The sequence below is a fragment of the Phycisphaerales bacterium genome, assembly GCA_040221175.1.
Taxonomy (GTDB): domain Bacteria; phylum Planctomycetota; class Phycisphaerae; order Phycisphaerales; family UBA1924; genus JAHCJI01.
On the sequence record JAVJVK010000004.1, the window covers coordinates 172079 to 229539 of the forward strand.

51 protein-coding genes, 1 tRNA gene and 1 riboswitch (2 of these 53 running past the window's edge) are annotated in these 57461 nt (G+C 67.9%); of the genes, 10 read left to right on the plus strand and 42 right to left on the minus strand.

Translation table 11 applies throughout. The features are described 5' to 3' along the window. The 5 genes from RIE32_02865 to RIE32_02885 all read right to left on the minus strand — a co-directional run. A protein-coding gene (locus tag RIE32_02865) for a hypothetical protein (protein ID MEQ9095185.1) crosses the window boundary here: on the minus strand, positions 1-309 show its 5' portion. Its footprint begins 216 nt before the window's first position; the window shows 309 of its 525 coding nt (coding positions 1-309); the start codon lies at positions 307-309; the stop codon falls past the left edge of the window. 39 nt (positions 310-348) lie between these two features. Beyond that, on the minus strand, positions 349-1440 hold the full coding sequence (locus RIE32_02870) for a prepilin-type N-terminal cleavage/methylation domain-containing protein (GenBank protein MEQ9095186.1): 1092 nt from the start codon (positions 1438-1440) through the stop codon (positions 349-351). A 108-nt stretch (positions 1441-1548) separates the two neighbouring features. After that, the gene (hpnE, locus tag RIE32_02875; protein ID MEQ9095187.1) at positions 1549-2874 is read right to left on the minus strand and encodes a hydroxysqualene dehydroxylase HpnE; all 1326 of its coding nucleotides are present in this window, start codon (positions 2872-2874) and stop codon (positions 1549-1551) included. Positions 2875-2877: 3 nt separating this feature from the next. Next, positions 2878-3768 (minus strand): phytoene/squalene synthase family protein, encoded by an 891-nt coding sequence (locus RIE32_02880; GenBank protein MEQ9095188.1) that lies wholly within the window; start codon positions 3766-3768, stop codon positions 2878-2880. Beyond that, entirely contained in the window at positions 3726-4748 is a 1023-nt protein-coding gene (locus RIE32_02885; protein ID MEQ9095189.1) for a squalene/phytoene synthase family protein, read from the minus strand. The genes RIE32_02880 and RIE32_02885 overlap by 43 nt, the downstream gene beginning before the upstream one ends. A 37-nt stretch (positions 4749-4785) precedes the next feature. On the opposite strand from RIE32_02885, the gene ispH reads away from it, so the two are divergent. Next, positions 4786-5832, plus strand: a complete 1047-nt coding sequence (gene ispH / locus RIE32_02890) for a 4-hydroxy-3-methylbut-2-enyl diphosphate reductase (protein MEQ9095190.1) — start codon at positions 4786-4788, stop codon at positions 5830-5832. Positions 5833-5860: 28 nt separating this feature from the next. On the opposite strand, the gene RIE32_02895 is transcribed toward ispH, so the two are convergent. From RIE32_02895 to RIE32_02910, 4 genes are all read right to left on the minus strand, one after another. Then, on the minus strand, positions 5861-6142 hold the full coding sequence (locus tag RIE32_02895; GenBank protein ID MEQ9095191.1) for a hypothetical protein: 282 nt from the start codon (positions 6140-6142) through the stop codon (positions 5861-5863). Between the two features lie 76 nt (positions 6143-6218). Next, complete coding sequence (locus tag RIE32_02900) at positions 6219-7037, minus strand: type II secretion system protein (protein ID MEQ9095192.1); 819 nt, start codon at positions 7035-7037, stop codon at positions 6219-6221. After that, the gene (locus tag RIE32_02905; protein MEQ9095193.1) at positions 7037-8464 is read right to left on the minus strand and encodes a PQQ-binding-like beta-propeller repeat protein; all 1428 of its coding nucleotides are present in this window, start codon (positions 8462-8464) and stop codon (positions 7037-7039) included. The genes RIE32_02900 and RIE32_02905 overlap by 1 nt, the downstream gene beginning before the upstream one ends. Further along, positions 8465-9355, minus strand: a complete 891-nt coding sequence (locus RIE32_02910) for a GC-type dockerin domain-anchored protein (protein MEQ9095194.1) — start codon at positions 9353-9355, stop codon at positions 8465-8467. It lies immediately after the preceding gene. 195 nt (positions 9356-9550) lie between these two features. Beyond that, positions 9551-9800, minus strand: a riboswitch (cobalamin riboswitch). Positions 9801-9867: 67 nt separating this feature from the next. On the opposite strand from RIE32_02910, the gene RIE32_02915 reads away from it, so the two are divergent. Next, entirely contained in the window at positions 9868-10074 is a 207-nt protein-coding gene (locus RIE32_02915; GenBank protein ID MEQ9095195.1) for a hypothetical protein, read from the plus strand. An 11-nt stretch (positions 10075-10085) separates the two neighbouring features. Here the strand turns inward: RIE32_02915 and hflX are convergent, their stop codons facing one another. After that, positions 10086-11504, minus strand: a complete 1419-nt coding sequence (gene hflX / locus RIE32_02920; protein MEQ9095196.1) for a GTPase HflX — start codon at positions 11502-11504, stop codon at positions 10086-10088. A gap of 43 nt (positions 11505-11547) precedes the next feature. Between hflX and RIE32_02925 the strand changes: the two genes are divergently transcribed. The 3 genes from RIE32_02925 to RIE32_02935 are packed head-to-tail and all read left to right on the plus strand — an operon-like array spanning position 11548 to position 14774. Next, positions 11548-13107 (plus strand): S41 family peptidase, encoded by a 1560-nt coding sequence (locus tag RIE32_02925; protein MEQ9095197.1) that lies wholly within the window; start codon positions 11548-11550, stop codon positions 13105-13107. Between the two features lie 30 nt (positions 13108-13137). Then, the gene (gene tsaD / locus RIE32_02930; GenBank protein MEQ9095198.1) at positions 13138-14214 is read left to right on the plus strand and encodes a tRNA (adenosine(37)-N6)-threonylcarbamoyltransferase complex transferase subunit TsaD; all 1077 of its coding nucleotides are present in this window, start codon (positions 13138-13140) and stop codon (positions 14212-14214) included. Next, complete coding sequence (locus RIE32_02935; GenBank protein ID MEQ9095199.1) at positions 14211-14774, plus strand: peptide chain release factor-like protein; 564 nt, start codon at positions 14211-14213, stop codon at positions 14772-14774. Before tsaD ends, RIE32_02935 begins: the two co-directional genes overlap by 4 nt. A gap of 21 nt (positions 14775-14795) precedes the next feature. On the opposite strand, the gene RIE32_02940 is transcribed toward RIE32_02935, so the two are convergent. From RIE32_02940 to RIE32_03025, 18 genes are all read right to left on the minus strand, one after another. Next, positions 14796-15425 carry a hypothetical protein gene (locus tag RIE32_02940; protein MEQ9095200.1) on the minus strand — a complete coding sequence of 210 codons (630 nt, stop codon included), beginning with the start codon at positions 15423-15425 and terminating at the stop codon, positions 14796-14798. A 75-nt stretch (positions 15426-15500) separates the two neighbouring features. Beyond that, the gene (locus RIE32_02945; GenBank protein MEQ9095201.1) at positions 15501-16097 is read right to left on the minus strand and encodes a hypothetical protein; all 597 of its coding nucleotides are present in this window, start codon (positions 16095-16097) and stop codon (positions 15501-15503) included. A 96-nt stretch (positions 16098-16193) separates the two neighbouring features. Continuing rightward, positions 16194-16868: a hypothetical protein gene (locus tag RIE32_02950; protein ID MEQ9095202.1), complete on the minus strand. Its 675-nt coding sequence runs from the start codon at positions 16866-16868 to the stop codon at positions 16194-16196. Between the two features lie 392 nt (positions 16869-17260). Then, complete coding sequence (locus tag RIE32_02955; GenBank protein ID MEQ9095203.1) at positions 17261-19234, minus strand: ankyrin repeat domain-containing protein; 1974 nt, start codon at positions 19232-19234, stop codon at positions 17261-17263. Further along, positions 19231-21153, minus strand: coding sequence for an ankyrin repeat domain-containing protein (locus tag RIE32_02960; protein MEQ9095204.1), 1923 nt, complete (start codon positions 21151-21153; stop codon positions 19231-19233). The genes RIE32_02955 and RIE32_02960 overlap by 4 nt, the downstream gene beginning before the upstream one ends. A 39-nt stretch (positions 21154-21192) precedes the next feature. Next, positions 21193-24780, minus strand: coding sequence for an efflux RND transporter permease subunit (locus RIE32_02965; protein MEQ9095205.1), 3588 nt, complete (start codon positions 24778-24780; stop codon positions 21193-21195). Positions 24781-24783: 3 nt separating this feature from the next. After that, positions 24784-25986 carry an efflux RND transporter periplasmic adaptor subunit gene (locus RIE32_02970; GenBank protein MEQ9095206.1) on the minus strand — a complete coding sequence of 401 codons (1203 nt, stop codon included), beginning with the start codon at positions 25984-25986 and terminating at the stop codon, positions 24784-24786. Further along, positions 25986-27410, minus strand: coding sequence for a hypothetical protein (locus RIE32_02975; GenBank protein ID MEQ9095207.1), 1425 nt, complete (start codon positions 27408-27410; stop codon positions 25986-25988). Before RIE32_02975 ends, RIE32_02970 begins: the two co-directional genes overlap by 1 nt. Before the next feature lie 10 nt (positions 27411-27420). Further along, the gene (locus tag RIE32_02980; protein ID MEQ9095208.1) at positions 27421-28719 is read right to left on the minus strand and encodes an ABC transporter permease; all 1299 of its coding nucleotides are present in this window, start codon (positions 28717-28719) and stop codon (positions 27421-27423) included. Continuing rightward, positions 28719-29408, minus strand: a complete 690-nt coding sequence (locus RIE32_02985; protein ID MEQ9095209.1) for an ATP-binding cassette domain-containing protein — start codon at positions 29406-29408, stop codon at positions 28719-28721. Before RIE32_02985 ends, RIE32_02980 begins: the two co-directional genes overlap by 1 nt. Before the next feature lie 25 nt (positions 29409-29433). Next, positions 29434-31620: a GC-type dockerin domain-anchored protein gene (locus tag RIE32_02990; protein ID MEQ9095210.1), complete on the minus strand. Its 2187-nt coding sequence runs from the start codon at positions 31618-31620 to the stop codon at positions 29434-29436. Positions 31621-31682: 62 nt separating this feature from the next. Beyond that, positions 31683-33845: a GC-type dockerin domain-anchored protein gene (locus RIE32_02995; GenBank protein MEQ9095211.1), complete on the minus strand. Its 2163-nt coding sequence runs from the start codon at positions 33843-33845 to the stop codon at positions 31683-31685. A gap of 138 nt (positions 33846-33983) precedes the next feature. Continuing rightward, positions 33984-35162, minus strand: a complete 1179-nt coding sequence (locus tag RIE32_03000) for an FAD-dependent oxidoreductase (protein ID MEQ9095212.1) — start codon at positions 35160-35162, stop codon at positions 33984-33986. Positions 35163-35187: 25 nt separating this feature from the next. Further along, positions 35188-35385, minus strand: a complete 198-nt coding sequence (locus RIE32_03005; GenBank protein ID MEQ9095213.1) for a hypothetical protein — start codon at positions 35383-35385, stop codon at positions 35188-35190. Between the two features lie 213 nt (positions 35386-35598). Next, positions 35599-35781: a 50S ribosomal protein L33 gene (gene rpmG, locus RIE32_03010; protein MEQ9095214.1), complete on the minus strand. Its 183-nt coding sequence runs from the start codon at positions 35779-35781 to the stop codon at positions 35599-35601. A gap of 35 nt (positions 35782-35816) precedes the next feature. Continuing rightward, positions 35817-37019 carry an elongation factor Tu gene (gene tuf, locus RIE32_03015; GenBank protein MEQ9095215.1) on the minus strand — a complete coding sequence of 401 codons (1203 nt, stop codon included), beginning with the start codon at positions 37017-37019 and terminating at the stop codon, positions 35817-35819. Positions 37020-37270: 251 nt separating this feature from the next. Beyond that, positions 37271-37342, minus strand: a tRNA-Thr gene (locus RIE32_03020). 79 nt (positions 37343-37421) lie between these two features. Then, positions 37422-39326 carry an ABC transporter ATP-binding protein gene (locus RIE32_03025; protein ID MEQ9095216.1) on the minus strand — a complete coding sequence of 635 codons (1905 nt, stop codon included), beginning with the start codon at positions 39324-39326 and terminating at the stop codon, positions 37422-37424. Positions 39327-39575: 249 nt separating this feature from the next. Between RIE32_03025 and RIE32_03030 the strand changes: the two genes are divergently transcribed. The 3 genes from RIE32_03030 (at position 39576) to RIE32_03040 (ending at position 44469) form a co-directional block, all read left to right on the plus strand. Further along, positions 39576-41042, plus strand: a complete 1467-nt coding sequence (locus tag RIE32_03030) for a hypothetical protein (protein ID MEQ9095217.1) — start codon at positions 39576-39578, stop codon at positions 41040-41042. A gap of 303 nt (positions 41043-41345) precedes the next feature. Beyond that, a complete protein-coding gene (locus tag RIE32_03035; protein MEQ9095218.1) occupies positions 41346-42749 on the plus strand; it encodes a GC-type dockerin domain-anchored protein in 1404 nt (467 codons plus the stop codon). A gap of 733 nt (positions 42750-43482) precedes the next feature. Next, positions 43483-44469 (plus strand): hypothetical protein, encoded by a 987-nt coding sequence (locus tag RIE32_03040; protein ID MEQ9095219.1) that lies wholly within the window; start codon positions 43483-43485, stop codon positions 44467-44469. Positions 44470-44473: 4 nt separating this feature from the next. On the opposite strand, the gene RIE32_03045 is transcribed toward RIE32_03040, so the two are convergent. Both RIE32_03045 and RIE32_03050 read right to left on the minus strand, forming a co-directional pair. After that, the gene (locus RIE32_03045) at positions 44474-46219 is read right to left on the minus strand and encodes a hypothetical protein (GenBank protein MEQ9095220.1); all 1746 of its coding nucleotides are present in this window, start codon (positions 46217-46219) and stop codon (positions 44474-44476) included. Positions 46220-46441: 222 nt separating this feature from the next. After that, positions 46442-47416 carry a hypothetical protein gene (locus RIE32_03050; protein ID MEQ9095221.1) on the minus strand — a complete coding sequence of 325 codons (975 nt, stop codon included), beginning with the start codon at positions 47414-47416 and terminating at the stop codon, positions 46442-46444. Between the two features lie 151 nt (positions 47417-47567). On the opposite strand from RIE32_03050, the gene RIE32_03055 reads away from it, so the two are divergent. Then, complete coding sequence (locus RIE32_03055; GenBank protein MEQ9095222.1) at positions 47568-48419, plus strand: hypothetical protein; 852 nt, start codon at positions 47568-47570, stop codon at positions 48417-48419. Between the two features lie 75 nt (positions 48420-48494). Beyond that, positions 48495-49295, plus strand: a complete 801-nt coding sequence (gene folE2, locus RIE32_03060; GenBank protein MEQ9095223.1) for a GTP cyclohydrolase FolE2 — start codon at positions 48495-48497, stop codon at positions 49293-49295. 81 nt (positions 49296-49376) lie between these two features. Here the strand turns inward: folE2 and RIE32_03065 are convergent, their stop codons facing one another. The 12 genes from RIE32_03065 to rplF all read right to left on the minus strand — a co-directional run. Next, positions 49377-49760 carry a hypothetical protein gene (locus RIE32_03065; protein ID MEQ9095224.1) on the minus strand — a complete coding sequence of 128 codons (384 nt, stop codon included), beginning with the start codon at positions 49758-49760 and terminating at the stop codon, positions 49377-49379. A 98-nt stretch (positions 49761-49858) separates the two neighbouring features. Continuing rightward, positions 49859-50563, minus strand: a complete 705-nt coding sequence (gene rplQ / locus RIE32_03070; GenBank protein MEQ9095225.1) for a 50S ribosomal protein L17 — start codon at positions 50561-50563, stop codon at positions 49859-49861. Positions 50564-50770: 207 nt separating this feature from the next. Continuing rightward, complete coding sequence (locus tag RIE32_03075) at positions 50771-51781, minus strand: DNA-directed RNA polymerase subunit alpha (GenBank protein ID MEQ9095226.1); 1011 nt, start codon at positions 51779-51781, stop codon at positions 50771-50773. 192 nt (positions 51782-51973) lie between these two features. After that, entirely contained in the window at positions 51974-52351 is a 378-nt protein-coding gene (rpsK, locus tag RIE32_03080; protein ID MEQ9095227.1) for a 30S ribosomal protein S11, read from the minus strand. A gap of 85 nt (positions 52352-52436) precedes the next feature. Next, positions 52437-52814 (minus strand): 30S ribosomal protein S13, encoded by a 378-nt coding sequence (gene rpsM / locus RIE32_03085; protein ID MEQ9095228.1) that lies wholly within the window; start codon positions 52812-52814, stop codon positions 52437-52439. Between the two features lie 38 nt (positions 52815-52852). Further along, on the minus strand, positions 52853-52969 hold the full coding sequence (gene ykgO / locus RIE32_03090) for a type B 50S ribosomal protein L36 (GenBank protein ID MEQ9095229.1): 117 nt from the start codon (positions 52967-52969) through the stop codon (positions 52853-52855). Between the two features lie 117 nt (positions 52970-53086). After that, positions 53087-53854 (minus strand): methionyl aminopeptidase, encoded by a 768-nt coding sequence (locus RIE32_03095; GenBank protein ID MEQ9095230.1) that lies wholly within the window; start codon positions 53852-53854, stop codon positions 53087-53089. Then, positions 53851-55257, minus strand: coding sequence for a preprotein translocase subunit SecY (gene secY / locus RIE32_03100; protein MEQ9095231.1), 1407 nt, complete (start codon positions 55255-55257; stop codon positions 53851-53853). The genes RIE32_03095 and secY overlap by 4 nt, the downstream gene beginning before the upstream one ends. A gap of 90 nt (positions 55258-55347) precedes the next feature. Further along, positions 55348-55929, minus strand: a complete 582-nt coding sequence (gene rplO / locus RIE32_03105; GenBank protein ID MEQ9095232.1) for a 50S ribosomal protein L15 — start codon at positions 55927-55929, stop codon at positions 55348-55350. A 48-nt stretch (positions 55930-55977) separates the two neighbouring features. After that, positions 55978-56589 (minus strand): 30S ribosomal protein S5, encoded by a 612-nt coding sequence (rpsE, locus tag RIE32_03110; GenBank protein ID MEQ9095233.1) that lies wholly within the window; start codon positions 56587-56589, stop codon positions 55978-55980. Positions 56590-56644: 55 nt separating this feature from the next. Continuing rightward, entirely contained in the window at positions 56645-57007 is a 363-nt protein-coding gene (rplR, locus tag RIE32_03115; GenBank protein MEQ9095234.1) for a 50S ribosomal protein L18, read from the minus strand. A gap of 77 nt (positions 57008-57084) precedes the next feature. After that, on the minus strand, positions 57085-57461 hold the 3' portion of the coding sequence (gene rplF / locus RIE32_03120; GenBank protein MEQ9095235.1) for a 50S ribosomal protein L6. Its footprint extends 175 nt past the window's final position; only the last 377 of its 552 coding nucleotides appear in the window; the start codon falls outside the window, past its right edge — the gene reads right to left on this strand; it ends in the stop codon at positions 57085-57087.

Consider the following 57461-nt stretch of genomic DNA (forward strand, 5'->3'; position numbering starts at 1 on the left):
CGGGTTTTCCAGAGGATACGAAGCCCCGTCCGGCACGCGGTAGTCGATGAACAACTCACCGGTCTCGGTGTCGATGAGCGTGTGCTCCTGGCTCCATCGTTCCAGCGAGGCAGTATCGCTCTGGAGGGCTCGGGCGCCCAGCACGGCTGCGCCGATGAGGCACCCCAGGATGATGACGGCGAGGATGACGTTCTTGGGCGGCAGGTTTCCCGACCCGCCACCGTCGCCACGCCCCTTGTTCTTGGGCGCTCGCTGCTGATCGAAATCATCGATCAGGCTGCCCAGGCTCTCCTGCTGTGCCGGTGTCATCGCTTCTCCGCTCGGCCACGGTGGGGTCGGGTGGAATGGTCAGGGCACAATGTAGGGGTCTGACGAGGAGATGTTGAGGGCCTTGGCGGGCCAGGTTTCCAGCGTGTGCCGCCAGAAGAAGCCCGGATCCTTGAGCTGGGTGCCGGTCGGGAACCAGTAATCTGGGTTCACGGCATCCGCATCGGTCATCAATTCGACGTGGCCGTCGAAGAAGGCCAGGTGGCCGAGCACCTGGGTTGCCGCGACCTGGCTGGGATCGGTTTGCGTGCCATGGCGGAAGGCCATGCGTCGCATGTCCGGGTAATCGCGCGGGTTGGAGGTGTGCAGACGCCGCCCGTTCTCTCCCGGCGCGACGGTGCGATCGAGTTCCTTGCTCTCCCGCCACACGGCGCCCACGCCGCCGAAGGCGCCGCCGTACCAGCCCCCACCGCCGTCGCGCGTGCCCATCTCGTGGTCATAGTCGGGACGAACGTCGCGATATGCGTAGCGGTGTCCTTCGAACACGGCCACCTTCTGATACAGCGTGCCCACGTTGAACAGGTAGGGCTTGTAATTGCCTCGGTCCTGGCTCGGCCGGGGCTCGGTGCCGCCTTGCTCACGTCGCTTCGTGCTCGAGGTGAACTGGGTTGACATGTTGTAGCCGATCATGCGGCCCGTGGTCCAGAACGGCGTTTCGCTCGGATACGGCGCCGCCTGGAAGCGATTGGCCGGGCACAGGTACTCATCGACCTGCTCGCGGTACCAATCAAAGCGCTCGGAGCGATAGCGTTCGCTGTCGCGCGTTCGCCCCTCGATGCGAACACCCTCGCCCGGACCGATGCGCCCGTTCATGAACGCGAGCGGCCCCATCCAGTCCCACGTCTGCATGGCGATGCCGTTGTAGACGTCGAAGCTCGCGTCGTAGCCGCTGGTGTCCGGGCCGCCGACGATCATGTCCTTATATTCGTTGGCGTAGACGTTGATGCTCTGGACGATCGAGCGCAGGTTGCTGGCGCCCTTGACCTGTCGCGCCACGCCGCGGGCCTGGCCCAGCGCCGGAAGCAGGATGCCGATAAGCAGGGCGATGATGGCGATGACCACCAGCAGCTCGATCAGCGTGAACCCCAGTCGCCCGCCTTGCCTTCGAAGCATGCCGTCAACCCTCCTGGATCTGGATCAGATAATTGCGCGTGAAGTCTAGCTCGGTCTCAGGCGTGGTTTGGCGTCCGGTCTGGGGGCCCGCCACATGATTCAGCCGGTTTAACGCCCCCTTAATAACGATGGCTGTCGCGTGCTGTCGCTTGGGGTCCCGATTTCCAGCAATGTCGCGGCAGCTGCCCCGCGCCCGCTCCGGACAGCCCCTTCCATCGTCGCCGGCCAGCCCGTGGAGGTTGCATCGCCCGCGAGGAAGCAGCCCTGATCGGTCAGGCGCCCCGCTCCCGGGCGCGTTGGCTGGAATGATGGTGAAGCCGCAAAGGTGGCCCGTCGCTCGAGCACTGGCCGCGCCCATTCGACGCGGGCATTGCGAGCCTTGGGAAGGTATTGGGCAATCTCCCCGACGACGCGATCGGAGATCTCCTGTTCCCCCAGCCCGACCCAGGCATCGGCGGCGCTGACGACGGCGTGGATGCTCCGGCCATCGCCGTGTTTTGCGAAGACCCATTGCACCGAGCCGTCCACCAGTACGGCGTGCGGGACGTCGAGCACGGCACGGTCGTAGCGAACATGTACGCCGAGGATCGGGCTGAACGTCACGCCCTCGTACGGCGCGGACCCATCGACCGAGACCAAGCGATTGGCCGACGTGGGATCGAGGGCACAGATCACGGCGTCGCCTTCGAACGTGCTCCCATCGGCGCACGTGACCCGTCCGGGTTCGATCGAGGCGACGCGCGAACCGAGCGCGACACTGCCTCCTGCGTCCTCGAGGACGCCGAACATGGGATCGTAGAGTTCTCCAAGGGGAACCATCGGCATGCCGATCCGAGCGGCCTGCGCCCCGGTGAGCATTGCGCCCTGCACGACGTGCAAGGCGACTTCAGCACTGGCGCGGGCGGGCGCCAGGTTGCACGCGCTGATGATCAGCGGCTCCCAGAATCGTCGGATCGCCTGGGCGGTGGGACGCGTCTGATGCAGCCATTCGAGGAACGAGACGTCCGCGAGCTTCGTGCGGTCCGCCGTGGCCGCCAATCGAACGGCGCGCCCAATGCTGGCCTTGTCGGCGACCGAAAGGAAGCGTGCTCGAGCGAACGATGGTGCGAATGCCAGCGCGCCGGGCAGGGGCCATGCCCGGAGAACGCTGCGCCGGCCACCGGGCTGGATCCAGGTCTGTCGGTTGGTCCAGGCCATCTTGCCCGCCACGCCCAGTCGCTGCAGCAAGCCGATGTACACCTTGCACGCGCCCATCGCGACGTGCTGGCAGTTGTCCAGCACTTCACCGGTTCGAGCGTCATCGAACGAGCCCGCCCTTCCTCCCAGGCGACGGCGGGATTCCAGCAGCGAGACGGCGACGCCGTGATCGGCCAACATGACCGCGGCGGCGATACCCGCCAGTCCGCCACCAACGACAACGACCCGGGGCTGCATTGATTACGCTAGCCGCCCGGCTGCGAGCACACGCCGACCCAGCGCGCCGGCGGCAATGCCCAGCTTCGCGCGCCCGCCGAGGGATGGAGACGCACCAGCCTGCCCCAGCCGCCGAGCCACCAGGCGGTAGGCTCGGGTCATCGCCCACAAGGCCGGCCCCGCGTCCTTGCGAATCATGCCTTCGAGCGGCCCGCTCTCGTCGAGCATGTCCATGGCTTCGCGCACGAGGTCGTCCCGGACTCGTGCGTCCATGGGGCCCGCACCAAGCCTGCTGAGTCGCTCCGTAGGGACGTATCGCCTGTCGGCCCGCGCATCTTCCTCCAGATCGCGCGCGATGTTGATTCGCTGCAGTGCGCGCCCGCGCAAGCCGGCCAGGTCGCAGGCCCGGTCGAATTCCGCTTGGCGACGCATGCCCCAGATGGCGACGCAGCATCGCCCGACGTTGCCGGCTACCCGATCGCAGTAGGCCTCGAGTTGCTCGTCGGTCTCGAACTTTACCGTATGGAGATCTGTTCGAACGCCTTGCAGGAACGACTCGAACCATGCCATCTTGAACTGGTGCTCCGCTGCGGCCCTGGCAAACGCGGGCCAGATCGCACCTCCGGGCTCACCGGAGAACGCCGCCTCGGTGCGCGCTTCGAATCGGTCGAGCATGGCAGCGCGTTGACCGGCGGGCGCCTGAGCGTCGGCGATGTCGTCGGCCAGGCGCATCCAGGCATACACGGCATGCATGGCGTCACGGCAGCGGGCGGGAGTCAGGCGGATTCCCACCGCGAAACTCGAGCCTGCCTGCGCGGTGATCTGACGACAGAACATCGTCGACGTGGTCAGATCAGCTTCGACCCCGTCGATCAGGGTGCTGATGTGGTCGAACTGGCTCGGGGATTCCGCCACGATGGAAAATATAGCGATGCAAGGCCACGCAACGCAATGCCCCCCTTGCCGATCCTGCCAACTTCGGGCCGTTTCCATAGGGTGATGCACCCCTGGCGTTCGATGCGATTCAGGGTCGCCCGCCCCCCTGCTGCCATCATCCCTATAAGAACTCCGAGTTTCCCCGGTACGTGGGAGGGAAGATTCCACCCACGTTGGTAAAGCTCTTCGATGCGGTGTATCAGCGGCCTGGTGGCCTTGATGAAGGCCAGCCGTGCCCGCGGGTCCTCGGGCGTGTGTGCCCAGGCGCGCAGGGTCTGAGCGTCGAGGCCGGTTTCGTGGGAAGGAAGGTACACCCGATCGCGATCGAGCAGGTCTCGCCGGACGTCCTGGAGGTGATTGGTGAGTTGCAGGGCCGTGCAGATCGCGTCGCTCATTTCCCATGCCGGGGCGCTGTCCGGGCTCTCGCTTGGCGGTCGGAGGCCGGCCATCATCAGGACCATGCGTCCGACCGGATCGGCGCTCAGCTTGCAGTAGCCCAGTAGTTGTTCCCAGGTTTCATAGCGGGTGAGTCTTTGGTCCTGTTCGAACGCCGAGATCAGCTTGTCGCACTCGCCCTTTGGAATGCGGTGGCGCTCGAGCGTTGGCCCGAGCGCCACAAGCACCGGGTGGCTCGGTCGTTCGGCGTGGAGTTCGTCTCGAAACCAAGACAGCAGTTCGAGCGCTCGCTGGCGCCTGGTCTCGGGGGCGACCTCCGGGCCCAGGGCTGGGTCGGTCTCGTCGCCCAGATCATCGGCCCAGCGGCAGAAGGTGTAGACCGCCGCGAAGTCTTCGATTAGTTCGGCTGGGAGCAGGCGGCCCAGCACCACGAAGTTCTCGCTCGCCCGGCGAGCGAAGGCGACGGCGTAGGCACGAGCGTCGGCCATAGCCACGGGGGAACACCCCGGGCCGAAGGAGGCCAGCATCTCGATGGGTGGTCGGGCTGGGTCCAGTCCGGTCATGGCGAACCAACCGTACGCAATCCACCTACAATGCCTCGTGCGACTGATCCTCCCCAATCCACGCGGCTTCTGCGCCGGGGTCAGCATGGCCATCGACGTCGTGAACCAGGTGCTGGACCTGTGTCCGGGCGAGCCGGTGTACGTCTACCACGACATCGTGCACAACACCCACGTGGTGGAGCGCTTCAAGGCTCGCGGCGTTCGCTTCGTCGAGGACGTGTCGCAGGTGCCCGAGGAGTCCATCGTCGTCTTCAGCGCCCATGGCATTCCGCCTGCGGTCCGACGGCAAGCCCAGGCCCGGCAACTACGGATCATTGACGCAACGTGCCCGCTGGTGACCAAGGTGCACAACGAGGCGATCCGGTACGCCCGCCTTGGCTATCAGATCCTGCTCGTAGGCCACCGCAACCATCAGGAGATCATCGGCACGAGCGGGGAAGCGCCCGAAGCCACGCAGGTGGTCGAGAGCCCTGCAGACATCCCTCACCTGCAGATCGATGACCCGACCAAATTGGTCTATCTGACGCAGACGACGCTGAGTACGGACGATGCGGGCATCATCATCAATGCGCTGAAGGAAGCATTCCCGCATATCAAGGCCCCTCCGAGCGAGGACATCTGCTACGCGACCACAAACCGCCAGCACGCCGTACGAACGCTCGCGCCGATGTGCGACCTGACGCTGGTGGTTGGCTCAACGCACAGCAGCAACAGCAAGCGGCTGGCGGAGATCAGCGATCATGCGGGCACGCCCGGCCGGCTGATCGACGACGCAAGCGAAATTGACCTTGCGTGGTTCCCGGATCCGTCGGCCACCGTGCTGGTCACCGCGGGGGCCAGTGCGCCCGAAGATCTGGTCGCGGGCGTCTGCCAGATGCTGCTGGAACGCTTCGACGGCGACATCCGGACGTGCGACGTCTTCGAAGAGGACGTGTATTTCGCGCCTCCGGCCGGCCTGAAGCACATGATGCGAGAGCAGGGGATCGACCCAAAGAGTCGCGCCATCCGAGTCCGAACGCCCGAGGTGACGGCGTCGGCGTATGGGGCGACCGCGTTGACCATCAATGCCACCGGCGCCGGTTGATGCGGCGTCTTCGCTGACGAGTGGTGCGTTATGCCTCGGTCTTTGGTGGCGCCGCCTGATCTCGGCCCTCGGCCTGATCGGCGATGGCCTTGAGCGCCCGTCCATTCATGAGTGGAATGCTGGTGCGGCCCGTGGTCAGGACGACGCGGACGTAGGGCTTACACATGCCGCAGCCCGTGCAGCAGCCGGTGCGTTCGCTCAGTTCTTCCTGGGTCAGGCCTTCTTCGCGGGCCATGCGTAGGAGCTTGTCGAACGGCTGATCGAAGCAGACGCACCGCTCGACTCTGACGCGCGAGGTGGGCGCGTCCAAGTCCGCAATCGTGGGTTGTCTTCCGTTGACTGGCGCCATGCGTTAGCCACACTATCGGCACTCGATGAACGATTTCTCAGCGCCACGACCGCCAATCGGGTATATAGCGAGGATCATTGTGGACCCCCACGGACCCGATGCCCTGCCCCGGCTGCGTGAGCCAATCCGCCGTGGCCCGATAGGCTCTCGAACTGCCATCGGCATGCACCGCAAGGCATGAAGCGCCCGCACCCAGGCCGCCATGGCGGAAGCACGTAGTGGGATACTCGTTGTCCCGCCAACGCCCGGCGCCGACGTAGAGCATGGGCGGATCGAGCAGCGCATTGCTCGTGGGCATCGCATGGGCGCCCCGGCTCATGAGCGTGTCCGCAAAGACCATCAGGTTCGATGGCTGGGCGATGGTGCTCAGCCGCTGATGCGGCCGGTGCTTGATGCCACGCGACCAGCCGGGCGTGTAGGCCGGGCTCAGAAAGTAGCCGTTGTAGCCGTAGGTGCTGTTAGGCGCTCTGGTCGCGCCCTGGTGCTCGTAGGTGCCCGGGCGCTGCGCCGGGCAGGCGTAGACGCCCACCTCACCGAGCCCGGCGTCGAGATAGGGCGAGAGCAGCCCGCGGCCATGATCGAGCGTTCCGCTCTGCGACCCGTCGGCGCCCCACCAGAAGATGTTGTCGCCCCCGCCGGTGTCGCGGTGGTCGGTGTAGGCAAGGGGCATGGCCACGCCCTGGTAGTCGCCGGCATACATGGCCCATCCGATGCCAAGTTGCCGCAGGTTGCTGGCGCACGCAGCGCCCCTGGCGGCATCTCGCGCGCCCGAGAGCGCCGGCAGCAGCACGCCGACGAGCGTGCCCACGATGGCGGTCACCACCAGAACCTCGATAAGCGTGAAGGCGCGTCGCATCAGCACCCCGCGTCGAAGGCGTTCTGGAAGCACAGGAAGTCGAAGAGCGTCAGCGAACCGTCGCCATCGCAATCGGCGGCGAGATCACCCGCGTCGAAGGCATTCTGGAACCCGAGGAAGTCGAAGATGGTCAAGGCGCCATCGCGATCGAAGTCGGCATAGCACGCCCCGCCCAGTGCGAACGCGGCCACGTGGTCGCTCCAGGCGCTGACGGCAACGCCCTGCGCAATGGCGGGCGATCCGCCGCCCAGGTCGCTCGCGCCAATGACCAGTTCCGGTCCGCGAGGGTCTGCATCGAGATCCAGCAGCGCAAGGCCGCCCGCGGGCGAGCCGACGAGTATCGCGAAGCCATCGGGCGTTTCGAGCACCGCGGGCTGGTGGTCCCAGCCGCCCAGGGCGAGGTACTCGCCCGGATCGATGAACCCGTCGCCGTTCAGGTCTTCCCACGTGGCGCTGGCGAGATCCCAGAGCCGCTGGGCCGAGGTGCCCAGATCCTCATAGACCTGCACGGTGGGCAGCGATCCAAAACCCGCCAGCCCGGCCGAGAGCACGATACGACCATCGCCCAGGGGAACGGGCATCGCGTCGGTGCGCTCGGTGGGGACGGACCATTGCTCGCCGCCGGTGGCCGCATCGAGTTTGACCATGGCGCTGTTGTCGCGGCCGCCGCTGAACGCATAGCTGGCGGCGTAGACCGCGCCGTCGTGGTAGACCGTGCCCCCGAAGAAGCCCAGGGGCGTGGGCGTCGTCCAGAGTTCGCCCGCGGCATCGAACGCCCTGATGGCGCCATCGGTCAGCGCGACGAAGCTGCGCAGGCCGTACAACGCCGGCGAGGCGCCCGAGGCCGAACCGATGGAGGGCTCCAGCAGGATCTCGCCGGTGTCAAGGTCGAGCGTGACCAGCCGGGCCGCACCGCCGAACGGGTCGTACGTGGTCAGGCGGACCACGCCCGTACGTTCCTCGACGGCCGGGGACGCGTTGACCACGCTCTGGCCCAGCGACGTGCGCCAAGCCTCGGCTCCACTGGAAAGATCGAGCGCGACGGCCACCGAGCGCGTCGCGACGATTACCAGGCCGCTCTCGCTGATCGCCGGGCTCGACCATGACGAGAACACGGGCGAGACGATGGGCGATCGCCACAGCTCATCACCGGTGGCCGCGTCGAGCCCCACGGCGTGCGCACTGCCGGCGATGTCGCCCAGCACCACGACGACACCGTTGGAAGAGATCACCGGCGTCGCCTGCGCGAAGGGCTCGAACAGGCCCTGGGCGTCGTACACCCAGCGTGGGTCGGCCAGGTCGGGCATCGCAGATTGGACGGCCGACACGCGGGCGGGCGTGCGGCCGGCATGGGTCCAGGCGTCTGTCCAGGCGTCCTGGGCAAGCGTGCTGCCGGCAACAACAAGAAGAGTAATCGCGCTGCGCACTTAGCACCCCCCCGCGAACGCGTTGGTGAAGCACAGGAAGTCGAAGATGTCCAGGCGTCCATTGGCGTCGCAGTCGGCCCGGCCATCCCCATCGTTGAACAGGTTCTGGAACTCGAGGAAGTCGAAGACCTCGAGCACGCCGTTGCCATCGATGTCGGCGGCGCAGGCGGCCCGCACGACCGACACCGCGTCGATGTCGGGCGTCGCACCGTCGCCGGCGGTGATGCGGACGAAGTTGACCTCGAACAGGCCCGCATCGGCGATGTCGATGCCTACGCCGCCGCCCGAGCCGTCGTACGCGGCCAGCAGTTCATCCCAGTCCATGCCGTCGGGGTCGATCGCCGGATCGACGGGCAGGCGGAAGTCGCTGGGCTCATCGCCGCGCACTTCGGTGAAGGGCGTCGCCAGATCGAGGTAGCCCAGCGTTGGGAAGTGGCTTTCGGCCATGGGCGGCACGGGGAAGAACTCGACGCCGTCCTGGGAGACCTCGATCGCCCCGCCGTCGAAGAACGTGCCGCCAACCACGCCCGCGGGGAAGGCCGCGTCGATGTAGCCGCCGTTGTGAAAGACGATCAGGTCGACGCCGAAGGGGTTGGTGGCCGCGTCGATGGCCGGCGTGCCCAGGCGCAGCGTCAGGCTGCCGCCCGCGCCGATGGTGACGACCTCTGACCCAAGGAACGGCGGGTTGAAGGGCGTGACCACGCCGGGGAACGAGCCCACGCCGGTGTAGCGGGCCGGCTCGCCCAATGCGCTTGCGGGATCATCGAAGCCCGCGGGCACGTCGACGCCCGGCGCGTACTGGACGACCTCGGCCGCGAAGGGATCGAGCAGGCCCTGGGCGCTGGCGATGGCGGAAACAGACGACACAACGACAACAGCAATGGTGCGCATCGCGCACTCCTTCCGTGCCGGCTCTTCACCGGCGTGCGTCCCGATTCGCGCGGGACGGCCCCGGACCCGTGCACGCGCTGCCATCACGGCACAACGCGGGCGGTCCATCCGTCGCTTCTCGCTTGGGTTCACCTGGCACGGCAGCGCGCACGCCCGGGGCACACGAACTCGCACCGCGCCACCCCGTACGCGAGGGCGACAACGCAGGCTCGTGGCAGGTCTTCCGGCTCCGGGCCCGATCCTCGGCTGCCTTCCCGCGAGGGAGTCAGAACTCCCCGCAGTGGCGTGCTCCCCGGCTCGATTCGACGAACAAATCAGTCTGGGGGCCGAGGTCGGAAGCTGCCCGTTACGGCGGCGCGTCCGCGGTGGCTTCTCACCACGCTTCCCTCTTCGCTTCGGAACAGCCAGCGGCCAATCCCGAAGAACCATGAGCGCCTAGAGATTACCCCCAGCGGGCATGGGGATCAAGCCGGACATATACCCATACGCTTGCAGGCCGGGAGCAGTGCCGCATGATCACGATCGGGCTCATCGTTTTTCTGTTCGGCCTGGCGATGTTCATCTTCAATCGCGAGGTGCCCGAGCACCGGGCAGCCGGCCGCAAGGGATTGATGATCTTCCACACCTTCATCGGCCTGGCCAGCATCGCCGCAGCCCTGGTGATCTTTTGGAACCGTTTCGGCGAGAATTTCATCGAAGGAACCAAGTGGTTCCACTAGCGCAAGCCTGGCTAGAGCCCCTTCCACCCCGCGCGCTGCGCCTCCCCCCGGCCGGGCGTCTGCACGCCCAGCGAGCGCAGTTGCCGCAGCAGGCGGTCGCTCATGTCGGCGGTGACGACCATGACGCCGTCCTCGTACTGGCGGTCGCGGACGGTCGCCTGGGTCTCGATGAGGTTGATGGCCTTGGGATTGCTCATGGGCACGCGCAGGGTCACGTCGCCCACATCGCCCTCGGCCAGGCGCCGGATGCGTCGGGCGAGTTTATCCTGGCCCGGGCGCTCCTGATCGGTTCCGTCCGCGTTCCTGGTCGGCGGCAGCGAGCACAGCGCAATCGCGTCGGGCAATCGCTGCTGCCACACGAGCAGTTCGCGGTTGTCGCGCAGCCGGTCGATCTTGTTGAGCACGATGACGCGGGTGGGCGGCGACCACGCGCCCGCGTCCTCCATCTTCGCGGTCTCGGCGTCCAGATCGTCCAGCGTCTTCATCACGGTCTGGTATTGCAGCTCGCACGCGGGGTCGGAAACGTCCAGAACCACCAAGAGCACGTCGGCGTGTGTCGCTTCTTCCAGCGTTGCCCGGAACGACGCGATCAGCCGGTGCGGAAGATCGCGCACGAATCCGACCGTGTCGCTGAGCATGACCTCCAGCCCGCCGCCCAGGTCCCACGCGCGCGTGCGCGTCATGAGCGTCGCGAACACCCGATCGTCGGCGTAGGCGCCGCCCTCGGTCAGGGTGTTGAACAGCGTGCTCTTGCCCGCGTTGGTGTAGCCGACCAAGCCCACCGTGAACCGCTCGGCGTTGCGCTGGCGCACGGCCCGGCGCTTACGCCCCTGCACACGCTCCAGCTCGCGTTCGAGTTCTAATCTTCGCCGCTGGACCAGCCGGCGGTCGATCTCCAACTGCTGCTCGCCCGGCCCGCGCGTGCCCACGCCGCCGATGCCCCCACTGCCCACGATGCGCTCCAGGTGGTCCCACATCGCACGCAGGCGCGGGTACGTGTATTCGAGCTGGGCCAATTCGACCTGGAGCTTGGCCTCGTAGGTCGTCGCGCGGCTGGCGAAGATGTCCAGGATGAGCTCCGAGCGGTCCAGCACCTTGCGCTCGGTCACGCGCTCGATGGCCGAGATCTGGGCCGGGCTAAGGTCGTGGTCGAAGATGATGGTCGTCGCGCCCAGCGCCTCGCACAGGCCCTTGAGCTCGTCGACCTTGCCCTTGCCCATGTACGTGCCCGCCACGGGCCGCTGCAGCCGCTGCTCCAGTTCGCCCACCACCACCGCGCCGGCCTGCTCGGCCAGGGCCCGCAACTCGCCGAAGGGGTCGGCCGGGTCGTACGTCGAATCGGGCAGGCGCGCGGCGGCCAGCACGGCCCGCTCGCTGCGGACCTCGATCGAGGTTCGCTCTTTATTCGTTTTGCTGTATCCTGGCGGCATGCGGCTGCGGAATCCTATAGACGACGGGCGTATCGTGGGACGCATGGAGTCTACGAGCGTCGTGAAAGCCAGGCCAAAGGATCGCAAGGCCGGCGGACCGTTCTGGGGGCCGGGCCGCTTCCTGCTGGTCATCGCCCTGCTGGTCACCGTCTCGGCCTCGCTCCTGGTGCTGCGCGAGCGGCTGCTGGGGCTGGGCCGCTTCGCCCAGGCGGCGGCGGTGCTCCAGATCATCCAGGACAACTACGTCCGCCAGACCGACCCCGACGAGCTCAGCCGGGCGGCCATCAGCGGCATGCTGGGCAACCTGGGCGACCCCAACAGCATCTACGTGCCCCCCGCCGTCGCCGAGCAGTTCAACCGCATGGTGATGGGCGCCGACTTCGTGGGCATCGGCGTGCAGGTGCAGCGGCGCGACGGCTTCGTGACCGTGACCACGCCCATGGCCGGCACGCCCGCGGCCCGGGCGGGCGTCCTGCCGGGCGACCGCATCGTCGCGGTCGATGGCGTCGACACCCGCGAGCTGGACACCGAGGAAGTCACCGCCCTGATTGCCGGGCCGCGGGGCGAGGCGGTCACGCTCACGGTCCTGCGCGGCGAGGACGGCCAGGACGAAGAGATCGACCTGGAGATCATCCGCGGCGACATCCGGGCCGAGTCGGTCAAGGGCCTGCGCCGGCTCGATACCGAGGGCGCGTGGTATCACGTGCTCGATTATGAGCGCGGCATCGGCTACGTCCGCATCACCCAGTTCGTCGGCGGCACGGCCGAGGCGACGTACGCCGCGATCGAACGGGCCCGGGCTCAACTGGCCGAGCCGGGCAGCGAACTGAACGCGCTCATCCTCGACCTGCGCTCCAACCCCGGCGGGGTCATCGGCGAGGCGGTGGGCGTGGCCGACCTATTCATCCCCGGCGGGCCGGTCGTGCGGACGGAGAACCGCGCGGGCGAGTCGGTGACGCTCAGCGCGGCGCCGGGCGTGGCGTTCGAGGGGCCCATCGTGGTGATGATCGATGGCGTTAGCGCCTCGGGCTCGGAGATCGTGGCGGGGGCGATGGCCGAGCGCCTGGAAGACGCCAAGGTCCTGGGCACGCGCAGCTTCGGCAAGGCCAGCGTGCAGACGGTCTACGGCCTGCCCGACGGCGGCACGCTCAAGCTCACCGAGGCCCACTACCTGCTGCCCAGCGGCCGCAACCTGCAGCGTGTGGCCGGCTCGGCCGAGTGGGGCGTGGACCCCAGCGATGGCATGCACGTGGCGCTCGAAGCCGGCGACGACCTGCGCCTGGCCGAGCTCTTCGCGCAGCTGGACGCGGTGGGCGCCCAGGGCAACGGCGGCATCGAGGAAGACGCGTGGGACTCGGCCGAGGCGCTGCTGGAGGCCATCGGCGACCCGCAGCTCTCGGCGGCCCACGAGGCGCTCGCGGGGAAGCTGGCAACGGGCGACTGGCCGCGCGTGGGCGGCGACCCGATCACCGGCGAGCGGGCCCTGCGCCTCGAGCAGCTCGAGCGCACGCTGGAGCGCATGGCCAGCGAGCGCCAGCGCATGCTCGAGGAGATCGATCGGCTGCGACGCGAGACCAGCGACGACGAGCTGAGCGAGCGATGATCGCGGGCTGCTGATGCGCGAGCCACGGCTATGCTGACGCTGGGATTCGAGACCTCCTGCGACGAGACCGCGTGCGCCGTCGTGCGCGATGGGCGGCACGTGCTGAGCAACGCCATCGCCACGCAGACCGAGCTGCACGCCGGCTACGGCGGGGTGGTGCCCGAGATCGCCGGCCGGGCGCACGTGGAGCGCCTCATCCCCGTGCTGCGCAAGGCCATCGCCGACGCGGGCGTGTCGCTGAAGGACATCGACGCCGTCGCGGTCGGCCACCGGCCCGGGCTGATCGGCAGCCTGCTGGTTGGCGTGAGCGCGGCGAAGGCGGCTTCTCTTGCGCTGGGCGTGCCGATCGTCGGCGTCGATCATGTCCAGGCCCACCTGGTCGCCGGCACGCTGGACACCGACGAGGACACGCCCATGCCCGCCCTTGGCCTGGTGGTCAGCGGCGGCCATACGGCGACGTACCACGTCCCGGCGCTCACACAAGCCCACCGCCTCGGCTCGACGCGCGACGACGCGGTGGGCGAGGCGTACGACAAGGCCGCGACGATCCTCGGGCTCGCGTATCCGGGCGGGCCCCGGCTCGACACGCTCGCCCGGGACCCCGCCGCCGATCCCTACGCGGTCGAGTTTCCCGTCAGCAGATTGGAGGACGGCTCGCTGGACTTCTCCTTCAGCGGGCTGAAGACCGCCGTGCTGTACGCGGTCCGGGGCGTGCCGGTGCGCAAGGGCCGGCCGGGCCCGCCGCCCCCGCCGCCGCTGACCGAAGCCCGCGTGCGCGACCTGGCGGCGTGCTTCCAGCGCGCCGCGTGCCACGCGGTGATGCTCAAGGTCGGCCGCGCGCTCGATGCGCTCGCAGACAGCGGCATCGAGTGCCGGTCCATCCTCGCCGGCGGCGGCGTGACGGCCAACAGCCGCCTGCGCAAGGAGCTGACGTCTCTGGCCGCCGAGCGCGGGCTCGTGCTGCGGTTGCCGAAGATGGAATACTGCCTGGACAACGCCGCGATGATCGCCGCGCTGGGCGGGCTGCGCTTGCTCGCCGGCGAGCGCGACGATCTTACGTTACGCGCCCATCCCTCCAGCGATATCCCGGCGTTCACGGCCTTATGAGCGGCGAGCCCCCGGACATCGACTACTTCGCCCAGCCCGAGCGGGTCGACCGCCCCGCCCATCCCGCGTCCCTTCCGGACGACGCCATCCTCGCCGACTGCACGCTGGAGCGCGGCCGCATCGGCGGGCCGGGTGGCCAGCACCGCAACAAGGTCGAGACGGCCATCACGCTCACCCACCGGCCAACCGGCCAGAGCGCCCAGGCCGGCGAGCGGCGCAGCCCGAAGGACAACCAGCGCATGGCGCTCCGCCGCCTGCGGCTCGCGCTGGCAACGCACGTTCGCGTGAGCGTCCCCGCCGGCGAGATCCGCAGCGACCTGTGGCTGGAGCGCACGAAGGGCGGCAAGGTCGCCATCAACCCGAATCATCGCGATTTCCCGACGATGCTGGCCGAGGCGATGGACGTCGTGTGGGCCGCGCGCATGGATATACGAAAAGCCGCCGCGCGCCTGCAGGTCAGCCGCACGCAACTGGTCAGGCTGATCGCGAAGCACCCGGCCGCGCTGGCGGAAATGAACGCCGCCCGCGTGCAACGCAAGCTCCGCCCGCTGCACCCCTAGGTCCTCCGCCGCGGACCGCGGCTAGGCGACCGGCGGGCGGACGATGCGGCGAGGTTCGCGCCGGGCCGCCAGCAGCAGCCCGCCCAGCACGGCCACGCCCGCCGGCGCTGGCACCACGCGGATGGTCGCCTCGCCCTCGGCGAAGTCGTCCAGACGAGACTCTTCCGAAAATTCCCAGGGGTCCGTGTGCACGTCGAAGCGAGTGGTCAGCGTCTCCAGTTCGACCGACAGGGGTGCCGCTACGTCCGTCGGGGCGGTGTACGTCACCTCCCAGAACGCCATGGGATTGGTCGGGTCGCCAAAAATACCCGCGCCAATGAACCCGTGCAACTGGCCGGCAATAATGCCGCCCACGCCCGCGCCGTCGATCACGCCAGCCGTCGCGCCCGGCCCGTCCATTGGTTGGATGAGGCTCGGCCCCTCCAGCCCCTGCGCCCCCGCCGAGGACAGCAGCGACGTGGCCACCCAACTCATACAGAAGTCCCTCGCGTCGAAGTACGCCTCCATCCGCACCGTCGTCGACTGCCCCGGCTCCAGGACCGGGTCGTCCACCAGGATCGTGATGCCGTTGGCGGCGATCTGGGCGCCGGCCGCGCCGGCGGTCAGCAGCAGGGCCAGGGTGCTCAACATGCTCGATCGGGTGCGCGTCATGGGCCGTCCTCCTCCCAACACCATACCGGACGTTCCGCCCGCGTGCCAGAAAAGCACGGCGCTCGGACGCCGCCTCTACCGCCGCCGCCCCGCCGCCACCAGCAGCCCGCCCAGCACGACCACCCCCGCCGGCGCCGGCACCACGCGGATCGTCGCCTCGCCCTCGGCGAAGTCGTCCAGGCGGGATTCATACAAGTGTGAGTCGCGCTCCAGGTACACGAAGAACCCGCTGGTCTCGGTCGTCAGGCCGACATCGAACGCAGCGGCCACGTCGCTCGGGGCGGTGTACGTGGCCTCCCAGAACGCGATGGGGTTGCTCGGGTCGCCGTAGATCCCCCCCAGCATGTGCAACTGCCCGGCGATGATGCCGGTGACGCCGGCGCCGTCGATCACGCCCGCCGTCGTGCCCGGCCCGTCCATCGTGCCGAGCAGTCGCGGGCCCTCGAGCCCCTGCGCCCCGGCCGAGGACAGCAACGACGTGGCCACCGCACTCATGCAGTAGTCCCTGGCATCGAAGTACGCCTCCATCCGCACCGTCGTCGACTGCCCCGGCTCGAGCACCGGGTCGTCCACCAGGATCGTGATGCCGTTGGCGGCGATCTGGGCGCTGGCCGCGCCGGCGGCCAGCAGCAGGGCCAGGGCGCTCAGAGTGGTCGTCCGGGTGCGCGTCATGGGCGGTCCTCCTCTGAGCACCATACCGGACGTTCCGCCCGCGAGCCAGCAATGCGCCACGGCCTTTTCCCGCGCGCTGACGGCCCCCGGCGGGCCCTACGCGGCGTCCTGGCCGCTCGTCCCGGCGCTGCGGCCCTGCGTTGTCGCCGTACGGACCGATCCCAGTTGCACCAGCAGCACGTCGCCGCGGACCAGGTGCCGGCCGTGCTGGGCGTCGATGGCGTACTGCACCTCGCCCACGCCCACTTCGAGTGTTTCATCGGTGAACCGCTTGCTCGTGGTCGTGCCCAGGATGGTGTAGTCGCCCTCGCCGGGCAGCAGCCGCTTGACGATATAAAAAGTCCCCTGCGGCCCGCCGCCCTGCCACGAGACCTCGACCAGCCCGCCCTGGCGCACCACGAACCCGGCGTTGCTCGGGCGCTCGGGCGGCCCGGCGTCGCCCGGCCTGTCGCGCGGGCTCAGCCCCGCCAGGGCGTACACGCCCTCGTCCTCGGTCACGGCCGCGTGCGTCTTGATGGCGGCGATGGCCGCGCGGGCGCGGTCCATCGTCCGGCGGATGCTCATCCGCCACGCCCGCGTCGCGGCCTTGGCCCGGCTGGCGGCCCGGTCGGCCTCGAGCCGCATCTGCCGGCTCTCCAGCACGAGGTCGCGGATCTCCTCGGCGAGCTCCTCGCCCAGGCCGATCGCCTCGGCGTGGTCGATCCACCGCTGGGTATGGGCCCCGATCCAGTCCAGGGCGTCGGTGGGGTTGCGGGGCAGGTTCTCGGGCATGGCTGGTGTCCTGTCTGGGTGTGGTCGGGAGCGCCCCGGGGCTTGGCGGGGCTTGCGGCAGCCCCCGCGTTCCCTTGCATCGACCGGCACGGCCGCCCGCTTGACTGCAAAACCCCACCGACGGCCAAGAACGCCCCGAACCGGCATGTTTTGCGCCCGTTTCGGTGTTTCAACGGGCCACGGACACTCTGAAACGCCCCGACTCCACGCGTCAACGGCCCATTTCCAAGCGTCAACGCCCCGTTGACGCGTCGCATCGGTGCGTTGACACGTCGCATCGGTGCGTTGACGCGTCGCATCGAATCATTGACGCGTGGGCGCGGGCCGTTGAAAGCCGTCTCGGGCCCGTTGCCGTGCCCCGATGGCTTCGCGGCGCACGCCAGTCGCTCCGCTCAGGGACCGCCGGGCGTCCCGGCGGCATCCGCCCCGCCCTCGCCGGCACGCCAGCGGGCCTCGGCGGCTTTGAGGAGGTCGATGATGCGCGCGAAGGCGTCCGGGTCGGTCTGCGAAGGGAAATGGGGGTTGTGGTTCGGGTGGCCGGCGGCCCGCTCGGCGCGGACGAGCAGCCAGGCCCGCAGCGTCTGGTCGTCCTCTTCGAGCGTGGGGTCGACGCCGGCGTTCAGCAGCAGCGCGACGGCATTCGCATCGGCCTCGAGCGCGGCGGGCAGCAATGCGTTGAAGCCCCGGCGTGCGGGCGTATTGGGATCGACGCCCAACTCGAGAAGGCGGGCGAGCATGGCCGGACCGCCGCGAACGGTGGCCCGCGCGACCTCCTCGCCCTCGATGTGCAGCGACTCGATGGTCAACCCCGGCTGGCTGGCCAGCAGCGCGTCCAGCGCGGGCAGGGCGCCCTCCTCGATCGCCGATTCGACCAAGGGGACGATGCCCTCGACCGAAGGGGCCGGCCCGATCGCGAGCATGCGCCGCGTCAGGCCCAGGTCCTTCCGCTCGTGCCAACGCCAGGCCGCCGCGTCGGCCCGGACCGCGCCATCGAGGACGTCCGCCGGCCAGCGGGGATCCTCGGTCAGCCCGCGCTCGGCCAGCCCCTGAGCGAACGCCGGGTCGTTGGCGCTCATCGCCGACGAGGCCGCGCTGCCCAGCACGAAGGGGTGATCGCCCAGGATCACCAGCGCCCGTGCGCGCGTGTCGTCGCTCGCGTAGACGAGCATGGAGGCCAGGTCGATGGGCAGTGGGCCCGCCGCCAGTTCGTCCAGGAGCCGCCGGGCGATCGCGTCGTGGCCGTGACGGATCGCCATCGCCAGGGGCCCGCGCCCCCAGCCGTCGGCGGTGGTCGGGGCGCCCGCGTCCAGCAAGCGCTCGACCACGGCGGCGTGCCCGCGGGCCGCGGCCCACTCCAGCGTCGTCGTGTCGGTCAGGGCGCCGGGCAGGCCCCCGCGCCGGCGATGGACCACGCTGGCCGAAGCGCCGGCGGCCAGCAACCGCTCGACCTCGACCAGGTCCCCTACCGCCGCGGCCCGGTGCAGCGGGGGCAGCCGATCGACGGCCATCGATCGGTGCAGCGTCAGCGCGGTGCTCGCGGTGACGACGAGGACGAGCGCCAGCGCCGCGCCGAGCACGGGCGCGCGGGCGGTGAGCAGCTCGGTCGTCGTCGTGCGCTCGTCGCGGGCGCGGCCGCACTCGGGGCAGGGCGCGCCGTTCGGCAGGCCGTCGCGGGCATGACCACAGCCAGCGCAGCGGTTCTTCCGTGCGCGTCGCCAGCGACGAAGCGGCCGCAGCGCGAGCAGCGGCGACAACGCGACGAACCACACCGCCGCGAAGACCACCGTGTTCACCAGCAGGCCAACGGGCATCGGCCGCAGCGGCACGATCGGTCGCCGCCAGTGGGTGACCCACGGGCGCACGACCGACGCCGCCTCGGGGCGACCAACCTCGTGCGGCAGCGGCCAGGCGTACGCCTCCGCCTCCACGCCCCCTCGCACGAACTCGCCGGGCAGGACGAGTTGGGTCGGCCCCGCGTGGCGCACCGCCCGCACGCAGCGCATCGGCCACCCGGCGCTCGCCTCCCACGCCATGTCCCGCGTCCGTTCCCGCGCGGGCGCGAACGGCCCGGGCTGGTCTTCGAGCTGGTGCCCCACGCTCCATGCGGGCAGCTGGACCGTCGCGCTGCGGTCCGGCGGCCGATCCCACAGGCTGAGCGGAATGAACGTCCGCCACGTCAGCGTCCGGTCGCGGCCGTGCTCGACCACCCACCCGCGCATCTCGGTCCGGCTGCCGACTGGCTCACCGGTCAGCAACGTGTCGGGCCACGCCGAGCGATCCAGGAGCGCGCCCGCCCACGCGACGAGAAGGCTCGTGCACAGGCCCAGGGCGAGCAGCAGGATGGGCACGAACACGAGCCGCCTCACGGCGCGCCCTCGGCGTCGCGGAGCAGGTCGTGGATCTCCTTGGCGCCCGGCGTGCCGCCGCGGGCCGCCCACCAGCGCGTGCGGGGCGTGCGTCCGTCGGCGTCCTTCGCGCTGGCGTCGGCGCCAAGCTCCAGCAGCACGCGGACGTTGGCCGCGTCGCCCTTCCCGGCGGCCACGTGCAGGGCCGTCAACGAGACGTCGTTGCGCGCCTCCAGCGGCACGCCCAGCCCGACCAGCCGCTCGATGGCCCCGGGCGCCTCGCCGCCGAAGCACACGTGGTGCAGGGCCGTGTTGCCGATCCAGTCGCGCCACCGCAGGTCGACGCCCTCGGCCACGAGCACCTCGATGGCCGCCAGCGGGTCGGGCACGCGGCCCAGCAGGGAGACGAAGTCGTCACCCGCCGACCTGGCATCGAAGCCCCGGTCGAGCATGGCCTCGAGCAGGTCCTGGTCGCCCCAGCGGTACGCCGCGAGGGCCACGTCGCGCTCATCGCGGAACGTGCCGGTCGTGCGGTCGAGCACCATCCGCCAGATGGCCTCGTCGCGCCCGGCCAGCGCGACGCTGAAGAGTTGCAGGCGCACCGTCCCGCGGCCCAGCGCGTCGACCTGGTCGAACATGGCCTCGAGCAGCGCGGTGTTGCCCCGCCAGGCCGCGATGGCGATGGGCGCGGGCGTGGTCTTGGGGTCGCTGGTGACCGAGGCGCCCGCGGCGATCAACCGCTCGGCGATGTCGTCGTGCCCGCACGCGACCGCCAGGGCCAGCGGCGAGCGCCGGTCGCCGAGCATGTCGTAGTACGCCCCCGCGCCGATGAGCTCGTCGACCACCTGCGTGTGGCCCCGCGCGGCGGCCCACTCGATGGGCCGGGCGCCCTGCATGGGGCTGACGTTCAGCGGCCGCAGGTCGGGCGCGTCCTTGTCGGCAAGGGCCCCCGCCGCCAGCAGCTCGCGCACGCGCTGGGCGTCGCCCTCGGCCGCGGCCCGGTGCATCGGCGGCAGGCGCTCGGCCGTGGCGATGCGCTGGGCGCCCACGGCGGCGACCCAGCCCACGACCAGCAGCAGGGCGAGTACTGGCAGGACGATCATGCCGCGCAGCACCCGCCGGGGCTTGGTTCCCCACTGGGTGTTGCACTCCGGGCATGTCACGGTCGGGTCGTCGACGGCGCCCAGGTCGTACCCGCAGCGCAGGCACCGGCCCCGGCCCGCGCGCCGCCCGGTGCGCCAGCGCAGCCACAGGTGCACCGGCAGCATCAGCATTTGCAGGATGGCCAGCCAGACAAGAGCCCAGAACACGGCGTTGACCGCAAGCCCCGCCCACATGGGCGTCAGTGGGATGGCGTGCTCGTCCTCGGTGTCCCAGTGCAGCATCGAGGCGTCGAACGAGGTCGAGCCCCACGGGTACACCCAATACGACGCGAGTACGCCGCCGCGGATGCGCTCGCCGGGCGTGTCGAGCCGGTCATCGCCGGCGACCCAGCGCACGCGCAGGCACCGCACGGGCCACCCGGCCTCGCGTTCCTCGAAGCTGGGCAGGGCGTTGACCAGGAGGGCGATGGGCGCGGGCTCTTCGGGCGGCGGCCGCTGCGCACGGCTGAATCCGGGCACGTCGATCTCACCCCACGTGCGCTCTTCGGCATCGCTGCCCAGCGTGACGCGGCGGAGGTAGGCGTTCCGCGGGTCCGTGAACCATTCGTCCCGCCAGCCCCAACCCCATCGGCGGGTCAGCGTCGCGTCGGTCCACTGGGCGAGGCGCCACTGGTTGAGCTGGCCCACCTCGACCCGCGGCTCGTAGAACCATGCGCTGGTGAGCGGATTGCGCAGGTCGTAGCCGCGCCACATCGTGGCCGATGTCCACGCCACGCCGATGCTCGTCGCAAGCCCGAGGGCCAGGAGCAGGACAAGGATGACCATCACGCGGCGCACGGGGCATCCTTGGCCACCACCACGCGCCGGGCAGACCACTTACGCAGGCTGGGGCGTGGCCCCCGCGACCGGCGTATCGCCCGAGCGGGGCGAGCGCGCCAGCGCCCGGCGGGCGCCCACGCGCATGTCGATCACCAGGCTGAAGAGCAGCGGCGTGAGCAGGAGCGTGAACAGCGTGCTGACCAGCAACCCGCCCACGACGACCGAACCCAGGCCCCGGTACATCTCCGAGCCCGCGCCGGGGAACAGCACCAGGGGCAGCATGCCGCCCACGCTGGTGAGCGTGCCCATGAAGATGGGGCGGATGCGGCTGGTGGTGGCGCGGGCGATGGCCTCGTGGGCGTGCTCGACGTCGACCGCCGGGTCCTTGAGCGGGTCCTTCTCCATGAAGTTGAGGCTCTGGTGCACGATCAGGATCGCGTTGTTCACCACGATGCCCACCAGGATCACGAAGCCCAGGATCGTCAGCACGTCCAGGTTCTGCGGGGCGATCGTCGGGTCGGCCGCCGACACGGCGTGCACCCACGCCAAGGCGGCGAACCCGCCCACCACGGCCAGCGGCACCGTGAACATGATGACCAGCGGGTACAGGAAGCTCTCGAAGAGCGCGCACATCAGCAGGTACACCACCGCGAGCGCCCATACGAAACGGGCGGTCAGCATGGTCGGGTAGCTGGCCAGGCCGCCGAAGAGCAGCAGGAAGATGGCCCCCACCAGCACCAGGCCGATGGCCCCGTAGGCGTAGAAGAGCTTCTTGCGGCGCACGGCGATCGCGAGCGTGACCACCGCGAGCGCCAGCCCGCCCACCTGGGCGATCCAGCCGAAGATCCACAGGGCCCGCGTGGGCGTGCCGGCAGCGGCGCCGTTGGTGGCTTCTCCGCCAAGCCCGAACATCGCCTGCTGCACCTCGTCGAGCTTGGCGGCGGTGCCCTCCATCCTGATGCGCATGGTCGAGTCGATCTGGCCGCTGGCGCGCAGGGGCGTGATGATCTCCTCGCGGATGACCTGGATGACTTCGGCCACCGGCACGCCCTCGGGCGGGCGCACGTTGATGGTGACGCTGGGCAGTTCCTCGACGCGGCTGATCTCCTGGGGGGCCAGGCCGCGTCTGATGTCCACCACGCTGTCGATGGGCACCACCGGACCGGCGGGCGTGGCGATGGGGATGCTGAGCATCTTCTCCATGTATTCCAGCCGGCCGCCGAAGGGCAGCATCACCAGGTCCACCTGCTCGCCGTCCAGCTGGTAGTCGCCCACGAAGACGCCGTCGAAGAGGCCTCGCACGGCGAGCCCGACGCCCTCGGTGGTCAGCCCCAGGTCTCGCCCGACGTTGTTGATCTCGGCGCGGACCTCGGGCTGCTCGAGCGTGAAGTTCGCCGGGCTGGGCTGGACGCGGCCGTACCCGTACTTGCCCGCCGCGGCCATGAAGGCCTGCTGGGCGACGCTCTTGACCTTGTCCAGGTTGGGCCCGCTGATCTCGATGTCGATTGTGCCGCCGCCCGCGGCGCCGCGGCCGAAGAGCGAAGCCTGGCTCGCGCCGCCAAAGATGTCGCTGTTGAGCTGGTTGAACGTGTTGGTGAGGATCTGGCCAACGGGGATCACCACACGCTCGTTGGCGCTGGTCGCGCCGGCGAACATCTGCGTGCCGAAGGCGCCGATGAAGAAGTTCTCGATCGCCACCGGTTCGTACGCGGGCATCTCGCCCGTTTCGGGATCCGGCGCGTAGCCATACGGAATCTTGGGCAGGCCCGACGCATCGGTACCGCCGATCTGCTGGGTGGTGTAGGGACCGACCTGCGCCTCCATGCGCTCGGCAAGTTCGGTGCGTGCTTCCACGCTCAGGCCCGGGGGCAGCAGCAGCCCGCCGAAGACCAGGTTGCGGTTACCCGCGGGCAGGTAGTCCAGCGGCGGCATGAGCACCCACGAGAGCAACAGGCTGGCCGCGGTGAGCACGACGATGGCGAGCGGACGCAGCGTTGCGCCGCGCCAGGCGCCCATGAGCCACGCGATGCCGCGACCGAATGCCGCGGTTGCGGCCGTCCCGAGCGTTGCAAGCCCGCCCAACGAACGGATGGCTCGCCCGGCCCGAGTCTTGGGTCGGCTCGGCTCGCCCAGCCACGCCGCGCTGGCCGAGGGAATCACCGTCAGGGAGACGATGAGCGAGAGCGAGACCGCGCCCACGATGGCCAGCGAGATATCGCGGAACAGCTGGCCCGCTTCTTCCTGGATGGTCAGGATGGGCACGAACACCACGACGGTGGTCAGGGTGGAGGCCAACACCGCACCCCAGACTTCCTTGGCGCCCTCGTATGCCGCGACGGCCGGCTTCTTGCCCATGGCGCGGTGGCGGTCGATGTTCTCGAGCACCACGATCGCGTTGTCGACCACCATGCCCACCGCGAACGCCAGGCCTGCCAGCGAGATGACGTTCAGCGTACGCCCGAGCCCCAGCAGCACGAGGAACGTGCCGATGACAGAGATCGGGATGGCCAGGGCAATCACCAGCGTGGCGGGAACGCTTCGCAGGAAGATCAGCAGGACCAGGCCGGCCAGGATGCCGCCGATCCACAGGTTCTCGAGCACCAGATCGATCGCCGAGCTGATGTACGTCGTCTCGTCATACACCTGCCGCATGCGCAGGTAGGGCCCGACCTCGGGGTGGAGGTTGGGCAGGATGTCCTGGCGGATCTGGTCGAGCTGCTCGCGCATATCCGTCATGACCTCGACCACGTTGGCGTCGGTCTGTCGCAATGCGTTGATGGCAAGGCACGGCTGGCCGAGCGAGCGCACGAAGCCACGCGGCTTCTCATGGCTGAGCTCGACCGTGCCGATGTCGCGCAAGTAGACGGGCTTGCCATCGCGATAGGCCACGATGGTGTCGAGCACCTGCTGCGGATCGCTGAACTGCCCGATCACCCGGACGCGATAGTCGCGCTTGCCCTCGGCGAGCGTCCCGGCCGAGACATTGCGGTTCTCGCCCCGCAGGGCGTCATAGACGTTGACGTGGTTGAGCCCGCGCTGGGCCATGGCGTAGGGATCAAGCAGGACGCGGACCTCGCGCTCCCGCCCGCCGTAAACGTTGACCTCCGCCACGCCGCCCACGCGCTCGAGGAACGGTCGGATCTCCCGATCCACCGGGTCGAACAGGGTCGTGATGTCGAAGTCCTTGAACCGGTCGATGTGCTCCGGATCGATGTCGATGATGATCCAGGCGATGGCGTTCTCGGGCCCGCCGCTCGTGTCGGCGATGATTGGTTCGTCGACCTCTTCGGGATAATCGGGCACCTGGCGGAGGGCGTCCGAGACCTCCTGGAGCGCCCGGTCGATGCTGGTGCCGATGTAGTACTCCAGCGTGATGGACGCCGAGCCCTCGCTGCTCAGGGAACGCATCGACTTGAGATTCGAGACGTTCTTGAGCTGCTCTTCCTGTTCCTTGGTGACCTCATCGACGACTTCCTGCGGGCTGCGGCCCGGCCAGTTGGTCGTCACGGTGATGATCGGCCGATCCACCGTGGGCGTAAGCTGGATCGGGATGGCGCCCATCCCGATCAGCCCGAACATGACGACGATGAGAACGGCAACGACCACGCCCACCGGGCGCTGGATCGCAAGTCGAACGAAATCCACGGGTCACGCCCCTCCGGCCGGATCGCCGCCCGTCGCGGCACCGGCGTCTTGCTCCCCCGAGCCTTGTGCGGCCTGCTGGTCGCTTGGAAGATTCACGATGTTGAGCGGTTGCATGGGGAACATTCGCTCGTTGCCTTCGACGACCACCATGGCGCCCGGAGGCATCGCCCCCGCACGGATCGCCACGCGATCGCCGGCGGCGAACAGCCGCGTGACCCGGGCGGGTGCTGCAGCGAAACCGCCATCCTGCCCGGCAACGGCAAAGTACACGTACTCTCCCGCGTCGTCGCGCAACATGGCGTCCTTGTGCACCGTCAGCGTCGGCTCCGTCACGCCCGTGGGCGTCAGACCGATCACGCTCATGCCCGGGCGGAACCGTTCCTCTTCGTTCGCGAGGACAACCCGGACGGGAAACAGCCGGCTCCTCGGATCGGCATCGGGAACGATCGTGAATCGCTCGGCCTCGACCTCGTCGCCCGTGGCCGGCACCCGGACGCGGACGCGACCATCCTCGCGCGTCAGGCGATCGATGAGCCGCTCGGGCACGTCGATCCATGCCTCGACGGTTTCGAGGGAAACCATCTCAGCGACGGTGTCTCCTCCCCCCAGCCACTGACCCGCTTCGGCCACGCGGCGCACGATGCGGCCGCCGAACGGTGCCCGCACGATCATGTCTTCGACACGGGTCTGGGCCAGATCGACGAGCACCTCGTTGAGCACGACGTCTGCGCGGGCCGCGGCCAGCCTCGCCTCGGCGGCCTGGAGGTCGGTGCGGGCCTGGTCGACCTCGCGCTCGTTTCCGCCGCCGCGGTCAAACGTCTGCTGGACGCGCTCCAGGTCTCGCTTGGCGTTCTCGACGAGTGCTTCGCGTTCGGCAACCACGGCTTTTACGCTCTCGAGCACGGCGCGGGCGCGGCGGAGTTCGAGCGCAGCTCGCTTGTCATCCAGTCGTGCGATGACTTGACCGGCTTGGACCTTGTCGCCCTCGCGCACCAGCACGTCAGCGACCAGTCCTTCTTCCTCGGCGGCCAGCACGCTCCGTCGGGCCGCACGTATCTGTCCGGTCGATTCGCGCCACGTCTCGAGCGGCTGGCTGCGGGCCTGGTCGATGCGCACCGTCGCGGGAGGCGCCTGTGCGAGACCGACATCGATTCCGAAGAAGAACACCCCCAGCGCCGCCAAGAAGACGGCCGCATTCCATCGCATCAGTTGTCCTCCGAGGCTTGTCGCTTCGAGAGCGACGCCCCCTCCATCAGATACATGCCGTACAGCCACTTGCCGCGAACGAACGGATCGACTTTCAAGCGTCCGCTCAAGACGCCAAACTGCGGCCGGCTCTCGATCGGCGCCGCGAGCGATACTTCGATGGCATCATACGGGGTCGGGGGGACGCCGAGGCAGCATCCATCCCATGGATGCTGCATCAGGAGCAATTCGCTGACAAATCGCTCGGCGAATGGGATTGCGAGGTTGCCCTCGAACCGCACCCACTGACCATCGAACATCGTCACCCGCTCGGGCAATACCAGTCGCCCGCGCGAGGGATTAAACGTCTCGCTCGCGGACACCAATAGATCCCACGGCAGCACGTAAGGATCGGCCTGCGTCCCCGCGCCGGGAACCGTAAAGCGATCATCGACACGCAGTTGTCCGTCCACGACTTCGATCTGGGCGGGTCGAACGTCGAACCCGGCGAACTTCTCGGGCGCCGGGCCAAAGCCCTCCGGCCGCGGCATCGCACGGATTTCGGCCCAGAGGTCTTCGGTTTCGGGCGGCGGCCGGGTCGACTCAACGCTCGTACCTGCCGTCCACTCTGTCAGCGTAAGTCCGGGTAGAGGATCCACGCGCAGCAATCGCTCGGCGCCAAACGCCTGAGCCTGCCCGTCGGGCCCGCGCGCGACGTACCCGGCGAGCTTGCCGGTCTCGTTCAGCAACGCCGCGCCCAGACGCTCCGACGTGACAGGCTCGGCGAGCACCACGCGGACGACCTGATCCATCACGCGAACCCGTGCGACGCGGAGCACCTCGGTCGCGTGACTGGGATCTTCGGCGCCCGGATTCGTGGGACGGTCGATCAAGAGCAGCTTCTCGTCGGGAAACGGCTCGAGGATGGCAATCTGGAAGCCGCGCATCAATTCGCTGGGCAGATCGACGGTGAGCAGCACAAGATCGATTTCCGGAACGTCGGCGACGATGCGCTCGATTTCGAAGCGCTGGCCGGTGTCCAGGACGACTTCGCCCCGAACCGCACCCTCGACCACCGACCTGGGTGCTGCCAGGCGCCCGGGCCCGACGAAGAAGCCCGTAACAACCTTCGGCGTCTGGGCATCGGGCGCGAACAGTTCAACGCTCGCGACGGCCGGGGCGTAGAGCGGAGCCATCGCGCTCAATCCGAGATCCTGGTGCTGGGCGCTCTGGGCGACCTGTTCGCGGACCGACGCCGACTCGATGGCTTCGGTCGTGCGTCCAACCGGAATGACGTCGACGTCGGCCTCGGTCGGTCCGCTGGAATGCCGCGACGAGCTTGCCTCGAATACCGCGATTCCTGCCACCGCAACCACCACCAGCGCGACGAAACCTCCGACGAAGACCGCCGGCGGTACCTTTCTCTCGTTCCCTTGGTTCATCATGCCCGTAAGGCTAGCCCAGCGGCCGGAGGTGTTCCGCCACAGGGGTCCGATAGGCCAGTATCGCGGGCGCCACGCCTGCCAGGGCGGCCAAGGCCACGGCGGCGATGCCCACCATCCCGAACGCTGCCGGGGAAACCGCGGGCTCCACGACCAGCCCCAACTGCACCCGCAACCCCCAGGAGACCGCCAGGCCGCCGAGCACGCTCATGCCCACGCCCACGACGGCGCCCGCCGCCCCCAGCAAGATGGCCTCGGCCAGCACCCACCCAACGATCCGCCCTCGGCTTGCACCCAGCACACGAAACGTCGCGATCTCCCGTCGGCGCATCTGCCCGGCCGAATAGAGCGCGAGCATGATCGATACAGCGCCCGATACGAGCACGACGAACGCAACGGCGATTAGGAGTCGATCGACCCGACTGACGATCCGGAACAGGGTGTCGATCTCCGCAGCCGGCGAAGCCACCGTCAGCGACGGATTCCGTCGCAACTCGCTGGCCAACTCTGCGACGGCTGAACTCGCCTGGCGGCCCTCGCGCACCACGCCGCGCAGATACACGCCCGTCACGAGTCTGTCGGCGGCACTGAGGTCGTCCTCGCCTACGCGTCCGGCGGCCCCGCCCGACTCACGATCGCGCTTGTCCTGGGCGTGGATGATCCACCCCGAAGCGAGATCGCTGAAGATCACGCGGTCATGCGGCGTGCCGCTGAGCTCGAGCACGCCAACGACTTCGTACGAGAAGCCTTGGTGCACGAATCCCGCCCCGGCGAGTCCACACGTCAGTTGTATTTCGTCGCCGACTCGAAGGCCTGTTTCCCGAGCGACGCGCGAGCCGAGTACGACCTCAAAGCGTCCTTCGAGGCGCCGACCCTCGGTGATCTTCCAACGACCGCGCTCTTCGTCACGCTCCGGGTCGTAGGCCGCGTCCGGGCTGAAGAGTTCGAAGAAGTCCGGCTCGACCGCCATAACCGGGTAATTCTCGAACGAGTCGCCCTGCTGGATCGGCAGGGCATATGCCACGCGAGGGTCTCGCTGGAGTTGCTGCACCTGGAGCCAGGTCATCGCGCGACTGGGCGTCCCGGCATGGAACACCGAGTTCAACACGCTGACCAACGGCGATGGCTCGGCCGAAACGACCAGGTGCATGTTGCCCGCGCCGCGTTCGAGGGTCTGCCGCGTCGCGTCACGCATGCTCAGGATGGTCAGCAGCAGCCCGACGGCGATCGCCACGGTGAGGGTCGTCGTGACGGTCTGGAACCGCCGGGCAAGCAGGGAGCCCAGCACCACTCTCGAACCACGCAAAGCCATCAGGCCGGCCCTGCCGCATGGATGCCCGCCAACGAGGCCAGATCCTCGACGCGTTCGAAGTGCGACGAAGCGGAGGGGTCATGACTCACGCAGAGCAACGCGGCCCCCGCTTCGGCACACGCTTCCTTCACGAGTTCGATCGCCGCATCCGCGTTTTCAGGATCGAGACTCGCCGTCGGCTCATCGGCCAGCACGAGCGTCGGGCGTGCCGCGACCGCCCTCGCAACCGCCACGCGTTGCTGCTGCCCGACGCTCAGTTCTTCCGGCCGTGCATCCACGCGTTCGATGCCCAGACGCTCGAGGAGTGCCGAGGCTCTGGCTGCGTGCTCGCTCTTGGGGATATCCGAGAACATCATCCCTGCCAGAACGTTTTCCCGTGCGCTAAAGCCGTGCAAAAGATTGAACGTCTGGAACACCACGCCCAGATGCCGGCCCCGGAAGTGATCGCGGGCCGCACCGCGGAGGGCGTGCAGGTGTTGCCCAGCGATCTCAACCCGGCCAAGCGACGGCTCCAGCAACCCGGCGATGAGCCCCAGCAGCGTGGTCTTCCCGCTACCCGACCGACCCCGCAGCAAGGCCATCTCGCCCGCGCCCAACTCGAAGCGATCAACGCGAACGACCGGCGGGGCGTCGATCGCCCGCCGGTCGTAGCGGAAGCTCAAGTCTTCGATACGCAGGGCTGTGGCCATGGGCCAAGCTTACGCACGTGAGCGATTACTCGACCCGGAACTCCACGTCGTCCAAGCCGATCCGACCCTCGGTCGAGCCGAACCCGGGCCCGAATTCGAAGCGCACCTGCTCCACGTCGCTCAGGTCGATGTCCGTGCCATCCCGCAGGAAGTCCGCGAGTCTGATGGTGATGGTCTCGAACTCGTTCGACCAACCGTCAGAGCCAGTAGGGCTTCCCGTACGCTGGTACACCTCTTCGATGCCCCCGCCGTACGCCCCGATGTTGATCGAGCTGCGCCCGCCCGAGCCATCCACGAGCGTTACCGTGAAGGTCAGGTCCTCCAATGCGGCCGCCGTCTCGGGCGCCCGGCTGATCTGGCACGCCCGGAAGCTCAGCGACGCGAAATCGCTGACGTCGCGATGGATCGGCAGCAGCGTGTACGCGAACGATGCCGGCACGCCGTCCCACCCGAAGGTCACCCCGTTCGAACTGTCAATGGAACTGGGCCTGTTCCGGCTCATGCCGTTCATCGGCTGCGAGGGATTCCACGTGTACGTGCTATCCAGATCACGCATCAGTCCTTCGAACACGCCGAAGACGTCGAACGAAATGGATGCGCCGCTGCTGGCCAGCGTGGTCGAGCCCTGGCTCTGGAAGTCATCGACCACGGAGTCGCTGCCGCCGCGGGCGGGCCGATACTCGTTGTCGACCACCGTGCTGTCGTTGATGGCCGGGAAGTCCAGGCTCTCCCACTGCCGCTCGTTCACGTCGCGGGCCGGCTCGTTGCCCCGCACGTAGAGTTGGATGAGCGCCAGCCAGTCGATGAGCGCCACGCGCTGCACCTCGGGCCGGCCGATCTCGGTGCCGGCAGGGCCAACGAAGTCATTGAACCCACAGCAGTTGAAGTCATTGTGGTCGGCGCCCTGGATGTAGGTCACCTGCTTGTTGCCCGTGCCGCGCTCGTAGATCGCAAATGGCTTGCTACCGCTGGCCACGCTGCCGCGCACGTCACCGTCCGACGAGCCATAAATCAGGTGGAAGTTCGAGTTGCCCGGCCGGGCCCGGATACCGAAGTCCGTCGGCGCGATGCTCGAGACCACGAGGATGTCTTCGAGCACGTAGTTCACCGGGCTGTAGCTGCCCGTCACGATGCGGTCATACGCACGAGCCACGCCCTCCCCACCGCGGCTGTGGCCGATCCACACCGTTCGACTCTGGTCGAGCCGGCCGTCCAGCGCACCGCCAGCGATCGTGTCGAGGTTGCCGAAGAAGTAGTCGGTGTGCGTCAGCGTCGTGGTCGAGGCCGTCTCGATGCCCGGCACGGTGTCGTTCTGGTGGCTCATCACGACCCAGCCGTGGCTGGCGAAGTGGTCGTGCATGTAGTCGTACCAGCGATAGTCCTGACCGTTGCCGTGGCTGATGATGACCACGGGCACGTCGCTGCGGCTGGCGATATCGCTGGGATAGGTCAGCCGCTGCTGGTTGCGCGAGCTCGGAATTCCCGGGAAGGTCGCCGTGTACGTCTCGACGCGCGTAAATGCCGCCGGCCCGAGCGTCGTCAGGTCCTTGAAGAGCCAGAAGCCCACGTCGTCGTAGCCGTCGATCAGGTCGCCACCATCGAGCATGCCATTGCGGTTGACGTCGATCACGACGTCGTAGGGCACGCCGATGCTCTCGCCAGCATCAGCGTTCAGGAACGCCGTTCCGCCCATCATGGCGATGTTGTCGGCCGTCGAGGCCCCACCGCCAAACGTCGCCGGCTGCGCCAGCCCCCGCGCGTCGATGAGCATCGGATCGGACGTCCACTCCGAGGCGTCCTTGTCTTCGACCAAGTAGACGTCCACCGTGCCGCCGGGCACCGTGGCGCGCGAAGGGTCGATCGCCACAGAGATCACCTGACCCGCATTGAACGCCCGGACATAGTCGGCATGCGGAAACTGATCCAGCGCCACGGAGGCGAGTTGAACGATCTGAAAGTCATCCGAGCAGCCGAGCGTAAAGAGGTTCTGGAACTCGAGAAAGTCGAAGATGTCCAATCGACCGTTACCGTCGAAGTCGGCCCGCAGGTCACCCGCGTCGAACAGGTTCTGGAACGCCAGGAAATCGAACACGGTCAATTCACCGTCGCCGTCGATGTCCGCCGGACAGCCGGACTGGGCCATCGCGGCCGGACCGGCCAGCATTCCAGCCGCCACCGCCAGCATCGCGGCGGTTCGTGTGGTGATTCGCATATCTCTGACTCCTCTACTCCCCCGAGGTGTTTCGTGATGACGCTCGTCGGTGACGTATTCGCTCAGGGCAGCAGGCGGACGTCGTCTAACCCAATGCGACCGGTCTCCGACCCGTGGCTGGGCCCAAAACGCAGCCGGATCGTCTCGATGTTCCCAAGGTCCAGCGTCCGGCCGTCGCGCGTGAAGTCAACCAGTCGGATGCGGATGGTCTCGAACTCGTTCTGCCAGCCAGGGGCGCTCGTGCCATAGTCCCTGCGAGGATACGGATCACGCACGCCCGCGTATCCAGCGGTGGACACCGCGCTCGCGTTGCCATCGCCATCGATCAACTCCACGGTGAAGAACGTGTCGTTGAGCGAAATAGTGGTCAGCGGGTGCCGCGTGGACTGGGCCGCCCGGAGGCTCAGGCTGCCCAGTGCGCTGAGGTCCCGCTGGCCTGCGGGCAGTGCAAACGCATAGGTCGCGTCGTCCCCTTCCCACTCGAACACAACGCCGGCGGTCGTATCACTGGCCGAGCCACTGGCGCGCGTCATGCCGTTCATCGGATCGGTTGCCACGGCGGTGAAATCGGAGTTGCGGTCTTCCAGCCGTCCCTCGGTCAACGAGGAGACATCGAACGAGACCGCCGCCCCACTGCTGGCAACGAGCGAAGAGGGTTCGCTCTGGTAGTCATCGATCACGACGCCCACGGCAGGCCCCGGATTGTGCTCGCGGATGATCTTCGAACTCTGGGCGATGCTCGGCGACTGCAACGAGGTCTGGTGACGCCAGATGAACTCCTCGGCCCAGCCGTTGTCGCGCAGGTATCGCTCGGCCAGCGCCAGCCACGTGGCGTTGGCGATGCGCTGCCCTTCGGCGCGACCGATCTCCGTGCCCGGAGGACCCGTGAAGTCATTAAAGCCGCAGCAGTTGAAGTCGTTGTGGTCGGCGCCGTGTACATACGTCACCTGCTTCGAGCCCGTGCCGCGTTCGTAGAGTTGGAAGCTCTGGCGATCATCGCGATGCGGGCAACCGCACACGTCGCCATCGGCTGCACCGAACAGCAGATGGTAGTTCTGGTCATGGATCTGGCTGGTCGTGCCCTGCCACACCGTGGGCGCGATGCTGCTGGTGACCTTGAAGTCGCTCAGCGAATAGTGCGTCGGCACGTACACGCCGTCCACGATCTTGCTCGTCGCCCGGACCACGCCCTCACCGCCGCGGCTGTGGCCGATCCACATCACCCGGCTGGTATCAACCCGGCCGGCCAGGTCGGGCGCGAACGCGGCGTAGTTGCCCAGGAACGCGTCGGCATGCCGAAGCATGCTGTCACTGGCCGCCTCGATGCCGGGTATCGTGTCGTTCTGATGGCTCATGACCACGTAGCCGTGGCTGGCCAGGTGCTGCTGCACGTAGTCGTACCAGCGATAATCATGCCCATTGCCGTGCGCGATGATGACCACCGGCATGTCGGTCAGGCTCGGATCGTCGGGATACACCAGCAATTCGCGGACGCGATGCGAGGGCAGGCCGGGCCAACTCACCGCATAGTCACGCGATGGAGCCCGGTCGTACGGGCCAAGCCGCGTCAGGTCCTTGGCATACCAGATGCCCGTGTCGTCGCCAAGGCCATCGATGACGTCTCCCGGCGAGAGCATGCCGTCGCGATCGGCGTCGATGACCACGTCGTACCCGGCCGCAACACGCGATTCGGTTTCGGCCGGGGCAAGCAGGGCCGTCGAATTCAACGCGAAGACGTTGGCCTGGAATGCGCCGCCGGGAAACGTCAGGCTCTGCGGACCCGTGGCTCGGGCATCGACGAGCGCCGGATCGGCGATCCACTCCGATTCACTCCGCGCCGGAACCACGTACACGTCGACCGGCACGCCAACGAGCGTCGCATGTTCGCTCGGGTCGATCGCAATCGAAGCCGTCTGTCCGACTACGAACGTCCCGACGATCTCGATGTGCGGATACCCGCTCCGTGCTCGCCCCAACAGTTCGGCGCCCTGCACGGCGGACGGACATCCGGCATCGAATGCGTTCTGGTATGCCAGGAAATCGAACAGCGTCAGGTCGCCATCGCCGTCGAAATCAGCGATGGGATCTCCGGCGTCGAAGAAGTTCTGGAACGCCAGGAAGTCGAAGATGGTCAACGAGCCATCGCCGTCGAGGTCCGCTGGGCATGCGTTGCTGACGGATGCGAGGCCGGCAATAGCCAGCACGGCAAGGACGGTTCTGCGCATGGGTACTCTCCCCGGCGAGTCGGAGGTATGCGGGACGGCCTTGGCCCCGCTGCACAGATTACAGCAGCCGGGCTGCGACCGCGACGCAAAAATCCGAAAAAGTGGCTCTGGTGCTCGAAAAACGCATCGGGCCCGGCCCTACGCGTTCCCCAATGCCCCCAGGCGGTCCAGCGCGAACGTGCTCGCCAGCGGATCCGCATCCGGGCCGTCCAGCATCGCCGACACCGCACCGGCCGCTGTCCGATAAGCCAGGGACATCCCATGCCCGGTAAACCCGCCACAGAACCAGACGGCCCCGTCGTCGCCAACTGGGCCCACCAGCGGCATGCCGTCGGGAGAGAAGCCCATGGTGCCCGCCCATCGTGCCGTGATCCGGATGGGCTTATCCAGCAGCATGCGCGCGAATGACTCGATGGCCTCCTGCACCTCCGGCGTCGCGCCGTCCTCCAGCGTGCGCTCGTGCTGCGCAAAACGATCGCGGCAGCCGCCGACCACGATGGTCCCGTCGGGCGTCTGACGAATGTACTCATGCCCACGATTGACGTAGTACGCGTAGTCCAGGCGCGCACCCTCGGCCGAGAGCGCCAGCATCTGGCCCCGGTTGGGCCGAACCGCAGCCGCCAATTGCGGTAGCAGTGAACCAACGTATGCGTTGGTGCACACCAGAACCCGGCGACAGCGGACATTCGTCGAGCCCGTTCGCACCATGCATGGTGCTCGATCTCCGGGCGATCGCTCGATGGTGTGGACTTCCTGGCCGGCCAGAACGGCCGCGCCGAGCTTCGACGCGAGGAGCGCAACGAGCTCCGAGGGATTGATCGTCGCGTCGCCCGGATTCACCAGACCGAGAAGCGGAAGTTCGCTTGCCCAGGCGCTGTCGCCGCCAGACTCGACCAGCAGCACCCCAAAGCCATCGTCCTGCAACAGCCTGGCGGACGCGACCAGATCATCGGCTTCGGCCTGTTCAAGCGCAAGCAGGCAACTTGGCGTGTGGCGATACGACGCGAAATCACCCGCGCCCTCGGATCTCAGCCCGCGAAGGTTCTCTTCGCTCCACCGCCAGATGTACTGGGCCGCCTCGGCGCCCAGGGTTTCACGCGCAACCTTGTAGCTCTCGGCCATGCCGCGCATCAGGAAGCCCGCATTCCGGGCGCTCGCGCCCGAGCCTGGCACATGCCGTTCAAGCACCACAACGGACAAGCCGCGGCGCATCAGATGCAGCGCCGCGGACAAGCCGCACACACCACCCCCGACGACCGCGACATCGGCGTCGATGAGTTGTGGCTTCGAAGATCGCTGCCAGTACGAAACGGTCATCTGGCGTCAGCCAGAGGCCGGCCGGTCAGGCGGAGGCCAGGCGGGTGGCGCGGAGGTTCCACAGGCTTCGGCCGGCGTACACGAGCAGGCCTGCGCCGAGCGCGACCGCCAGCAGGGTCGGCACGGAAAGCGAGAAGCCCGCGGCGTGGACGGCCACGCAGTCGGTGCAGAAGCCGGCATGGGCGTGCGAAGCGTGGCAACCGTGGGTCGAGCAAATGTGCATCGTGCGTCTCCGTATGGCGCCCCGGGCGTCATTGCTTCGGGGAGGATCGAGTGTACCGCGTCGAGAATCCAGTTTCAAGAACGGACGCCTCTCCAATCGGCAATCCGGAATTCGAAGTGGAGCAGAATCTTGGTCGTTGCGCTCAAAAACACACCGCGGCGAGCTTTCGGGCTCGCCGCGGCGCCTTGGTTCGCGGGAAGTAGCCGGAAGGGGCTACTTGCGCTTGATCTTGTGGAGGGTGTGCTTTCGCAGTCGGGGGCAATACTTGTTGATGCCCTCCTTCATGCCCTCGGGCAACCCACCACGGACGTTGACCGAGGTGCGGTAGTTGAGGTCGCCGGTCTCGCTGCACTGGAGCCAGACGTATTCGCGGGCAGCGCCCTTCTTCTTAGCCATGGGTCACGTCCTCTTGGGCACAAGCCGAAAGGTGCTTACTCGATGATCTCGGTGACGACGCCCGAACCGATGGTGCGGCCACCTTCGCGAACAGCGAAGCGGAGGCCGGCCTCCATGGCGACGGGCTTGCCCTCGAGGTCGACCTCGATCTCGACGTTGTCGCCGGGCATGCACATCTCGGCGCCGCCCAGCAGCTTCACCGATCCGGTCACGTCGGTAGTCCGCATGTAGAACTGCGGCTTGTAGCCCGAGAAGAACGGGGTGTGGCGGCCGCCCTCTTCCTTGGTCAGCACGTAAACCTCACCCTTGAACTTGCGGTGGGTGTTGATGCTGCCGGGCTTGACGATGACCTGGCCGCGCTGGATGTCGTTCTTCTCAACGCCGCGGAGCAGCAGGCCGCAGTTGTCGCCGGCCATGCCCTCTTCCATGGACTTGTTGAACATCTCGACGCCGGTGATGGTGGTCTTCAGCGGCTCAGCACGGAGGCCGACGACCTCGGCGGCATCGCCGACCTTGATCACGCCACGCTCGATGCGGCCGGTGGCCACGGTACCGCGGCCCTTGATGCTGAAGACGTCCTCGACCGCCATCAGGAAGGGCTTGTCGGCCTCACGGGGCGGCTCAGGGATGTAGCTGTCCAACGCGTCGAACAACTCGTCGACGCCCTTGTTGGCAGCGTCATCGGCGGGGTTCTCGACGGCGGCCTTCGCGGTGATGTGCACGATGGGCGTGTCGTCGCCGGGGAAGTCGTACTTGCTCAGCAGGTCGCGAACTTCCATCTCGACGAGCTCGAGCAACTCGGGATCGTCGACCAGGTCGACCTTGTTGAGCGCGACCACGATGTAGGGCACGCCCACCTGGCGGGCCAGCAGCACGTGCTCGCGGGTCTGGGGCATGGGACCATCGGCGGCCGACACCACCAGGATGGCGCCGTCCATCTGAGCGGCGCCGGTGATCATGTTCTTCACGTAGTCGGCGTGGCCCGGGCAGTCCACGTGGGCGTAGTGGCGGTTGTCGGTCTCGTACTCGACGTGCGACGAGTGGATCGTCACGGTCTTGGACGAGTCACGGACGGTACCGCCCTTGGTGATCTCGGCGTAGCTCTTGGCCTTGCCGCCGCGCTTGGTGGCCGAGCGAGCGGCCATGGCGGCCGTCAGGGTGCTCTTGCCGTGGTCGATGTGACCGATCGTGCCGACGTTCACGTGCGGCTTGGTCCGCTCGAAGACATCTTTTGCCATCGCCGTCTACCTCCAGCATTGCCTCGTCGTCGGCCGCCCCGCTGTAAGGGCGTCTGGCCGACCGGTTCCTCATGAATCACAGCCGGAATCCACACGGAACCGGCGATGTCTGCCTGTTGCTCGGCGGTCGTCCGAGCCCTCGAACCCGCCCAATTAGAAGCGGGCAGGATTATAGACTGTTCCAGACCCCGAATCGGGCCACGTCGCCCGCCACCCCGAGAGGCTCCCCGCTCGGGTCGGAAGGCTGCCAAAGCCGCTGGTGAGACTTGAACTCACGACCTCACCCTTACCAAGGGTGCGCTCTACCACTGAGCTACAGCGGCGCCAAGGGCTTCCCCCCGACGGGCGGGAAGATTGCTCACCCAACGGCGAGCCAACATCGTACGCCACGGCATATCGGCGTCAACCCGACGGGCCGTCGCTTTGCGTATCGGTCGTTTCGTCGCCGCCCAACAGCTGTGTTCGGGCCAGGTCCTGATAGAGCTCGCACCGGGCCATCAACTCCCCGTGCGTCCCCACGTCGACCACCTGCCCGGCCCGGAGCACCACGATCCGGTCCGCCCGCCGGACCGTGCTCAGCCGGTGGGCCACCACCACCGTCGTCCGCCCCTGGCTGAACTCGTCCATGGCCTCATTGATCCGGGCCTCCGAGCCCGCATCGATCATGCTGGTGGCCTCATCGAGGATCAGGATCGCTGGGTCCCGCAGGATGGCCCGGGCGATCGCCAGACGCTGCCGCTGACCGCCCGAGAGCGAGGTGCCTCGCTCGGCAATCTCGGCCCGGATGCCCCCGGGCATCTGCTCAACGAACTCGGTGGCCCGGGCCCGGTCGAGGGCCGAGCGCACCTCGTCATCGGTCGCCGTGGGCTTGCCGTAGGCGACGTTGTCTCGGACGGTGCCCTCGAAGAGCACCGTTTCCTGGCTCACCACGCCGACCTGCTTGCGAAGGGACCGCACCGAGACGCGCTTCAGATCGTGGCCGTCGACGAGCACCGAGCCCGATTCGGGGTCGTACATGCGATACAGCAGGCCCAGCAAGGTGGTCTTGCCCGAGCCGTTGGGCCCAACGATCGCGACGCGTTCACCGTGGTTGATGGTGAGGCTCACGCCATTGACCGCGGGCGAGCGCGCGCCGGGATATCGCACCGCCACGTCCTTGAGTTCGATGGTCTGGTTGTGGCGGGGCAGACGCTCGAGCCCAGGCTCGTGGCCCGGCTCTACGCTGGCGTGCAGCAGTTCCTCGAGACGCTCGGCTGCGCCCGCGGAAGTCTGCATGTCGTTGAGCAGGCCCGTCAGGGGCTTGAGCGCGGCACCACCCAGCGCCAGGCCCGCCAGCACCTTGATGAAGTCCGGCACTTCGAGCTTGCCCTCGGTGATGGCCCAGAAGGCGACCAGCACCAGCACCACCAGGATGAACACCGTCAGCACCTCGACGAAGGGCTTGGATAGCGCCCGGGCCGTGCGCGCCTTGAGCATCTGGTGGTACACCCGGCGGTTGGCCAGGCTGAATCGATGGGCCTCGCGCCGCTCGGCGGTGTATGCCTTGACCACCCGGAGGGCCTGGGCCGACTCGGTGGCGATCGACAGTAGTTCAGCCCGGTGCCCCATCGCCGCTTTGGACGCACGCTTGATGCGGCGGCCGAAGTAGCGGATAACGCCCCATACCGCCGGGGCGATGACCAGCGCCAGCAGCGAGAGCTTCCAGTTGATGATGAACGCGAACACGAGCGCGCCCAGGCCCTTGGTCACCTGCGTCACGGCCTTGCTCAGAAGCGCCTCGAACCCATAGGCGAGCTGATCGGCGTCAGTAATCAGGCGGCTGACCGCGTCCGAGCCATCCACCGGGCCGGGTGGGGTTGCGGCGCCGGGCTCTCCCACGCTCCGCTGAGCGGCCAACAGCGGCATGAACAACAGCGAGCGAAACGCCTTTCGGCGAACACGCATGACCGTCCTGTGGACCACCGTCAGCGCGAGGAACGAGTGCGTGAACTGGAACAACCCCGCGGCCACCGCCAGAACCGCGATCACCACCACCAGGAAGACGATGCTGGGCCAGGCGTTCTCGGGAAGTTGCTCGACGAACCATGTCGGAAACGCCCACCCGCCTGACTCGGCCGCATCCGAATTGTGGTCCAGAGCGATCTGCCGGAGGCCTTGCTGTTCCTCGAACAACCCGTCGATGATGGGCGAAGATGTCAACAAGCCGCCCGACAGACTGCCGCCCGACAGCACGGCACAGAGCAGGGCCAGGACGATGCGTCCCTTGAAGTCCAGCATGAGCTTGGCGAGGCGCCAGAAGGCGGGCATGGGCTGGGAGTATTGCCGAGGGCGGCCGTCGGAGCAACGCAAACGACCGACATAGCCTCGGCGACTGGCCATGGCAGGCCATCCCGGGTCCGCCAAGGCCTGCGATGGCCACGACTTGCAAGCCACCAATGCCACGGCCGGGTTGCGGCGAACGAATGCCCCGATGGCACACGATTTGAAGTATTTTCAGCCAGGGTTCGGTGCTCTTGGTAGACGAGCGCCCGAATCCCACCTCAGGAGGATCTTTCCATGCGACCCAACCAGAACCCGACAGCCAGCCGTAGCCGTGCAAACGTCGGAGGCGACTTCGACCTTCAGCCGCTCGAGCCTCGCGTACTGCTCAGCGGCGTTTCCGTGCTGCCCGAGGCATTGTTCATGCCCGAAGGATTCAGTTCGCCCACCGCCGTGCAAGTGGTCGAACTGGCCTACGCCGACGACAGCGGCAGCGCCGACTGGCAGCTCTGGGCCCACTACGAACGCGAGGGTGCCGGCGACGAGATCGTGTGTATCGCACAGGGCACCCTCGGCGCAGGCGACACCGACCGCGTGGCCGTCTGGGGCGATGGCGCCGCGCTGGTGCGGCCCGACGAGCCCTACAGCCTGGTGCTGCGCAGCAGCACCGACGACGTGACGGCCCTGCTGCGCCACAGCGACTTCGGGGCCCAGACGGCCCAGTACTTCAGCGATCGCAGCGACGACGACTTCACGCTCGCCGGGGTTCGTCGAGACGATGATTCATCGCGCGACTTCGTGGTCTTCTTCAACAGCAACGACGACGACGTGACCGTGCAACTCGAGCTGCGCGACGACTCGGGCAACACGTACCGTTATACCGCGCTGGTCGAGGCCCAGCGCCGCGGCGGCTGGAACATCCAGCAGTTGCCTGATCTGCCCGAGGGCGTGTACCAGGCCCGCGTCAGCAGCGATAGCACGATCGTGCTCGGGGGCACGCGATACGCACTGGAGCGCCAATCGGCCACCATCGAACTTCCCGCCCAGACAACCGCCCGCGCGGGCGTGATCCTGGACGCGGAGTTCGACACCGACGACGACGACCGCGACGACACGTTCCTCTTCATCGCCAACCCCGGCAGCACCGACGTCGAGGTCCGCTTCCGCGCCTTCGCGGGCGACGATGGCCCGCTCTTTGGCCCGACCACGTTCACCGTGAACGTATCGGCCGGCGGCTCGGAGCGCCTCTCGCTTCGGGGCGAGGGCTTCACCGACGACGACGACGACGTCACGCTCGCCTACGTGGCCGATGCGCCGGTGGCCATCAACGTCATCAGCGAGCGTCGCAGCCAGCTCGCCTTCTACCAGCCCGAGACGCGCGCCAGCGACGCGTGGTTCTTCGACCAGGGCCTGATCGAGGAGATCGACGACGACGAGATCGAGACCGAGGACGTGCTGCTGTTCAACCCCACGGGAAGCTCGGTGGACGTGACCATCACCTTCACCTTCTCCGATGGCACCCGCATCGTCGAGACCAAGAGCCTGGCGTCGCTGGAGGTCGAGGACGTCGACGGCGAGATCGAGTTCGACGAGGGCTTCAGCTTCCCCACCGAGGGGCTGGACTTCACCATCAGCATCACCAGCACCGGCCCCGTCGTGGCCATGCTCGAGCACTGGAACCCCCTGGGCCGGGCGCTGCAGAACACCGCCCTGGGCGTGCCCACGGGCACGGTCCTCGACCTGGTGGACATCGCGGTGTTCTGATCTCGAAGGCCAACGAGCTGATCAAAACGAGCTGATCCGGGAGATCGCCGAGCGCTCCACCGTGCCCATCGTGACCCACACCATGCGGCAGGCCATGCGCGTGAGCGACGACACCGCCTTGACACGGCCTTCATGGACCTGGGCCGCCTGGTCGAGTACGGCCCCACCAGCGGCATCTTCCGCCGGCCGATCCTGACCGAGACCGAGGAGTACGTGACGGGGCGGTTCGGCTGAGGCGGGTTTCTGCCACCCGTTGGTGTGATTTCTCTTGCGTTTGCCTCGTGACTCCGTCATACTCCTGGTATGGGAAGCTCCAAGCCCATCCTGCCTTCGCTTGCGTGCCTTCTGGCCTGCTCGGGTTCGACCCTCGCCCAGTGCGATGCCGAACGCCTGGTCCGCGCTCCGGAGGAAACCGGCTCGTTCGGACTCCAGGTGCACGTGGACGACCGCTGGCTGATCGTGGGCGACTGGACGGCCTACACCGCGTGCTCGACCCCCGACCCCTTCGCGTGCAGCGGGGGCGCGACGTTCGTGTACGAGCGGGAAGGCGACCAATGGGTATTTCTCCAGAAGATCGTGCCCGGCGACATCGCAGCGTTCGATCAGTTCGGCAGCTTCGCCATCGATGGCGATCGGATGCTCATCCCCACGCCGCGGAAGTTCTCCGACCCACGCCTGGGGCGCGTAGACGTGTACGACTACGTCGAGTCGGCCGGGCAATGGGTCGAGACCGATCGCTTCTACCCGCCCGACACGCCCGAGGCCGACGCGGCCTTCGCGGCGCCCATCGCCCTGGGCGGCAGCCTGGCCCTGGCGGTGCAGGGCGACCTGATCCATCGGTACGTCCAGGGCGCCGAGGGCTGGGAATATCGCGAGAGCTTTGGGGCTCCAGATGGACTGCCGTCGGATGCGAACTTCGGCCAGCAGGTCGAGATTGATGGGGATTGGGTGTTCGTCGCGGCACCGCTGGACAGCACGCACGACGATCGTCATGGATCGGTATACGTGTATCGGCGCAACGCTGATGATTCGCTGACGTTCACTCAGAAATTGCTGCCTCCCGGCGACTCGATATCACTGGCCTACTACGGACTGTGGATCGCATCCAGCGAAGGAGAGGTGGCCATTGCAGCTCCGGGCCAGTCTCGCACATTTTCTGGGCAAGGAGCCGTGTTTACGTATGAGCTTGTCGGCGGGCAGTGGACACTGAGTCAGGAGCTTGCATGCAGCGACAGCGCGACCAGCGGCGTATTTGGCGCGGGTTTGGCCTTCCACGCTGATACTTTGGTGGCCGGAACATGGCGGAATTGGGACTTTACAAGTTACGTCTTCCAGCGCGGCGGCAACGGCCAGTGGCGCGAGGTGGCGAAGCTGACACCCGACGACGCCACGCCCGAGGGCTGGTTCGCCGACGGCTTCGGGCAACGGGCCGCCACCGATGGCCGGCACGTGGTCTACGGCGTGCCCGGGGAGCGGACGACGCGGTCGCCGGTCATCCGCACGGGCGCGGTGTATGCGTTCGACCTCGACTGCGAGATCTGCGAAGCCGACCTCGACGCCGACGGCGCGCTCACCATCTTCGACTTCCTGATGTTCGCCAACCTCTTCGACGCTGGCGACCCCCAGGCCGACTTCGACGGCGACGGCGAGCTGACGATCTTCGACTTCCTGGCGTTCCAGACGGCGTTCGACGCGGGGTGCGCGTAGGCTGGGGGGGCGTCTGGGTATCGAGCCCCTGTCATGCCGCAAAGGAGCCCCACGCGGGGCTCGTTCTGTGCGCGGGCGTCCGCCGGGGCTCGCGTGGCCGGGGGCGCGTTCCTGGTGGCCCCCTGAACGGCTCGGGTCAAGCCCGGAAAGCCTCAGGCCAAGCCCGGAGAGCCTCAGGTCAAGCCCGGAAGGCCCCAGGCCAAGCCCGGAGAGGCTCAGATCAAGCCCGGAAAGCCCCAGGCCAAGCCCGGAGAGGCTCAGATCAAGCCCGGAAGGCCCCAGGCCAGGCCCGGAGCGTCCCAGATCAAGCCCGGAAAGCCTCCCTTCGAGGTCCTGCGCGCCGATGACCGTGCCCCGGGCCGGGGAGAAGCTGCCCCGGGGGGCGGGACACGTTCTTTTGACTGGGGGGCACGGGCCTTGCCGGGGGTTGCCCGGTGGCCCGTGCGCGGTGCACGGTCGCCCGGGGGCGATGCCCGGTCGCCGGCGGGGGGCGACCGGTGGCCGGGGGCGATCGCCCGGTGGCCGGCGGGCGAGGGCGAACCGGCCGGAGCCGGGGCGACAATCGGCCGATGGCCCGTTGGGACACCCGACGCGGGCCATGGGCCGGGCCGGGGGCCGGGCCGGGGGCGATGCCCTTCCTTTCGGCCACGGCATGGCGGAGGCTGGAGCAACTCTTGGCCCGCTGGGCGCCCGCACGGGCCGTTCCTGCCCCCGATGGCCGATAGCCTTGGGCATGCCCACCGCGAACCGCACTTCGATCGCCTTCGCCCTGGCCGGCCTGCTCGCCATGCCTGGGTTTTCCCTTGCCCAGGACGCCCCGGCCGGTGGCCAGCCAGCGGAGAACCCACCGGCCGGAGATGTTGCCCACCCCGGGCCCCCCGAGCTGCCCGAGGCCATCCGCGAGTTGCTCCTGGGGGTCAGCGAGCCTGGCGCGACCGGCATGGGGGTGCTCGCCGTCGAGGGGTCGGTCCTGCCCGAGCGCCCTGGGCTGCTGCGCCGCACGCCGTATGGCGAGTGGGCATTCGTGTTCATGGGGGAGGACGACCAGCCCAAGGCCATGGTCTTGCTGCCCTGCCGCCAGCTCGAACGCATGATCGAGTCGGTCGAGTCTGCCGCCGCGCCGGCCGTCCGGGTCACCGGGGCCCTCACGGCCTACGACAGGGTGAACTACCTCTTGCCGACGAACTATGCGATCATCACGGCTCCCACCGTTACGCCGGTGGATACGCCGGTGGACGAAGAACGCGACGACGATGGCCAGGGCGCCGATCCGATGAGCCGCATCGACCCCCGCTTGCGCGCGATCGCCGAGGAACTGGAGTCCGGCCGGCGCCGCGCGCGCTCGCTGGAAGCGCCGTCGGTCTCGCCCCCGGCCTTGCGCGAGTCGTCCGACGGCGACGGCGCCGACGAGCAGGAACTCATCGAGCGGGAAGGCCTCCAGGAAGGTGATCGGCTGCTTCGACGCCGAGCGAGACTCGAACGCCAGCGAGGGCTCTGGGTCCTCGCCTTCGACCAGGATGCCGATGCCCCGCGAGACGATGCGCCGCTTCTCGTGCTGCCGAACAGTTCCCTTCGCGCCATGGAGCGGGCGATCGAGCGATACGGCGATCAGGTCGCGTTCGAGGTCAGCGGCACGATCTACCGCTACGGCCGCCAGCCCTACGTACTCATCTCGATGCAGTTCGCCCAGCCGCTCGAAGGGCTCAAGCCCCGCGGCTAGCGCGTCATCCCGGTGGCGTCGACGGTGGCGGAGCTTCTTCCGGCGCCAACTCGGGCTCGGCTTGTGATTCGGCCGGCTCCGCCCTGCGCTCGGGCAGATTCAAGAGCGACCGGGCGCGAGCAAGGTCCCGGTCTCCGGCGGGACCATCGGCGAAGTCTTCCCGGCGAGGCGTGCCGAGAATCGCACGAATCGCCAATGGGTGACCCACGAGTGTTTGCGATGCGGCCAATCGCTCGGGCATCGGAAGCAATCGAGCCAACGCCACGGTAATTGGCAGAGACTCGGCCGACTGCGCATCCATCGGTACACGCATCTCCAGCATCGCAACGCGGCGGAGCGAGGGCGCCCAGGGCTTGTGGATTGCGACCGCGTCGGCCGCACGCTGGAGCAGCGACGGGTCGGCCTCGGCTGCCAGAAGCAGGTCGTTTACGTGCGTGGCATCGGGCAACAGGGCCTCCACCGTGGCACGTCGAATCTCTGGCCTTGGCGAGAACAAGAGCGAACGCAAGACGTCGCGATCGGTTCGATCGCCAAGGCGAGCGAGTACGTGTACGCCCGCGGGCGTCAGGGCCGATGCGTTCTGCGGGTCGATCTGCGCCAGCACCCGCTCCCGCTGCTCCACCGATGGCTCGAATCCGGCTTCCAACAGGCTCGCGACGGCGCGGATGGCCGCGACACGCGTCGGCTCGCCATGCTCGAGCCATCGGAGCACGGCATCGATCGCCGTTGCATCGGGCGACCGTCGGTAAGCGCGAAGCATCACGGCCGCAACGTCTGGGTTCGCTTCCCGTCGCAATGCGACGCTTAAACGAGCGGCGGAGCCTTCGGGCACGATGCGATCGACCAGGACGGCTGCCGCCTGGCGGATGTCGGCTTCGGGATCATCGAGCAATCGAACGACAGCCGCGGATACCTCCGGCACGGGTGCAACGCCGCGCTCCAGGTCCCGCAGCAACAAGTCGGTCGCCGCCAGCCGGATGGCCGCTTCGGAATCGGCCAGCATGCGAGCCAGCGCGGCGGGGCGGTCGGCCGCCGGCAACGCGGCGTACAGGCGGCGGGACGAATCAACCAGGGCGCGAAGCAGGTCTCGCTCACGCTGATCGAGTCGTTCGGCGCGGGTCCGCAGGCCATCGACCAGCATGGATCGCCAGGCAATGGGCGGCAGGTGTCGATGCCGCGCAAGCCACTGACGCCAGGCCTCGGGAGACTGCCCGAGGTCTGCCCGTCCGGACAGGCTCACCAACGCATCGACGATCTCAGAGCGTTCGTCTACGGGCGAAGACTCGAGCCAGCCGACGAGCACTTCCGCGGCCGCCGGATCGCTCGATCTGGAGAGCAACGTGACGCACACAAACCTTGCGTCGGATGACATGTCCGCGGGCGCCGTCACGCGGGCGCCGTTCTGACCATCCACGGGCCGACTTGCACGCACGATGGCCGACGCGAGTGCCTCGGCGGCTTCGGGCGAGGACGCGGCTTCATCGAGCAGCCTCAGCGACGCTGCCGGTTCTTCGGCAAGCCATGCCTGGGGCAACGAGAGGCTGGCGTCGGCCGCGAACCGTTGGAGCACCTCTCGGGCTGCTTGCCGGCGGGCGTCTGGTTCCGCCGCCGAGGCGAGCAGTGCCGCGGGGTCGAAGGCCTGGGCGGGCGCGTCGTCGGACAGCGGCGGATCGACCGGCGAGGCGGTCGTCTCGGCTTGGGAAGATCCCATCGCCGCCCCAGCAAGCAAAGCGACCAGCACGGTTGGCAACACCCCCCGCATCCTCAACGGGCGTCGTCGAATTTCCTTGCCATCCCACGGTTGCATCATGGCAGCATATGCCCGTTGCGAATCAACTCCCTCTTTCGGGCCACCAGCGACGGGCCCAACACTCGATTCATGCGAGAATTCGCCCCGGGGAGCGCAGGCGACTTCGCCGCGGAAGAATGGTTCTCGTACGCCGTCGCCCGCCGCCGGGATCGCCCTCATGGATCAGGCGGACTGATCTTCGTTCCCAGCTTCCTCGCGGCGAATCGTGGCCCTCGCCTCGATCGCACGGTGGATGGCTTCGGCCTGGGGCGCCGCGTCCCAGCAACTGGCCCGATCTTCCCGATCCACCACTTCTCGCAACGTAAGCACCGTTTGCGTCAGTGCCGACCAGAGCACCGCAAGGGCGACGAACACCCCCACCGTGCTGGGCAGCCAGACCAATCGGGGCGCGGGATCGAAGCCGGCGGTCGCGGCCGCCGTGGCGAGCCCCACCAGGAAGATCGCAGCAAGGGTGGCGATGCCCGCCGCGAACAGGCTCAGCCCCAACAGGGCCAGAGACAAGCCGGGCCGGGCAATGAGGTGCGCCGCCGCTCGCTGGATGGCGTCGGGGGCATCGGCGTCGTTCGTTGCGATGGCCGGAATGGCAAGGAGCAGCATCAACGTGGCGAGCACGACGGCCAGGAGACCAACCAGGACCACGAGCGCGCCAAGCGTGGCTCCGAACCCGCCGCCGATCCACCCCCCCAGGGTCGAGCCGAGCCATGCGCCGAGCATGGCGCCCAGCAGCGCCGCGACGTACGTCGATACGCAAAGGCCGGCGCTGGCAAGCATCGTCGGCAGCGCGCCCCAGACCTCGGCCCGGGTGGGCCGGGCGGCGATGGTGCGAGCGGCAATCGTGCCGCACACGCAGGCGACCAGCACGATCCAGAGCAACCGGACCCACGCCCAGACGACGGCGCCGACGCCGGCATCACCCAGCCAGGGCAGCAGGTCGGTCAGGCCAAGCGGCAGCGCCCACGAGACGGCCAACGCCGCCACCGCCGCCAGCGCGAGCGTGAGCGGGTGCAGGGCGAGTCCACCGGCACGACAGACGAACGCGGTCGACTCGGCCAGTTCCGTCCAGGATCCCGGCTCGGCGATCGACCACGGATGGGCCGAGCGGTCGCTCTGGTCGAATTCGGGCGGTCTGGTCGGCATCGTGGGTGGTCTCCCCCTTTTTCCGCTGGATGCTCCGATCCTTGGCCTCCAGAGGGTCGAAGTGGCCGACGGAGCGGCAACAATCAAACATCGGATCGGGTTCTCCCCTCTCGCCGTTCGTCTGGCGAGGGCCGAGCCCGCCGGAGTACGCATGGTCGACGCAACGATTCGCTGGACTCTTTACATCGTCTCGTTGGTCGTCGTCGGGCCCGTTGCGGGCATGCTGATGCGGCTGACCAACGCGCCCGATGGCTCGGCCGGAACGCCCTTGGCGTCCTCCAGCCCGGTCGTCGGCGCCGTCTGCCTGATCCTCGGCGCGGTCCTGGCGGCTGCCATCGGCGGCTTTGCCGCGTGGCGCTGCGGGCTTCGGCCCGGGCTGACCTGCGCGGGCATCGTGGTGGCGTGGATGGCCGGAATGTCGGCGAGCACCCAGTCTGCCATTTCCGCCTTCGGCGAGGGCCCCTGGGGCCTGCTCGTCGTCGAGGGCGTGGTGGTGGCCGCGTGCCTGGTGGGCATCGGCGTGGTCATCACGCTGGCGGCCCAGCGGCACGTGCCGGTTCCGGGCGAGCACATCACGGCCCAGTCCGCCGAAGCGATGGAAGCCGAGAAGACGCTGACGTTCTCTGGCCGCTCGGCGGGCGCGATGGCCATCGCCGCGGCCGGCGGCGCGGCGGCCGCATGGTTCCTGGCGGTAACCGACCTCAAGGGGCAGGTCATCGCCGCCGCGGCCCTGGCCGCCATCGTCATCGCCGTGCTCGCCAAGCTCGTGGACCTGAAGACCCCCGCGGTGGGCGCCATCGGCGCGGCGGCCCTGCTGGCCGTCGTGGCGCCCGCCTACGCCTACGCCACCGTCGCCGCCGACACCGCCCTGGCGGCCGCCTACGCCCAGGCCCTGCCGGGCATCGTCCGCATCACGCCCCTCGATTGGGCCGCGGGCGCCCTGCTCGGCACGCCGCTGGGCCTGGCCTGGGCCGCGTCCATCGTCAAGCGAGCCGAGCACTGATCGTCTACGGAGGGCCGGGTCCTGCCGGCCCATTTGCAAGGCATATTCGTGTGCCGTGAGAGGTTGATATTGAGCATGACCCAGAAGCCCGCCGACGCCGCCATGCCCGACATGCAGTCGAGCGCCGACCCGCGTGAGATCGCCATCGACCGCGTGGGCGTCCGCGAGGTCGTGTATCCCATCCGCCTGCGCACGCGGGCGGGCGGCGAGCAGGGCTCGATCGCCAACATCTCCATGTACGTGGCCCTGCCCCACACCCAGAAGGGCACGCACATGAGCCGCTTCATCGAGGTGCTCGAGGCCCACGCCTGCGAGCCCATCACGCCCGAAGAGTTCCCCGGCATCGCGCGAGCGATTCGCGACCGCCTGAACGCCAAGGAGGCCCACATCGAGGCCGGCTTCGTCTACTTCGTCAAGAAGAAGGCGCCCGTCACCGGCATCGAGAGCCTGATGGACTACAAGGTGACGTTCGCCTGCACCGCCAACGGCGACGACGACTTCGTCATGACCGTCGCCGCGCCCGCGACGAGCCTCTGCCCGTGCAGCAAGGAGATTTCCGAGTACGGCGCCCACAACCAGCGCTGCGAGATCACCGCCAGTGTCCGGTTTACGGGCGAGATGTGGATCGAGGACCTCGTCGAGATCTGCGAGGGTGCGAGTTCATTGGAGGTCTTCGCCCTGCTCAAGCGGCCCGACGAGAAGTACGTGACCGAGCACGCCTACGACAATCCCAAGTTCGTCGAGGACATCATCCGCGACCTGGCCATCGCGCTGGACAAGGACGACCGCGTGCGCTGGTACGCCATCAGCAGCGAGAACTTCGAGAGCATCCACAGCCACAACGCGTATGCGGAGCTGGAGCGCGACAAGCGCTGAGATACTCTCGGATTCGAAGAACTTCCTTTCCCTGCTCAACTCGACCGAGTTAGACGTCTCGCTCAATAATGCGTCACATTGTTAGCGGCGCTGTGGATTGCTATCGAACTTGGACGCTTTGATCGAAGCGCGGTAGTGCTCGAATTCGCGATCGTTCATGAGATCGACGAATTCGACAACGCCATAACGATCGGTGTGCACGACAACCCTCGGTTCCAGATACACCAGCATGAACCCGTCCGTCCGCCACGGAGGCATCTGCTCACCCGGTCGTCGAGATCGCGCAATGTCGCCTGACTGCTCGAGCAACTGGTCAGGCGGCCCGAAGCTGCGGAACAACTCTGAGAGCGGGGCGCCCTCCAGATTCTTTACGGTGCGAATCGGCCATGCTCCGCTTCGGCTCGTGCATCCCAGAAGCCCTTCAAGAAGCACAAGCCACGGAAGCATCAGGACGAATCTGCGCATCGCCCAAAGACTATGCGTTGACAGGATGTCTCGAGCTACCAACAAAAACCCACGTCTCACGACGTGGGCTCGTCTTCGTCCAGCGAAACTGACTTCTCTTAGGACTCCGAAGACTCGCCCGACTCTTCCGCCTTGGCCTCGGGCTCGGCCGTCGCCGTCGCGGCTTCGGCCTTCTTCTCGCCGGCCTTCTCGCCGCCACGGTCCTTGCGAAGCTTCGCGTTGTACGCGCTGCGCTTGTCGGCCTGGCGGCGGCGGCGGCTGGGGTTGCCGCCGATCTCCGGGCCCTCCTCGGCGCCGACGAACTGGATCACGCACATCTCGGTGGCGTCGCCCAGCCGGTGGTAGCCGATGCGGACGATGCGGGTGTAGCCGCCCTGGCGGTCCTCGAAGCGCGGGGCGACGTTCTCGAAGATGTGCCGAACGAGCCTGGGGGCCTTGCGCAGCTCGCCGTAGCGGTTGCGCTCGACCTGGTCGCCGCTTGGGATATCGAAGAACTTCTCGGTGCGCTCGCGCTGGTCGGCGATGCGCTGCCTGAAGGCCTCGTCGGCGCCCTTGGGCACGTACATCCAGTCGAAGGCCTTGCGGTCTCGCCCGAGCATGGCGATGACCTGCCGGCGGCTGTGCAGGTCGCCCTTCTTGGCCTTGGTGATGATCTTCTCGACCAGCGGCTGGAGGGCCTTGGCCTTGGGCACGCTCGTGACGATCTGGCCGTGCTCGAAGAGGGAGGCGGCCATGTTGCGCAGCATCGCCTCGCGGTGCGAGCGGGTGCGGCCGAGCTTGAAGCCTGCTTTGCGGTGACGCATGACGGGAGTCCTTCAAAGAGCCGCAAGGGGCTCGAGAGCCAATTGGCCCGCCGGGGGCGATCTCCGCCGCCGGCCGGGTCGAGATTCTAGGCCGCCTGTCTGCCAGCAAACAGCCCGGTGGAGCCGCGATAACGCGGCCAGAGAGCCCGGAAACGCCGGATCCGAGAGAGCGAGTGTGCGGCCGGAGGCCGCTACGGAGCGCTCGAATTAGAGCTGCACCACCTCGGGCGCGTAGCCCTCGGGCAGGTCCATGCCCAGCTCCAGGCCCATCTCGGACAGCTTCTTCTTGACCTCACGCAGGCTCGTGCGGCCGAAGCTGCGGAGCTTGAGCAGCTCGCTCTCGGTCTGCATGATGACCTGGCCGACGGTGTAGAGCTTGGCGCTCTCCAGGCAGTTGCTGGCCCGGACGGAGAGCTCCAACTCGCTGATGGGCAGGTTGAGCTTGCGGATGAGCCCCTCGTCGACGCCGGCGGCCGCGGCGGCCTCCTCGCTGACGCGCTCCTGGCCCAGCTCGAAGTACTGGACGAAGGGGTTCAGGTGCTTGCGGAGGATCTTGCCGGCCTCGACCAGCGACATCTCGGGCGTGATCGTGCCGTCGGTCCAGATGTCCATCGACAGCTTGTCGTAGTTGGTGCGCTGGCCCACGCGGGTGTCCTCGACGTGGTAGCGCACGCGGTGCACGGGGCTGAAGATCGAGTCGACGGCGATCAGGCCGATGTCCTGCTCGTCGCGGCGGCTCAGGTGCTCGGCGGCGGGAACGTAGCCGCGGCCCTTGGCCACGTGCAGCTCCATCTCGAAGTCGACCTCGCTGGTGAGCGTGCAGAGCACCAGGTCCTTGTTGACGATGGTGACGTTGGTGTCGGCCTCGATCAGGTCGGCGGTGACCTCGCCGGGGCCCTGGGCGGCCAGGTGCATGACGCGGGGCTCGTCGCCCTCGAGCTTCAGGACGAGATTCTTGATGTTCAGCACGATGTCGGTGACATCCTCGAGCACGCCGGGCAGCGTCTCGAACTCGTGGCTGGCGCCCTTGATCTTGACGGCCGTGACGGCGGCGCCCTCGATCGAGCTGAGCAGGATGCGCCGCAGGCTGTTGCCGATGGTCGTGCCGAAGCCGCGCTCGAAGGGCTCGACGGTGAAGCGACCAAAGGTCGTGTTGTTGAACTTGGGATCGGACACCACATGGGTGGGCAATTCGAGACCACGCCAGCGAACACGCATGGGCATACCTCTTTCTGCTCGAGCGAGCACGGGTCGGTGGTTGGCGGATCAGGCCTGCGCCCAGCGGCTCTCGGATCCGCCCGCCGCCACCGACCCGGGTGGCGGGCGTTCCTGCTGTCCGCGGACGCTTCGTTTCAGACAAGCCGGTCCGGGGCTTTCGGGCCACGGGCCGGGACGTTCAAATGGATCGAATCAGACGCGGCGCTTCTTCGGCGGGCGGCAGCCGTTGTGGGGCACCGGGGTGTGGTCCTCGATGGCCGTCACGCGGATGCCGGTGGAGACCACGCCGTTGACGGCGGCCTCGCGGCCACCGCCGGTGCCGCGGATGCGGACTTCGGCCTCGCTCATGCCCATCTTGCGGACCTTCTGGCCCACGCTCTCGCCCGCGCGGGTGGCGGCGAAGGGCGTGGCCTTGCGGGCGCCCTTGAAGCCGATGGTTCCGGCCGAATCCCAGGCGAGCGTCTCGCCGTTGGTATCGGTGATGGTGATCATCGTGTTGTTGCTGGTTGCCTTGACGTGGATGATGCCACGGACGACGTTCTTGCGGACCTTCTTGGTCTTCTTGGCCATATGCGATTCGCTCCAATCGCTTCCACTTTGGGTTCCCGGCTAGCCGGGCTGGAAGCTGGCGATGAGTGTGATGCCCGACAGGGCCTTAGCCCTTGACGCCCTTCTTGCCGGCCACGGTCTTCTTGCGGCCCTTGCGGGTGCGGGCGTTGCAGCGGGTGCGCTGGCCGTGCACGGGCAGGCCCCGGCGGTGACGCTCGCCGCGATAGGCGCGGGTGTCCTTGAGCCGCTGGATGTTCTGGCCCACCTGGCGGCGCAGGGCGCCCTCGACCAGGTAGTTGTTGTCGATGATCGCACCGATCTGGGCGACTTCCTGCTCGGTCAGGTCGTTCGCGCGGCGGTTGGGGTCGATCTGCGCCTCGGTCAGGATGTCCGCTGCGTACTTCGGCCCGATGCCATGCACGTACTGCAGGGCGTAGTAGATCTTCTTGCGGTCTGGGATGTCAATACCTGCGATACGCGGCACGCGTGCACTCCCTGGCCCCGGGCCAGTTCAGAGGTTTCTCAGCCCTGGCGCTGCTTGAAGCGGGGGTTCTTCTTGTTGATGATGTAGACCCGGCCGCGACGGCGCACGATCTGGCAGTCCTTCGACCGCCGCTTGACACTTGCTTTCACCTTCATCGGGCACCTCGCACTGACAATGGCCTACCGACAGGGCAGACAACGATACCATCACGCACCCAGGCACGGCCCGGTGCGAAGAGGATTGTACCCGGCTGCCCCGCTGGAGTCATCAATTCAGGCCCCGCCGAGCACACGGATTCCGTCGTTTTCGACGGCAATCATGGCTTCCCTTGCGGCCGAGGGGGCGCCGTCGGCCGTCCGGATAGCCCAACCATCCTCCGAATCGATGGTATTCCCGTCGCCCGTGGTGACCGCCGGCTCCAGCGTGAAAACCATGCCCGGGCGAAGAACCACCGGCGGGTCCCCGGGCTCGGGCACCAGGGGTAGGACGGGAAGTTCGTGGGGGGCGAAGCCGATGCCGTGGCCGGCCAAGCCGCAGACCAGCCGAACGCCGTTGGTCCTGGCGGACTCAGCCATCGCCCGAGTGACCTCCGTCCACGCTGCGCCGGGCCGAATTTCAGCCAAGCCAACATCCCATACCGCGTCGAGGGCGTCGAGCAGCGGATGCCCCCCACCGCCGACGACGATCGTCTCGGCAACGTCGGCGTGCCAGCCGTCCAGGGACAGCATGAGGTCGATGGTGACGACCTGGCCCCGACGAAGCGGCTCATTGTCCGGGCGGCCGTGGGTAACCACGTCGTCGACACTTATCGAGCAGGCGAAGCCGAACCCGTCGATGTCCGCCATTGCCGACTTCGCACCCGCGGCGTCGATTCGTTCCAGGCACAGGGCCTCGAGTTCGAGCGCGTACACGCCGGATCGAGCTCGTGAGATCAAGTCGTCGAGCACGCCTCGCGCACGAAACGCCGCGCCCGAGAGCGCGGCGAAATCAGATTGCGTGTACAGCTGTGGTCCCCGGAGCCTGGAACCTGTCCTGATCACCTCGGCCCGCGGAGCTTGGGCCCCTTGCCGGTGCCGTCCTGGCCGCCGAGGAAGCCTGCGTAGTTCCGCATGAGCAGATTGGCCTCGATTCGCTGGACGAAGTCGAGGATTACCGCAACCACGATGAGCAGGCCCGTGCCGCCAAGGAACTGGGTGACGTGGAAAGGCACGCCCATGGCAACGCTCACCAGCATCGGCAGCACCGCGATGACCGCCAGGAACGCGCCGCCGACGTATGTCAGCCGCTCCATGACTGCCTCGAGATACTCGGCCGTTCGCGGACCGGGACGCAGGCCCGGGATGAATGAGCCGTGATCGCGCATCTGCTTGCTGATCTCTTCAGGGTTGAACTGGATGGTGATCCAGAAGTAGCTGAAGAAGTACACCATGATGACGTGCAGCATGATGTAGGGGAACTGGCCGTAGTTGAGCGCATCGCCGAACCAGTTCGATAGCGTGAACAGGATGCCGCCGCTCTGCTGGGTGGCCTCCGAGATGCCGCTGAAGATGACCGATGGGAAGATCATCAGCGAGCTGGCAAAGATGATGGGCATCACGCCGCCGTGGTTCACGCGCAGGGGCAGGTAGCTGCGCTGACCGCCGTAGGTGCGGCGGCCGCGGGTGTGCTTGGCCTGCTGGATGGGGATGCGACGCTGGGCGACGGTCATGAGCACCGAGCCGGCGACGACGCCCACGAAGCCGCCGACCAGCAGGATGATGCCGATCCAGTTCAGGCCATCGGGGGCTTGCGGGTCGAAGTTGCTGTACACCCAGCCCACGGCCATGGGCATGCCGGCCAGGATGCTGGCCATGATGATCATGCTCATGCCGTTGCCGATACCGTGGCGGTCGATCTGCTCGCCCAGCCACATGAGGAACACCGTGCCGGCGGTAAGGACCGAGACGCCCATGACCCACCACAGCGGGCTCTGGCGCCACTGGCCGTAGACGATCATCTCGCCGCCCGGGCCGGCCTGCTGGCTGATGTAGTAGAGCCAACCGATGGCCTGCACGATGCACAGGCCGACGGTCGCGTAGCGCGTCCACTCCTGGATCTTCTGCTGGCCGGTCGGGCCCTCTTCCTTGAGCGCCTTCAGGCTTGGCAGCACCGAGCCGAGGAGCTGGAAGATGATGGCCGCGGAGATGTAGGGCATGATGCCCAGCCCGAAGATGGTCGACTGTGAAAGCGACCCGCCACTGAACACCGACATGAAGCTCATGGCGCGGCCGAGGGCCCCGCCGGCCTCCTGCTGGAGCTCGGCCGACAGCGAGAGTGCTTCCTGGTTGACGCCCGGCAGGGGGATCCACATGCCGATTCGATAGACCGCCAGCATGCCCAGGGTGAAGAGCACCTTGGTGCGCAGCTCGGCGATGCGGAACACGTTGAGCAGGGCCTGGATCATCGATCCTCCGCCGGCTCTGGCGCCGGCACTCGGCGGCCGGCCCCATCCGAAGCCAGCCGCGCGGCCGGCCAGAGGGGTCGGCCCGAGGCGTTACTTCTTGGCCTTGGCCGCCTGGCGACGCTCGAGATTCGGGCGACGCAGTTTCTTGGTCAGGTTCTTGGGGGTCTTGTCATCGCTGTTGCGATCCACTCCGCGGACACGATCACGACGCGTGCCGCTTTCGGTCACGGCTCCGCCGGCATCCTCGATGATCTTGCGGGCCGAGCCACTGACGCGGCTGACGTTCACGGTCAGCTTGGTTTTCAGGCCACCCTCGGGCACGTTGCCCAGGATCTTGACGTCGCGGCTGGTGTCGCGGATCAGGCCGGCATCGATCAGCGACTTGGCGTTGATCTCGCCGCCGTTCTTGAAGTTCTCGTGCTCGACGATGTCCTTGATGTTGACGATCCAGAACAGCGTCTTGAACTTGACGTTCGTGAAGCCGAACTTGGGCATCGTGCGGAACATCGGCATCTGACCACCCTCGAACTGGTGGAGGGTCGAATGGCCCTTGCGGCTGCCGGCGCCCTTCTGGCCCCGGCCGGCGCGCTTGCCGCCGCTGCCCTGTCCGCGGCCGACGCGCTTGCGCTGCTTGTAGCGACCCGCTTGGGACGTGATCTCGTGGATCATCATGGCTTCAAAACTCCTGGCCCGCCCGAGGCGTTGGCCCGTCGAGATCAATCAATTATCGTTGGCCTTGTCGGCATCGTCGGAAGAGTCGCTGGTGTCGGCCGCCTCGGTGCTGACGCCGATGCCAGCCCCCGTCAGGGCGCGTGCACGCTCGATGCGCTGCTCGATTACCGAGTCGCCCAGGTCGACGCCGCGGCGCTCGGCCACGTCCTCGATGAGCCGAAGCTTCGCGAGTCCATCGATCACGGCCTTGACGACGTTGAGCTTGTTGCCCGAGCCCAGGCTCTTGGTGATGCAGTCGCTGTAGCCGGCCATCTCGAGCACGGCGCGGACGGTAGCGCCTGCGACAATACCCGTACCGGGCGTGGCGGGGATCAGGCGGATCTTCGAAGCCGAGAAGCTCGTCTCGATCTCGTGGGGCACGGTGGTGCCCAGCCGCTTGACGCTCACCATGCTGCGGCGGGCCTTGCGCTGGGCCTTCTCGATCGCCACGGGCACTTCCGTGCTCTTGGCGTAGCCGTAGCCCACCTTGCCCTGGCGATCGCCCACGACCACGAGCGCTCCAAAGCTGAAGCGGCGGCCACCCTTCACCGTTGCGGCGGTGCGGTAGATGTTGACCGTGGTCGATTCGATCTGCCCGGCTTCGTCGATCATCTCAGGCATTGAGCGCCCTCGTTTCCATATCCGCGGGGTGGCTCGCGTGAGCACCCCGAATGCGTCAGAACTTCAATCCGCCCTCGCGGGCCGCGTCGGCCAGCGCCTGTACACGCCCGTGGTAGCGGAACCCGCCACGGTCGAAGACCACCTTCTCGACACCCTTGGCCTTGGCCCGCTCGGCAATGAGCTTGCCCACGGCCTTGGCGGCCTCGGCGTTGCCGGTGGCCTCGCCCTTGAACCCCTTGTCCATCGTCGAGGCGGCGCAGATGGTCGTGCCGTCCAGATCGTTGACAACCTGGGCGTACACGTGCCGCAGCGAGCGATAGATGCTCAGGCGCGGGATCTCGCCCGTGCCCGAAACGCGCTTGCGGATGCCGATGCGGCGGCGGGTTCGGCGTGCTTGCTTGGCTTGCTGCCTGTCCATTGCGTCAGAACCTCAAAGAGAACCGGAACACCTGTCGAATCACATGCACGATCGGAGCAATCGGGAAACCGCGGGCATCACGCGCCGGCGGTCTTGCCCTCCTTGCGGATGATCGTCTCGTCGCTGTACTTGATGCCCTTGCCATTGTACGGCTCGGGCTTGCGGACTGCGCGGACCTCGGCGGCAAACTGGCCGACGGCCTGCTTGTCGAAGCCGCTCACCGTGACGGTCTGCTTCTCCACCTTCACGTCCACGCCCTGGGGGATGGTCTTGAAGATGGGGTTGGCGAATCCCACGATGAGCTTCAGGCGGTTGCCTTCCACCGCGGCGGTGTAGCCCACGCCCTGGACCTCGAGAACCTTGGTGTATCCCTGGCTGACGCCCTGGATGTTGTTCTCGACGATCGAGCGGCTGGTACCCCACAGGCTCTTGGCCTTGCGGTCGCCTTCCTTGC

Coding starts and splice junctions, on each gene's coding strand:
- RIE32_02870 (MEQ9095186.1), bottom strand. CDS start 1,440: ATGCTTCGAAGGCAAGGCGGGCGACTGGGGTTCACGCTGATCGAGCTG.
- hpnE (MEQ9095187.1), bottom strand. CDS start 2,874: ATGCAGCCCCGGGTCGTTGTCGTTGGTGGCGGACTGGCGGGTATCGCC.
- RIE32_02885 (MEQ9095189.1), bottom strand. CDS start 4,748: ATGACCGGACTGGACCCAGCCCGACCACCCATCGAGATGCTGGCCTCC.
- RIE32_02900 (MEQ9095192.1), bottom strand. CDS start 7,037: ATGCGACGCGCCTTCACGCTTATCGAGGTTCTGGTGGTGACCGCCATC.
- RIE32_02910 (MEQ9095194.1), bottom strand. CDS start 9,355: ATGCGCACCATTGCTGTTGTCGTTGTGTCGTCTGTTTCCGCCATCGCC.
- RIE32_02915 (MEQ9095195.1), top strand. CDS start 9,868: ATGATCACGATCGGGCTCATCGTTTTTCTGTTCGGCCTGGCGATGTTC.
- hflX (MEQ9095196.1), bottom strand. CDS start 11,504: ATGCCGCCAGGATACAGCAAAACGAATAAAGAGCGAACCTCGATCGAG.
- RIE32_02925 (MEQ9095197.1), top strand. CDS start 11,548: ATGGAGTCTACGAGCGTCGTGAAAGCCAGGCCAAAGGATCGCAAGGCC.
- tsaD (MEQ9095198.1), top strand. CDS start 13,138: ATGCTGACGCTGGGATTCGAGACCTCCTGCGACGAGACCGCGTGCGCC.
- RIE32_02935 (MEQ9095199.1), top strand. CDS start 14,211: ATGAGCGGCGAGCCCCCGGACATCGACTACTTCGCCCAGCCCGAGCGG.
- RIE32_02940 (MEQ9095200.1), bottom strand. CDS start 15,425: ATGACGCGCACCCGATCGAGCATGTTGAGCACCCTGGCCCTGCTGCTG.
- RIE32_02945 (MEQ9095201.1), bottom strand. CDS start 16,097: ATGACGCGCACCCGGACGACCACTCTGAGCGCCCTGGCCCTGCTGCTG.
- RIE32_02950 (MEQ9095202.1), bottom strand. CDS start 16,868: ATGCCCGAGAACCTGCCCCGCAACCCCACCGACGCCCTGGACTGGATC.
- RIE32_02970 (MEQ9095206.1), bottom strand. CDS start 25,986: ATGCGATGGAATGCGGCCGTCTTCTTGGCGGCGCTGGGGGTGTTCTTC.
- RIE32_02975 (MEQ9095207.1), bottom strand. CDS start 27,410: ATGATGAACCAAGGGAACGAGAGAAAGGTACCGCCGGCGGTCTTCGTC.
- RIE32_02980 (MEQ9095208.1), bottom strand. CDS start 28,719: ATGGCTTTGCGTGGTTCGAGAGTGGTGCTGGGCTCCCTGCTTGCCCGG.
- RIE32_02985 (MEQ9095209.1), bottom strand. CDS start 29,408: ATGGCCACAGCCCTGCGTATCGAAGACTTGAGCTTCCGCTACGACCGG.
- RIE32_02990 (MEQ9095210.1), bottom strand. CDS start 31,620: ATGCGAATCACCACACGAACCGCCGCGATGCTGGCGGTGGCGGCTGGA.
- RIE32_02995 (MEQ9095211.1), bottom strand. CDS start 33,845: ATGCGCAGAACCGTCCTTGCCGTGCTGGCTATTGCCGGCCTCGCATCC.
- RIE32_03000 (MEQ9095212.1), bottom strand. CDS start 35,162: ATGACCGTTTCGTACTGGCAGCGATCTTCGAAGCCACAACTCATCGAC.
- RIE32_03005 (MEQ9095213.1), bottom strand. CDS start 35,385: ATGCACATTTGCTCGACCCACGGTTGCCACGCTTCGCACGCCCATGCC.
- rpmG (MEQ9095214.1), bottom strand. CDS start 35,781: ATGGCTAAGAAGAAGGGCGCTGCCCGCGAATACGTCTGGCTCCAGTGC.
- tuf (MEQ9095215.1), bottom strand. CDS start 37,019: ATGGCAAAAGATGTCTTCGAGCGGACCAAGCCGCACGTGAACGTCGGC.
- RIE32_03025 (MEQ9095216.1), bottom strand. CDS start 39,326: ATGCCCGCCTTCTGGCGCCTCGCCAAGCTCATGCTGGACTTCAAGGGA.
- RIE32_03030 (MEQ9095217.1), top strand. CDS start 39,576: ATGCGACCCAACCAGAACCCGACAGCCAGCCGTAGCCGTGCAAACGTC.
- RIE32_03035 (MEQ9095218.1), top strand. CDS start 41,346: ATGGGAAGCTCCAAGCCCATCCTGCCTTCGCTTGCGTGCCTTCTGGCC.
- RIE32_03040 (MEQ9095219.1), top strand. CDS start 43,483: ATGCCCACCGCGAACCGCACTTCGATCGCCTTCGCCCTGGCCGGCCTG.
- RIE32_03050 (MEQ9095221.1), bottom strand. CDS start 47,416: ATGCCGACCAGACCGCCCGAATTCGACCAGAGCGACCGCTCGGCCCAT.
- RIE32_03055 (MEQ9095222.1), top strand. CDS start 47,568: ATGGTCGACGCAACGATTCGCTGGACTCTTTACATCGTCTCGTTGGTC.
- folE2 (MEQ9095223.1), top strand. CDS start 48,495: ATGACCCAGAAGCCCGCCGACGCCGCCATGCCCGACATGCAGTCGAGC.
- RIE32_03065 (MEQ9095224.1), bottom strand. CDS start 49,760: ATGCGCAGATTCGTCCTGATGCTTCCGTGGCTTGTGCTTCTTGAAGGG.
- rplQ (MEQ9095225.1), bottom strand. CDS start 50,563: ATGCGTCACCGCAAAGCAGGCTTCAAGCTCGGCCGCACCCGCTCGCAC.
- RIE32_03075 (MEQ9095226.1), bottom strand. CDS start 51,781: ATGCGTGTTCGCTGGCGTGGTCTCGAATTGCCCACCCATGTGGTGTCC.
- rpsK (MEQ9095227.1), bottom strand. CDS start 52,351: ATGGCCAAGAAGACCAAGAAGGTCCGCAAGAACGTCGTCCGTGGCATC.
- ykgO (MEQ9095229.1), bottom strand. CDS start 52,969: ATGAAGGTGAAAGCAAGTGTCAAGCGGCGGTCGAAGGACTGCCAGATC.
- secY (MEQ9095231.1), bottom strand. CDS start 55,257: ATGATCCAGGCCCTGCTCAACGTGTTCCGCATCGCCGAGCTGCGCACC.
- rplO (MEQ9095232.1), bottom strand. CDS start 55,929: ATGATGATCCACGAGATCACGTCCCAAGCGGGTCGCTACAAGCAGCGC.
- rpsE (MEQ9095233.1), bottom strand. CDS start 56,589: ATGCCTGAGATGATCGACGAAGCCGGGCAGATCGAATCGACCACGGTC.
- rplR (MEQ9095234.1), bottom strand. CDS start 57,007: ATGGACAGGCAGCAAGCCAAGCAAGCACGCCGAACCCGCCGCCGCATC.